We start from the raw sequence: 57,671 nt of genomic DNA on the forward strand, positions 1-57,671 counted from the left end.
CATCCTGATGATCGTCTCGGGCGGACAGCGCCCGGATGCGGCGTAGAACCAACTCACCCGGATACAAGAATGGGAAGGACTATTTCCTTCCCATTTAAATCTATATCGCATACGGGGGCTTGCCGCAAGGCCCCGGTAATGCCGCACAATCTCTTCCCTAAGGCCGCAACCTGCGGAAATCGGTGTCCGCAGTGGGCGGGGACGGCCAGGCGGGAAGGGTGAGGTGCTGGTGACTGATCAGGGTTACGAGAACGAACTGCGCTCCGAACAGGAGTACGTGGCCGGTCTGTACGCACGGCTCGATGCCGAGCGCGCGCGGGTGAAGGGCCGCTACAACGACACTTTGACGGTGCGCGGCAATGCGACGGCGCTGGTGGAGCGCGATGCCGAGGCGCGCACGCTGGCCAGGGAGATCAATCGGCTGGGTGTGGCCGACAACGGTCTGTGCTTCGGCCTGCTCGACAGTGTGACCGGGGAACGGACGTATATCGGCCGCATCGGGATCTTCGACGAGAAGAACGAATTCGAGCCGCTATTGATGGATTGGCGGGCGCCCGCGGCGCAGGCCTTCTACATCGCGACCGCGGCCAGCCCGGAGAACATGCGCCGCCGTCGCCAGTTCCACACGCGCGGGCGCACTGTGGTGGACTTCACCGACGAGGTCTTCGGCCGTCCCGGCGACGGCGAGCGCGGTGACGCGGCACTGCTCGCGGCGGTCAACGCGCCCCGCAGTGAGGGCATGCGCGACATCGTGGCAACCATTCAGGCCGAACAGGATCGGATCATCCGCCTCGATCACCCGGGCGTGCTGGTGATCGAGGGCGGCCCGGGCACCGGCAAGACGGTGGTGGCGCTGCACCGGGTGCGTATCTGCTGTACACGCAACGCGAGCAGATGGAACGCAATGGCGTGCTGGTGGTCGGGCCGAACAAGGCCTTCCTCAAGCACATCGGGCGTGTGCTGCCGTCGCTGGGCGAGACGAACGTGGTGTTCACCACGACCGGTGAGCTGTTGCCCGGCCTGCACGCCACCGCCGAGGACACGCCAGAGGTGGCGCGGCTGAAGGGTTCGCGCAAGATTCTCGACGTGCTGCAGGCCGCCGTCGCCGACCGGCAGCGGGTGCCGCAGGATCCGATCCAGCTCGAATTGACCGATGTCACAGTGCGAATCGGCGCCGACATCGTCGGCTGGGCGCGGGAAGAGGCGCGCGAGAGCGGACGTCCGCACAACGAGGCCCGCGCGGTATTCCTCGAGGTGCTGACCTGGGCGCTCACCGAACGCGCGATCGCCAGGATCGGCAAGGGCTGGCTGACCCGCGAGGACAAGGAGGCGTGGGAGAACATGCGCGCCGACCTGCGCACCGAGCTGGCCGAGCACGAGGGTTTCGCGGCGGCGATCGAGGAGCTGTGGCCGACGCTGACGCCGGAACAGCTACTGGGAGAACTTCTTTCGTCGACCGAGCGCCTGCGGGCGGCCGGTGCGTCGGAAGCCCTGTATCGCGCCGACGGTGAGGCGTGGACGATCTCGGACGTGCCGCTGCTCGACGAGCTGGTCGATCTGCTGGGCCGTGACACCTCCGCCGAGGAGGCGGCGGGCGAGCGGGAGCGCAAGCGGCAGATCGCCTATGCCGAGGGCGTGCTGGACCTGCTGGTGAGCCGCGCCGATCACATGGACGACGAGGATCACCTGTTCGCCACCGACCTGCTCGACGGGGAGGACCTGGCCGAGCGTTTCATCGAACGCGACACCCGCGAACTCGCCGAACGCGCTGCGGCGGACCGGGATTGGACCTACCGCCACATCGTGGTCGACGAGGCGCAGGAGCTGTCGGAGATGGACTGGCGGGTGCTGATGCGACGCTGCCCCAGCCATTCCTTCACGGTCGTGGGCGATCTCGCGCAGCGCAGCTCCCCCGCGGGCGCGACCTCCTGGGCCGACATGCTGGATCCGTACGTCCCCGGCCGCTGGCTCTACCGGTCGCTGACGGTGAACTACCGCACCCCGGCCGAGATCATGGCCGTGGCCGCCGCGGTCCTCGCCGACTTCGCCCCGGACGTCCAGCCGCCGGAGTCGGTGCGCGCCTGTGGCGTCCAGCCGTGGTCACGTCAGCTCCCCGTCGACGACATGCCTTCGGCCATCGAGGAATTCGTCCGTGAGGAGGCGCAGCGGGAAGGCACCAGCATCGTGATCGGCCCGCCCGGCATGCCGGGCACGGTGCCGGCATGGGAGACCAAGGGCCTCGAGTTCGACGCGGTGCTGGTGGTCGAACCCGACCACATCCTGGACGAGGGCCCGCGCGGCGCGGCCGAGCTGTACGTTGCGCTCACCCGCGCCACCCAGCGTCTGGGCGTGCTGCACGAGGGCCCGCTCCCTCAGGCCCTCGCCGGTCTGGCTCCGCGCGCCGATCTCTCGACGGCGAAGTAGGGCTCCCTACACGTCGAAGTAGAGCTCGAATTCGTAGGGGTGGGGGCGGACATTGATCTCGGCGATCTCGTTGTCGCGCTTGATGCGGATCCAGGTGTCGATGAGGTCTTCGGTGAAAACCCCTCCCTGCGTGAGGTATTCGTGGTCGGCCTCGAGGCGGTTGATGACCTCCTCGAGGCTGCCGGGGGTCTGGGTGACCTCGGCGCTCTCCTCCGGGGTGAGCTCGTAGAGGTCCTTGTCCACGGGCAGCGCGGGCTCGATCTTGTTGGTGATGCCGTCGAGCCCGGCCATCATCATGGCCGCGAAGGACAGGTACGGGTTGCCCGAGGAGTCGGGGCAGCGGAATTCCAGGCGCTTGGCACTCGCGCTGGTGCCGGTGACCGGAATGCGTACGGCGGCAGAGCGATTGCGCTGGCTGTACACCAGATTCACGGGCGCCTCGTAGCCGGGCACGAGGCGCTTGTAGGAGTTGACGGTCGGGTTGGTGAACGCCAGCAGGGACGGCGCGTGGTGCAGTAGCCCGCCGATGTAGTGCCGCGCCAGATCCGACAGCCCCGCGTACCCGGCCTCGTCGTAGAACAGCGGTGAGCCGTCCTTCCACAGCGATTGGTGCACGTGCATGCCGGACCCGTTGTCGCCGAAGAGCGGTTTGGGCATGAAGGTGACGGTCTTGCCACCCTCCCACGCGGTGTTCTTGATGATGTACTTGTAGAGCATCAGATCGTCGGCGGCGGCGAGCAGCGTATTGAACTTGTAGTTGATCTCGGCCTGTCCCGCGGTACCGACCTCGTGATGGCCCTTCTCCAATTCGAATCCGGCGATCTGCAGATTGGTGCACATCCGATCGCGCAGGTCGACATCGGCGTCATAGGGCGCGACCGGGAAATAGCCGCCCTTGGGCCGCACCTTGTAGCCGCGGTTGGGTGTCCCGTCGGGATTGAACTTCGCGCCGGTATTCCAGTCCGCCGACGCCGAATCCACCTCGTAGAAGGCGCGATTCATGGTGGTGTCGTAGGAGACGGAATCGAAAATATAGAACTCGGCCTCCGGACCGAAATACGCGGTGTCGGCAATACCGGTGGAGCGCAGATATTCCTCGGCCTTGCGGGCCACATTGCGGGGATCGCGGCTGTAGGCGGCGCGGGTGTGCGGGTCGTGGACGAAACAGTCGATATTGAGGGTCTTGGCGGTGCGGAAGGAATCCAGGCGCGCGGTACGCAGATCCGGCAGGAGGAGCATGTCGGATTCGTGGATGGCCTGGAAGCCGCGCACCGACGAGCCGTCGAAGGCGATGCCGTTGTCGACCAGATCCGGGCCGAACATGCCGGCCGGGATCGAGAAATGCTGTTGGATACCGGGGACGTCGCAGAATCGGATGTCGACGTATTCGACTTCCTCGGTGTTGATGTAGTCCTGTACTCCATTGGTGGTAGGGGTGATCACCGCTCGCTCCTCGTGGCCGCGCACGCCTACCCGATCGGACGGCCCGGTCGGGGTCCGGCGGTCCTGTTCGTGCTAACACGATACGTCGCGTGCATACAGGGCGGACGCGAATGAGCTTGTGTATCAAGATCATTCGTTAATTTCCGCTCACCGCGACGCACCGCCCGCGGCCGCGGTGACCGCCGCATTCCGCCCCTCTCCCCCGCCTTTGTCACTGTGCACAAATCCGCCGAGGCAGATCTTCGCCATTGCCAGTAGTCCGGCCCGTCCTTTGTGCGGTCTGCTGTATTCCGTGAGTTCTACACCGGCTGCGGGAACGACCCCGCGCACGATGGTCGAGGCCTTCCAGGCCAATGTGGCCCGCTATCCGGACGAGGTCGCGCTGCGCACGCTCGGCGGCGAGATCGCCATCACCTGGCGCGAGTACGGCGCGCGGGTGCGCGCGCTGGCGACCGGGCTGGCGGCGCTCGGCATCGGGCGCGGCGACACGGTCGCGCTGATGATGACCAACCGGCCCGAATTCCACCTGTGCGACACCGCGATTCTGCACACCGGGGCCACACCGTTCTCGGTGTACAACACCAACCCGGTGGATCTGCTGGTCTACCAGTTCGGCAATGCCGGCAATAAGGCGATCATCTGCGAGCGCCAGTTCGCGCCGCAGGTGCTGGCCGCCGTCGACAAGGCCGCGGCGCAAGGCGTCACGGTCGAGCATGTGATCTGCGTGGACGAGGCGCCAGAGGGGTGCGTCTCGCTCGCCGAGATCGAGGCGACCCAGCACGAGGGCTTCGATTTCGAATCCGCCTGGCGCGCGGTCGATCCCGAGGATCTGCTGACCATCGTCTACACCTCCGGCACCACCGGCCCGCCCAAGGGCGTCGAGCTCACGCACACCAACTTCCTCGAGAACGCCAAGGTGGTGGACGAATTCGGCGGCGGCTCCCCCGCCGACAAGGTGGTCTCCTACCTGCCCGACGCGCACGCGGCAAATCGCTGGTTCGCGCACTACCTGTCGATGCTGACCGGCGGCCAGATCACCACCTGCCCGGACCTCAAGCAGGTGGCCTCCGCGCTCACCGAGGTGCATCCCACGGTGTTCCTGGGCGTGCCCCGGGTATGGGTGAAAGTCAAAGCGGCGCTGGAGGAACGCTTCGCCGCCGAGGCCAGCCCGGTCAAGCGCAGGCTCATCGCCTGGGCGATCGAGACCGGCCGGGCCCGGGCGCGCGCGGCCTCGGACGGACGTAGCCAGAACATCCTCGAGACGCTGCGGTTCCGGCTAGCGGATCGCTTGGTGCTCAACACCATTCGCACCCAGCTGGGCATGGATCAGATCCGCATCGCGGTGACCGGTTCCGCGCCGATCCCCAAGGACACCCATGAGTTCTTCCTGGGCCTGGGCCTGCCGTTGTGCGAGGGCTACGGCATGACCGAATGCACCGCCGGTGCGACCGTCGACCGTCCCGAACGCATCAAGATCGGCACGGTCGGACGCCCGCTGCCCGGCGCGGAGGTCCGCATCGCCGACGACGGTGAGGTGCTGGTGCGCGGCAAGATGGTCATGCGCGGCTACCGCAACGCCCCCGACAAGACCGCCGAGACCATCGACAGCGACGGCTGGCTGCACACCGGCGATATCGGCGAACTCGATGCCGAGGGCTTCCTGAAGATCGTCGACCGCAAGAAGGAACTCATCATCAACGCGGCGGGCAAGAACATGTCGCCGACCAATATCGAGAACACGATCACCGAGAACACGCCGCTGGCGGGCACGGTGGTCGCGATCGGCGAGGGCCGCTCCTACAACACCGCGCTGATCTGCCTGGATCCCGATCTGGCCGCCGCCTTCGCCGAGCGCCACCAGCTAACCGACCGGAGCATCGCGGCCCTGGCTCAGGACCCGCTGGTGCTGAAGTCCCTGCAAGAGGGCGTCGATGCCGCGAACGCCAAGCTCTCCCGGGTCGAGCAGATCAAGAAGTTCGCGGTCCTCCCGGACGTGTGGACCCCGGGCAGCGATAACCTCACGGCGACCGGAAAACTCAGGCGCAAACCGATAGCTACCAACTACGCCGCTACTATCGAGTCGCTGTACGGGTAGTAGGAGAGTTGATGCACGCGCGATTGCGGGACCGAGCGCTCGAGGAGCTGTACCGGCGCGCGGTCGTGGCGCGCGAGGACATTCCGCAGGCCGTCGGGCCCTACCGCACGCTGCCCGAGCCGCTGGTCGCCAGCGGTTTCGAGCGCGGCACCAAGCTGAATGTGGATCTGTTCTTCGACTATCTGCGTACCGGGCGTGTGCCTTCGGTCGAGGACACCCACGAGCTGGTGCAGATCGCATTGAGCCGGGTGCGGGACGGGGAATCGCTCGAGGATGTGCTGGGCCGCTACAGCGTGGGGGCCGAATACATCTGGTCGCGGCTCAAGGAGACCGCCACCGAGCCGGAGCGGGAGTTGCTCAGCGACGCGGCGGTGCGGCTGCTGCAGTACATCACCCTGCTGACCACCCGCATCGCCACCGCGTGCGTGCAGCGGGCGCACGATCCGCGCTGGGAGTTGCTCGAACGCCGCCGGGCCATTGCCGATGCGCTGCTGACCGGGCGCGATCCCATCGAATGGGCCGAGGAGCCCGCGATCGCGGTCCCGGACGCGTTCCTGCTGGCCGTGTTCCGGCTCGGGGCCACGCGCGGCACCGACACCAGTGAGCTGCGGCATCGTGTCGAGGCGATCCCGGGTGTGTTCCTGCGCCTGGACAGTGGCGGCTGGACCGCGCTGCTGCCGTTGCAGCCCGGTGACGACGGGACCGCGACCCTGGCCGGGCTCTCGGCGCGGCTGCCCTCGCACGGTCAGCTCGCGTCGCGGCCCGCACTTGGGCAGGCTGCACAACCGGCCGAGGCGCCGGCGTCGAGATCGGGCCCGCCCGCGCCGTTCTGGGTCGGGGTGGCCACGGCGGGTTCGCGGGCCGAGGTTCCGGCGGTGTTCGCCGAGGCGCGGATGCTCGCCGAACTCGGGCGCTGCCTGGATCGTCCGCACGCGGTGTGCCGTCGCCCGGACCTCATGTTCGAGTACACCGTCGCCGCGGGCGGTCCCGCGCGCATCGGGTTGGCGGCCGTGCTCGCACCCCTGGACTCGCAGCCCTTGCTGGCCGAGACCTTGGAGGTGTTCGTGGACACCGGGTTCAATCAGCTGGCCACCGCGCGACTGCTGAACATCCACCGCAATACGGTCACCTACCGGTTGGCGCGGGTGCACGAGCTCACCGGCCTGGATCCGCATCGCCCGACCGATGCCATGACGCTGTCCGCGGCCCGCATTGCCCGGCGCCTCGAATCCGCGTCGTTCGCACCGTAATTCGGCGTATCCGACGCCCCGGCGTCCTTGGTCACTTGCACAATGACGCGTCGCGTAGTCTTCGCGATTGCCGGTAGCGACGCGCGGGCGCTGTGCGGTGTGCTCGATTCCGACGACGAGGTCGTGCGGTCCGCTGCATTCGCGGCGGCGCGCTGCGGCCTCCCTACATCCGCAGAGGTAGATCGTTGAGTAGCACCTTCCGGCCGCGCCGGTGCCGTCTGGCGCCGTGGGCCGTGGCCGGTTTCTCCGTCCTGGCCATGACCGTCACGTCCACCACGCCCGCGGGGGCCGCGCCCGTCATCGGCCCGGTGCCGAACGCGCCCGCCAATTTCGGGCTGCCGTCGGATTATCAGCCGACTCCGGCACCGTACGGCGTGGGTTATCAACTGGGACAGATCGTTCCGATGTCCGACGGCGCGCAGTTGCAGGCCGAGGTGCGGTATCCGACCGATCCGGCGACCGGGCAGCGGGCCGCGGGCGAGTTCCCGGTGATCGTCAACTTCACCACCTACGGCGCGGTCACCAGTGCCCTGACGGCTGCTATCACCAGCGTCATCGACGAACTGCACATCCCGCTGCCGGATCAGTTGAAGGACGCCCGCCGCGTCATCAATCAGGCGACGTCCATGCAGGACATGCTGGTGCGCCACGGCTACATCGAGGTGACCGCGGATGTGCGCGGCACCGGCGGGTCGACCGGCGCGTGGAGTCCGGCGTCCAAGCAGGACGGCAAGGACGGTGCCGAGCTGGTGGATTGGGCGGCCAAGCTGCCCGGTTCCAATGGCAAGGTCGGCATGTACGGCTATTCCTTCCCGGGACTGTCGGCCATGCGGACCGCCGAAACCGTGGGCCCGGATTCGCCATTGAAGGCGATCGTGCCGTTCGCGGTGCCCAACAACATCTTCGACGAGGTGCTCAACCACGACGGCATGATGAGTCCGCTGCTGCTGACCGTCATCTCGCTGATGGTCCCGTACCTGAGCCTGATCGGGCCGTTCCTGAGCGCGGTGGTTTCACCGCAGCAGTTCCTGAAATCGCTCGGCGATCACCTGATGGCGCTGGTCGGCCCCGACACCAGCACGGTGAAGCTGCTGTTCGACGCCTACACCGGCGGCGCGACCGCGTACGACAATTCCTGGTGGCAGGACCGGCGTTTCGAGACCGACCTGCACAATCTGGTGGACAACGGGATCGCCATGTACCAGGTCGACGGCTGGTGGGACCTGTATCAGGAAGGCGCGGTGCGCAATTACGCGCAGCTGCAGAACCTGGCGGCCGGACGGGATCAGTTCGCGCCGATGGCCGCGGATCAGAAGGCCGACGGGCGGTACCAATTGCTCATGGGCCCTTGGTATCACGTGGGATTGGGTCTGGGCCCCGGGTCGCGGATGGATACCGACCTGGTCACCCTGGCGTGGTTCGACCGGTGGCTCAAGGACATTCACAACGGCGTCGACGAGACCGGCAACCCCCTGCACGTCATCGACACCAACAACCATGCCGCCGACACCGCCCGCTACCCGTTCGAGCAGGCCGCGGTCCAGCAGCGCTACTTCGACGGTGACCGCCTGGTGGCGGCCGAGCCCGCCACCGCCGACGCCTCGGATCGCCTGGCGTACACCGGTATCGACAACATCTGCAATCGCGAGTCGCTGGGCCAGTACACCGCGGGCCTGCTCGATTTCGTGTTCCGCGTCTTCACGGTGTCCAACCCGTGCACCGAATGGGTGCAGAATCCGACCGCGGGTCCGCGCTACACCATGGATCCGGTGACCGAGCCGACCATGCTGGCCGGGCCGTCGAGTGTCACCCTGTATGCGTCCTCGACCGGTACCGATGCCGCGTTCCAGGTGTGGCTCGACGATGTCGCGCCGGACGGGACGGCCGTGAACATCACGGGCGGTTCGCAATTGGCGAGTCAGCGCACCCTCGATCCGGGCAAGACCTGGAGTTCTGCCGATGGCACGATCTACGCGCCCGAGCACACCGTGCTGAAGCAGAACGAGCAGCTGCTCGCGCCCGGTGACGTCGTGAAGATGGAGATCAAGATCCGGCCCGCGTTCCACCGGCTCGAGCCGGGGCATGCGCTGCGGCTGCGGATCACCTCGGGCACCTTCCCGTCGACCATCCCCAATCCGGCGGATCTGGGCCGCCTGCTGGGGACTTCGCAGCAGATCCAGCGCAATGCCGTCTACCCGTCGGCATTGGCGGTGCCGCTGGCACCGGCGGATTCGTTCACGCACTGAGGTTTCGGCCCGGCTCGCAGCGCCATTGACTCGCTCTCCCGAACGGTTCAAGCTGATTTCGATCGGATTGTCCCAGACAGAGGAGAGCCGCAATGGCGCTGCGAACCGAATCCACCGCCGAGGTCCGGCAACGCACTGTCCGCAATGGCGATATCGAACTCGCCGTCTACGAGCAGGGTGTTGCCGACGGCCCGGTCATCGTGCTGGTGCACGGCTGGCCGGATTCACACCGCCTGTGGGACAACGTAATTCCCCACCTCGCGGATCGCTTCCGGGTGATCAGCTATGACTCGCGCGGGCACGGGCGTTCCACCGATCCCGGCGACTTCCGGGGCTTCGCGATTCCCGAGCTGGCCACCGACTTCTTCGCGGTCATCGACGCGGTCAGCCCCGACGAGCCGGTGCACGTGCTCGCCCACGACTGGGGTTCGGTGACCGTATGGGACGCGGTGTGCGAACCCGATGCCGAGCTGCGCATCGCCTCCTTCACCTCCGTCTCCGGCCCCAATCTCGATCATGCAGGCGCCTGGGCACGCAAGCGATTCTCGCGGCCGACCCCGCGCAATCTGGTCGGCCCGCTCGCCCAATTGGCCTCGGTCGCCTACCAATTCGCCTTCATGGCCCCGATCACCCCCGCGCTGGTGCGGCGCGGTCTCACCCAACGCGCCTTCCGCCTGGGCCTGCGGCTGGGCCAGGGCACCCCGCCCGAGCAGGTCACGCTGGGTGACACCTTCACCGCCGACGCCGCCAACGGCTTGCAGATCTACCGCGCGAATCTCGTGCTCGCCAAGGTGTTCTCGTCCCGCGACCGCCGCACCAAGGTCCCGGTCCAACTCATCGTCCCCGCCTACGATCCGGCCGTGCGCCCCGCGGTCTTCGACGACGAAGCCGCCTGGACGCAACAGCTGTGGCGCCGCGATCTGAAAGCCGGTCACTGGGTGCCGTATTCGCATCCCCGGGTCCTCGCCCGCGCCGCCATCCAGCTCATCGACGCCGTCTCCGGCGAGGAACCCTCCCGGGAACTGCGCCGCGCGGAGGTGGGCCGCCCGCCCGGCCGCCCCTTCGACCATCACCTGGTGGTGATCACCGGCGCCGGTTCCGGCATCGGCCGCGAAACCGCCCTGGCCTTCGCTCGTGACGGCGCGGAAATCGTGGTCTCCGATATCAACCGCGACGCCGCCCGCGAAACCGCCACCCTGGTAGCCGAATGCGGCGGCACCGCCTACCCCTATACCCTCGACGTCTCCGACGAATCGGCCGTCCAGGCCCACGCCGACGAAGTGGCCGCCGTCCACGGTGTCCCCGACATAGTCGTCAACAACGCCGGCATCGGCCAGGCGGCACCCTTCCTCGACACGCCCTCCGAGAGTTTCAAACGAGTCCTCGACATCAACCTCAACGGCGTGATCCACGGCTCCCGAGCCTTCGGCCGCCTGATGTCCGATCGCGGCCTGGGCGGCCACATAGTCAATCTCTCCAGCATGGCCGCCTACACCCCGCAGCAGGGCTTCAGCGCCTACTCCACCAGCAAGGCAGCGGTTTTCACCTTCTCCGACTGCCTGCGCGCCGAACTGGCGAAGGACGGCATCGGCGTCACCACCGTCTGCCCCGGCATCGTCCACACCAATATCGTTCGCACCACCGAGTTCTCGGGCGTATCCCCCGAAAAGGAACAGGCCCGCCAGCAACTCTTCGACACCCTCTACCGCCTCCGCAGCTATCCGCCCTCGAAGGTCGCCGACGCGATACTCGCCGCCGTACAACACAATCGGGCCGTTGTCCCGGTCACCCCGGAAGCATGGGTCGCCTACTACGCCACCCGTCTGACCCCGCCCAGCGTGCTGCGTTTCGCCACCGCCCGCGCCGGCCTGACCCGCTAGCCCCTGATAGAAAGTCTCAATGGCACTGCGTCTTTCGCGACGCGGCTGCGATGATCTGGTCTTTGTTCCTCGACGCGGAAGGACAGTGCTATGGCCTCTATCACCCGAGAGGTTCTCATCGACGCGGCGCCCGGAGACGTGTGGGCGATCGTCGCCGACTTTGCGGAGGGGCCGCTCCGGATGGCTCCGGGGTTGGTCGCCGCGAGCGTCGATCTGGGTGACGGCGTTCGCGAGGTGACCTTCGCAAACGGCATCGTGGTTCGCGAACGCCTGATCACCCTCGACCACGACGCCCGCCGGTTCGTCTACTCGGTCTTCGACGGCACCACGACGCCGCTGCACGACAATGCGGTCTGGCAGGTATTCGCGCACGGCGACAATGGGACCCGCTTCGTCTGGTCCCGCGATATCCTCCCCGACACCATGGCCGGTCCGTACGCCGCCACCATGGATCAGGGGCTGATCGTCATGAAGAAGACGTTCGAATCCGCCTGATCCACAACCGAATCGGCCGGTGTGACAGTTACGGTTTGGCCGAGGACGCCAGGTCCGGGAGGTCGGCGTAGTCGGGCAGTTCGACGCCGTTGAGGGCGCGGTCGATCAACTCCATGTCCCATTCGACGGGTTCGTCGCCCGGCTCGGCGGGATGGGCGAGGCTGTGCGCGTGCAGGCGGCCGATCTCCTGGTTGGCCTCGACGAAGGAGCGCATGCGGGCTTCGAAGGCGGCGAAGCCGGTCTCCGGATCCCAGTCGGCGGCAGCCAGTTCGCCCGCCAGCAGGTAGGCGCCGACCAGGGCCAGGCCGGTGCCCTGACCGGACAGCGGTGAGGAGCTGAAGGCCGCGTCGCCGAGCAGGCCCACCCGTCCGGACGACCACTGGTCCATGACGACCTGGGCGACCTCGTCGAAGTAGAAGTCCGGGGTGTCGTCCAGATGCGCGAGGATGTCCTTGGTCAGCCAGCCCATGCCCGCCATCCGATCGCGCAGCAGTTGCTTCTGGGCTTCGACATCGCGGTAGTCGATGTCGACGTCGGGCGAGACGAAAGAGAAGATCGCCATCGCGCGGGTCGGGTCCGGGATGGGCCGCAGACCGGCGGTGCGTCCGGAATCGTGGTGGTCGATGAGAAAGCGCTCGATCCCGAATTCGTTGGGCACGGTGTAGAAAGCCAGGGTGTGCCCGAGGTGGCGGATGAACTTCTCGCGCGGCCCGAAGACCATCTCGCGCAAGGACGAATGCAGCCCGTCCGCGCCGATCACCAGATCGAATCGCCGCCGGTCGCCACTGGCCAAGACCACGTCGACGCCGTCGGCGTCCTGGGTCAGCTCGGCGATCCGGTTGCCGAAGAGGTACTCGACACCGTCGCGGGTGTCGTCGTAGAGCACCTGGGACAGGTCCCCGCGCAGGATCTCGATCTCGGCGATGTATCCGTCACCGCCGTCGTCGTCCGCACTGAAGGTCTCCAGCACCTTGCCGTCGGCGTCCACGGTGTGCGCACCCGCGGTCTCGGTGCGGGCTGCGCGCACCGCCTCTTCCAATCCCATTCGCCGGATGACCTCCTTGGTCACCCCGCGCGCATCCACCGCCTGCCCGCCGGGCCGCAGTCCGGGCGCCCGCTCCACCACGGTCACCTCGGCACCGCGCCGCCGTAGCCAATGGGCCAACGCGGGCCCCGCGATACTGGCTCCCGCCACCAAAACCTTGATACCGCTCATCGCGCCTCCCGCTCGCCCCGCCGGATCATTGTCCGGTTCGATTTCTTCTACTCTGGCCCACCGGTCGCGGTGCATCCAGACGTATCGACGACATGTCCATCCGGAATTCATCGGTGCGGTCGAGACCGTTTCTCAGCGGGCGAGGCGCTTGTCCTGAGCGACATATGTTCTGGCGGTTGCGGCCTACCCACGAAGATCGGCCCCGTGACACACTGAGACACCCGAAATTTCGGAGGTCATCCATGCTCGAACCGCGTCAGGGTGGATTGCGGCGTCTGCGCCGCCGCACGTCCGAGCCGGCCGATCGGTTGCCGACCCGCACCGCAGTCCGCAATGCGAAGATCACCGCCCTGCCGGTGGCGTATGCGGCCCGGAAGATGGGCGGACTGGGACGGCGGGCCCTGGGCACTCCGTCGCGGGAGATCGAACTCGATATCCAGGCGCGCACCGCGCAGCACATGTTCGAGGTGCTCGGCGAGCTGAAGGGATGCGCCGCCAAACTGGGGCAGCTGCTGGCGCTCTACGAACTGGCACTGCCGCCGGAACTGGGCGAACCGTATCGCGAGGCCCTGACCCGCCTGCAGGATTCGATCCCGGCCATGCTGCCCACCGCGGTCGATGCCGCCATGACCGCGTCACTCGGTGAGCAGTGGCGAGATCGATTCGCGCAGTTCGATTCTCGCGCCGCGGCGGCCGCCTCGGTCGGCCAGGTGCATCGCGCGGTGTGGGCGGACGGCCGGCGGGTGGCGGTCAAGCTCATGTATCCGGGCGCACGTGCCGCGGTCGCCTCCGATCTCGAGCAGGTGCGCCGGCTCGCGCCGCTGGCAACGGTTTTCGTCCCGGATGTCGACGTGCGGGCCTTGGCCGATGCCTTCGCCGACTGCATCAGCGAGGAACTGGACTATGTGAAAGAGGCGGCGACACAACGGATCTTCGCCGCCGCCTACGCCGACGATCCGGATTTCCACGTCCCGGACGTCGTGCATCAGGAGGGCGATGTCCTGATCACCGAATGGCTCGACGGCATTCCCCTGCACCGGGTCATCGCCACCGGCGATCCGGCCGAACGCGATCGGGTGGGCCTGCTGGTGGCTCGCTTCGTCATGTCGAGTTCCGCCCGCACGGGCCTGATCTACACCGATCCGCATCCCGGCAATTTCCGCATCCTGCGCGACGGCCGCCTCGGTGTCGTCGATTTCGGTGCGTGCAGCCCGTTCCCGGCCCACTTCTCGGCCCTGTGCGGTGAGATCGGCGATGCCGCGCTCAATGGCGGCGACGCCGATCTCGAGGCGGCGCTGCGCAGTCACGGATTCATCCGCGCCGACCGCGAATTCGATATCGCCGCCCTGGTCAGGATGATCTCGCCGATCCGCGATCTGTTCTATCAGCGTGAGGTCCACCTGACCATGCCCTGGCTGCGCAGGCAGGTGCGCCGCGCCACCGAGCCGAGCCTGTCGAACGTCGCCCGCCAGCTGACCACGCCGCCGGAGTACACCCCGATCGGCCGCACCATCCTGGGCATGGCCGGGGTGCTGTGCCAGCTCGAGGTGAAGGGACCGCTGCGCGACGAATTCACCGCGCCGCTACCGGAATTGGCGGCCGCCGTGGAGCGCTTCCACCTCGGCGAGGGCCTCGCGACCAATGCTCAGGTACGCACCGTCGTCCCGTTGCGCGCTACAGGTGCATCCAGTTCTGCCACACCTGCGCCCACGGCTTCTTCTGTCCCGAGCAGGTCCAGATGGTGACGTCCTGGGTGTTGCCCTTGAATCCGAGCCGCGTGTCGACCTTGCCGACGGGTGTGACGTGCTCGAACTGGCTGCGCAGCACCGCCTCGTAGCCGCCGACGGCGATCACCACCGAGGCGTCGTCGGGTGGGGTGCCGAAGTAGCCGAAGCCGCGGCTGGGACTGTAGATGGGCGGCAGCTTCGACCGGCCCATCTGGTCGAGAGCGCTGGCCTGCCAATAGGTGTCGGTGATGATGATGGCGTGCGCACGTTCGGCCGCCGGTAATCCGTCATAGACGCTGGTGACCTCGTCGGTGAGCTCGTGCCAGCCGAAAGAGCCGTAGACGCCGATATTGATGGCCGCCTCGGCGTCGTCCTTGGGCGGACGCACCTCGTCCGCGGGCCGCCAGGGCGTCGAGTACAGCGTGAAAGCCGTTGCGCCCAGGGCCAATACGGCGACGAAGGCGGTCAGTATGCGCCGCCACAGTGGTTTCACCCGTTCGGCCGTGCCGACCACACCCACCGCGCCCGCGGCGATCATGACCGCGTACATGCCCGCCGCGTAGTAGATCCGCCCGCCGGTGAGCAGGAACGCCGCGTACAGCAGCAACAGGGTCACCGCGAGAAATCGATAGGGCCGCAACGTATCCCAGCGCAGCAGCACCCACAGCCCCCACACCAGCAGCAGCGCCCCCAGGTATCCGGCCAGGCTCACCGACATCGGCACGAACAGCAGCCGCCCGCCCAGAATCCCCTGCTCGGCCCCGATCACCCCGCCCATCTTCAGCTGCGGCCAGTCATGGTGCGCCTGCCACAGCAGTTCGGGCACGGTCGCGACCACCACGATCGCGCCGCCGGCCCACAGTAGCGGCCGCCGCACCAGTTCGCGCGGCCCGCACAGCAGGCTGCTCGCCGCGAGCGCTATCCAGAAGAACGGGATCAGCCACTTCACCTGCATGTCCACCGCGGTCACCAGCGCCGCGGCGAACAGCAGCCGGTCGTCGCGGGTGCGCACCCAGCGCACCACCAGCCAGGTGATGATCACCCACAGCGCCGTGTCGACCGCATTGGTGGTGAGCATGGTGCCCTGCAGCAGCAGGAACGGCGAACTCGCGTATCCGATCGCGGCCAGCAGCTGCGCCCAGCGCCCGCCCTCGAATTCACGGGCCAGCATGGCGCACAGCACGATCGCGGTAACGGTCAGCAGCACCGAAGGCAGCCGCAGCACCAGGAACGATCCGGGTGCGATGAGATCCATCAACCGCGACAGCAGCGGCAGCACCGGCCCCTGGTCGGCGTACCCGAACGCGGGCCGCCGCCCGGCCGCCAGGAAGTACAGCTCATCGCCGAAATACCCGTACCGCGACGCGGACAGCACCAGCACCACCGCCGCCGGAACGGCCACCGCCGCCACCGTCCACCACGCCATGGGCGGACGATCCGAGGCCTTCGCATGCCGCCCGGAACCGCTGGGCCGGGCCGGGCGATCCACCACATCGGTCAACGCGCACTCCTCGACGGCGGGTGATGCTGCGAACAAGCCGAATCTACAGCTTCTTTCCAGCAAACCCGAGACCCGGCGCGGATCGCCGTGCCGTCCTGTCAGGCGCTCTATACTCGATGCCGGTGTGATTGCCGCGCAACGCGTTTCAGCGAAGGAGGCCCGGCATGACCGAGCAAACCCCAGACACCAACCCCTACGGCACCCCGACCACCAGCGGTCCGGAGCCGATCCGCTCCTATCAGAACGTGCTCAACGCCTTCATCCGGAGCCTGCTCAAGGTGCCGTTCCTGGCTCCCCAGGTCGGCAAACGACTGGTCGTCCTGCACGTGGTCGGCCGCAAGTCCGGCAAGGTCTACGACATCCCGGTCGCGTACACCCGCCATGACGGCGACATCCTGATCGGCACCAGCAAACGCGCGTGGGTGAGCAATATCCAGAAGGGCACCCCGCTCGCCGTGTCGTTCGGCGGCCCGAAGCGTACCGCCGACGCCGAGGTGCTCACCGACGCCGAATCGGTGGTGCGGCTGACCGAGATCATCGCCCGCGACAACAAGCAGTGGGCCAAGTTCAACGGTGTCGGCCTCGACGCCCAGGGCAATCCGAACAAGGCCGACGCCTACCAGAGCTGGCAGCAGGGCACGGTGATCATCCGGCTCACCGTGCACTGAGAGCCCGTTCAAGGCACGAGGCGGGCCTGCACGTAGTCCTCGGCGTTCAGGCCCACCAGCACCTGCCGCACCAGCGGCGGCGCCCAGGACGCGGACGCGTCGTGCCCGAGCACCGGATCGGTGAGCGTCACCGTGCGACCCCGATGCTCGAATTCGAACGTGCCCGCGGCCCGGATGTTCTTGAGCCAGTCCACGTCCCGCCCATAGGTCAGCGCGATGCGATAGCCGCCGTCGCGCGGGAAGACCATGACCGGCGATCGGTACACCCGCCCGGACTTGCGGCCGCGATGGATCACGATCCCGAGGAACGGCGCGACCCGGGCCGCCACGCCCAGTACCGGATTGCTGATCTTCCGATTGATCTTCGCGAGTGTCCTGGGCAGCGGCATGATCTCGTCCTCCCTGACGAAAGCGATTGCGCCCCTGAGGCTACGCCGCGCCGGTTCCGGCCGCCCGGTATCGCCGAGAGCGCGGGCCGCGCCTCGCCCCGTGGGCCACGGCTAAGGTTCACCGCAGGGCGCCGGGTTGCGCGGCGCGGCGGAATGGAGGGCCCGGCCCATGTCGGAGATGATCGCGGTGTACGACAAGGCCGGTCGCCAGATCGGCTCGGAGGAGCGCGCGGTGGTGTACGCCGAGGGCATCTGGCACGCCAGCGCGGGCGTGCTGGTGCGGTCTCGTGACGGCTCGAAGGTGTACGTGCACAAGCGAACCGACACCAAGGCGGTCTTCGCGGGCATGCACGACTGCCTCGCGGGCGGAGTCCTGGATCCCGGTGAGGATCCGACGGAGGCCGCGATCCGCGAACTCGGTGAGGAACTCGGCATCGAACTGGGTCCCGACGACGACAAGCCGCTGCCCTTGGCGACCGCATCCTGGGACGGCGAGTGGGCCGGGCGTCCCATGCGCTGCCATCTGTTCGCCTACGAACTGCGCTACGACGGCCCGATCCGCCACCAACCCGAGGAGATCGTGGACGGCTGGTGGTGGACCGATGACGAACTCCGCGCCCACCTGGCGGACCCGTCGTGGCCCTTCGTCCCCGACACCCGCACCCTCATCCCCGACCTGCTGCGCTGACCCGCCCTACTCCGGAAACGCCGACGGCCCATCGAATCCCGCGCGATTCGATGGGCCGTCGTGGCTCAGGTGCTTACTTGGCGGCAGAGCCGGGGGCGCCGCTGCCCGAGAACAGGCCCTGAATGGTCTTGATCAAGACCGCGGCAAAGAAATCTTCTGCGGATCCGGTCACGCGCTTACTCCTCATCTGTGCAATGTCGCGTCGAGCATGTGAATCATGCACGGTTCACATTCGTGAGGGAGCGATTTCCGCGGGAAATTTCTCCCGGGCCCGACTGGAGCTAAACCGTAGAACTGGTTCCAACAGGCTTTATATCGATTTGATAAAAGTGTGACTTAGGTCACAGCATTAACCGGACGAAGCGCTCGAACCGGCCCACGCGGCGAAGGCTCCGGGGTTGCGGGTCTGCAGTAGCACCCGGCCGGGACCGGTGAAATCGAATACCAATCCCTCGCCCGATTTGAGCGATTGCAGCGAGCGGCCGGAGACCGCGCGCCGAATGGTGAAGTTCATCGCCAGGTCGTAGGCGACCACGTGCCCGGTGTCGATGGTGACCGGTTCACCGGGACCCAGATCGATGACGTCGATCGCCCCGAACACGCCCAGCACCACCTCGCCCTGCCCGTGCGCGCGCAATCCGAACCCGCCCTCGCCGCCGAACAGATTGGCCAGCCCGCCCCATTTGGCCTCCACGGTCACCCCGTGCGAGTTGGCGATCCAGCCGCCGCGGCTGATGAAGAACGGCCGGTCGGGCGTGATCGGCAGGGCGAGCATGTCGCCGGGTAGCGCCGGGGCCACGTCCACCCAGCCGCCCTGGGGCGGCGCGGTGAACGTGGACACGAAGAACGACTCCCCCGCCAGCACCGAGCGCTTGAGCCCGGCCAGGATGCCGCCTTCGGCCTTGGAGGACAACAGGACTCCCGCCGAGTGGGCCACCATGGCCCCGCTCTCCACGCGCATGGGCTCACCCCCGGCCAGGAAGCACCGCGCAATGGTCGACGACGGATTGTGCCGCAGTTCCACCTTCATGCCGCGAGATTAACAGCGCGGACCGGCGCGGGGGTGAACCTCACGTATGCGCTATTTGCCGCCCTCGGTGAGGGTGACCGGCTGTGCGGCGTAAGAACTTCCGGTGACGTCGACGCCCTGGGTCTTGAGCAGATCCAGCGCCTTGGTGATGTATTCGACCGAGTAGGCCGCGGCGTCGGGATCCTTGGTGAGGACGGTCTTGCCCTCCTGGTTCTTGGTGGTCTTGGCGATGGCCACGGTGCGGTCCCAGGCGGTCTTGTCGATCGCCCCGATTCCGTTGGGGGACGGCCAGATCAGCTTGTTCACCTCGGTGATCTGCCACTGCTGATGGCTGGCGCCCAGCGTCGATCCGGCGGCCACGGTCAGGTCGCGGCACTTCTCGACATTGTCGCGGCAGAAGGCCCAGCCCTTGAGCGAGGCCGCGATGAACTTCACCGTCTGGTCGGCGTACTTCGAGTCCTTCAGCTTCTCGGTATTGGCCCAGATGGCGTCCTGCAGCATGGCCACGCCGGCGTCGTTCCAGTCGATGGTGGCGAAATCGTCTGCGGTGTAGAGCTTTCCGGTGGCGGGGTTCTTCACCTCGAGCAGCTGCGCGTACTCGTTGTAGGACATGGCCTGGGCGGCGTCGATGTCGTGGGCGAGGAAGGCGTTCATATCGAACTGCTGCTGGACCAGGGTGACGTCCTTGGCGGGGTCGAGGCCCGCCTTGGTCATGCCCGCGAAGAGCTCGAATTCATTGCCGTAGCCCCAGTTTCCGACCTTCTTGCCCTTCAGGTCGGCGGGGCCGGAGATGCCGGCGCTCTTGAACGACACCTGTTTGGTGCCGGAGCGCTGGAAGATCTGGGCGACATCGGTGATGCCCGCCCCGGCCTCGCGGGAGGCCAGCGCCTTGGGCACCCACGCGATGGCGTAGTCGGCCTGGCCCTGGGCCAGCACGGTCTGCGGAACGATATCGGTTCCGCCGTCGAGGATCTGGACGTCGAGGCCCTGCTCCTTGTAGTAGCCCTGCGAGACCGCGGCCAGGTAGCCCGCGAACTGGCCCTGCTTGAACCACTGCAGCTGCAGCTTGACCTTGGTGAGTCCGTCGGAGGTGGTGGAGTTGTCGGTGGTGCTGCATCCGGACAGTGCGGCCACCGCCAGGGTGGCGGCCGCCAGCACGGCCCGGAAACGCAATCTACGGGTGGTACTTCTCATTTCGATCTCCCAGGGATGGTGCGGGGTCTGCGGGTGAGCTGCTCGAGCAGCAGCACGGCGGCCAGGAACACCAGGCCGAGGATCATGGCGGCCGCGACATAGGCCCAGGCGCGCGGGTAGGCGGTATTGGCGGCGGCGGAGGTGATGCGGCTGCCCAGGCCGTGCTGCAGGCCGCCGAAGTATTCGGCGATGATGGCCGCGATCACGGCGCCGGGCGCGGCGATGCGCAGGCCGGTGAACAGGTGCGGCAGCGCGGCGGGCAGGCGGACGGTGCGGGTGATCTGCCAGCCGGTGGCGGCGTAGGCATGCATCAGGTCGGCGTGCACGCGCGGGACCTGACGCAATCCGCGTGCGGTGCTGACGAAGACGGGGAAGAACACCACGATGGTGGCCACCAGGCGGCGTGGCAGGTCGGTGGTGGTGGAGTACATGGAGTTCAGCAGCGGGGCCAGCGCCACGATCGGGATGGCGGCGGCACCGGCGGCGAGCGCGCCGAGTACGCCGTTCACGACCTGGAAGCGGGCGGCGATGATGGCGGCCGCGATGCCGAGGAACGCGCCCGCGATCAGCCCGACCAGCGCGTTCTTGCCGGTGGCGACGGCCGCCTCGAGAATCGCGTGATGGTTGTCGCCGAACGCCTTTCCGATGGCGCTGGGCGAGGGCAGCAGGAACGACGGCACCCCCGCCGCGACGGTCAGCACCTGCCACAGGGTGAGCAGGGCGACGCCGAAAAGCACTGGCGGCAACCAGGTTTTGAGCACACGGGTCATCGGATGTCCCGTCCTGCGGTGCTTTTCGGCGCGCCTGCGCCGCCATGCCCCTCATGCAGGGCGGCGCGGACAGCGGCCACCGCGGAGAAGAACTCCTCGCTGGACCGCACATCGTCGTCGCTGTCGCGGTTCCAACCACCGGTCGACAGCACTTCGGTGATCCGGCCGGGTCGCGGTGACATGACCACGACGCGGTCGGAGAGGAATACGGCCTCGGGGATCGAGTGCGTGACGAAAAGCACTGCGGCCCCGGTCTCTTCGGCGATGCGCAGCAGTTCGCCCTGCATGCGTTCGCGGGTCATCTCGTCGAGCGCGCCGAAGGGTTCGTCCATGAGCAGCAGCGGAGGTTTGCGGGCCAGCGCCCGGGCGATGGCGACGCGCTGCTGCATACCGCCGGACAGTTCGGCCGGGAAGCGGCGAGCGAATTCGGTCAGGCCGGTGATCTCGAGCAGTTCGGCGCTGCGGGAGCGTCTTTCCTTCTTCCCGACGCCGTGCAACTGCAGCGGCAGCTCGATGTTCTCCTGCACGGTCCGCCAGTCCAGCAGTCCGGCCTGCTGGAAGGCGATGCCGTAGTCCTGGTCGAGGCGGGCTTTTCGCGCGCTCTTGCCGTGCACCACAACGGTTCCCGAGCTGGGCTGCTCGAGGTCGGCGACGATGCGCAGCAGGGTCGATTTGCCGCAGCCGGACGGGCCGATGAGCGAGACGAATTCACCGGCGGCGAGGGTGAGGCTCACGTCCTGCAGCGCGGTCACCTGTCCGGCGCTGAAGATCTTTCCCACGCCGGTCAATTCGACGGCGGGCACGGTGTCGACGGCCGGGTCCGACGCGGCCACGGATGTCTCGATGGTCACGGGGTACCTCCGAACGAAAGGGGTGGAGCTGAATTCACCGACGCGCTCCCGAGGTGTGGCCGGGGCGGGCGTAGCGGCGCAGCAGGAATTCCAGCAGTGCGACCAGGCCGGTGAGCACGACACCCAGCAGGGCGGCCGCGATCACGGCGGCGTACAGCCGGGCGGCGTTGCCGGTGGACTGCTGGGAGAACACGATGATCTGGCGGCCGATACCGCCCGCGGTCCCGGTCGAGATCTCGGCGACCACACTGCCGATCACCGCGGCGGCGGCGCCCAGGCGCAGGGCGGGCAGGATGTGCGGCACGGCGGCGGGCAACCGCAGGTGCAGCACTGTGGCCCACCATCCGGCGGCGCAGCTGTGCAGCAGTTCGACCGAAGCCTTTGCCGGAGACTGCAATCCGCGCAGAGTGCCAATGGCGACCGGGAAGAACACCAGGTAGGACGCGATCACCACGATGCTCATCCACGGCTGCCAGGGCTGCCCGCCGATATTGATCTTCCCGCCCCAGCCCGCGACCAGGGGTGCGAGCGCGATCAGCGGAATGGTCTGGGAGACGATCACATACGGCAGCAGTCCGCGTTCGACGAGCGTGAACCGCTGCATGAGCAGCGCCAGCGCAATGCCCACCACGGTGCCCAATCCCAGTGCGAGCAGGGCGAGTTCGAGGGTGAAGCCCGCCGTGCGCAACAGTGTCGCGCCGACGGTGGTCTTGCCGTCGCGCTCCCCCAGCACGGTCAGCACCGCCCACGAGTGCGGCAGCGCCGCGTCGGTGGTGCGCGGCAGCACCCGTTGGCCGCCGATACTGGCCCCGTTGGCGGGCACCAGCGCCTTCACCAGTTCCCACGCGCCGATCACCAGGACGAACGCGGCGACCGGATACAGCACCCGCCACGCGCCCCGGCCCACGCCGCCGAGCCCGCGGGCGGGAGGGGCCACCTGTACCTCGACGGCATCGGCGGCCCGGGTGACGGTGGTGGTGGTCATGATTCGGTCACCGTCGCCTCGATCGGATGGGCCAGGCGCGGCAGTACTGATTCGCCGTAGGCCTCGAGGGTGGAGGTCTTGGCGTCGTGCTGCAGGTAGACGGCGAACTGGTCGACGCCCATCGCCTCCAGTTCACGCAGGCGGGTCAAGTGTTCGTCGGGGGTGCCGAGCAGGCAGAAGCGGTCCACGATCTCGTCGGGGACGAATTCGGCGTGGGTGTTTCCGGCGCGGCCGTGCTCGTTGTAGTCGTAGCCCTGCCGCCCGGCGATGTAGTCGGTCAGCGCCTTGGGCACCTCGGAGTCCGAGCCGTAGCGCGAGACGATGTCGGCGACGTGGTTGCCGACCATGCCGCCGAACCAACGGCATTGCTCGCGTGCGTGTTTCAGTGCCGCGGCGCTGCCGTCGGTGATGTAGGCGGGCGCGGCCACGCAGATGGTCACGTCCTTCGGGTCGCGGCCCGCGCGCTCGGCCGCGGCCCGCACCCGGGCGATGGTCCAGGCGGTGATGTCCGGGTCGGCGAGCTGGAGGATGAACCCGTCGGCGACCTCACCGGTGAGATCCAGTGCGCGCGGACCGTATCCGGCCACCCACACCGGCAACCGCGACTTCTCCGCCCATGGGAAGCGAATGGTGGTGTCGCCCACCTTCGCGCTGCGGCCATTGCCCAATTCCTGGATGACACCGATGGATTCGCGCAGGGTCGCGAGGTTGGCGGGCCGCCCGCCCAACGTGCGGACGGCCGAATCCCCGCGTCCGATACCGCAGATGGTGCGGTTGCCGAACATGTCATTGAGGGTCGCGAAGGTGGAGGCGGTGACCGTCCAGTCGCGGGTGGACGGATTGGTCACCATCGGCCCCACCACGACCTTGCGGGTCGCGGCGAGGATCTGGCTGTAGATGACGTACGGCTCCTGCCACAGCAGGTGCGAATCGAATGTCCACACATGCGAGAACCCGTGCGTCTCCGCGATTCTCGCCAGCTCCACCACCCGTGACGCGGGTGGCGTGCACTGCAGCACCACACCGATATCCATGCGGCACTCTCCCCTCGTAGCTCGGGTGATCAGATGAGGTTCTGGGACAGCCCGCGTTTGACGAACCGGCCGTGGCCGGCGCTGCCCAGGTATTCGCCGCCATCGACGAGGACCCGTCCGCGCGAGATGACGGTGTCCACGTGACCGTCGATCTCGAAGCCCTCGTAGGCCGAGTGGTCCATGTTCATGTGATGGGTCTTGCCCAGGCCGATGCTGGTGTGCCCGTTCGGGTCGTAGATCACCACGTCGGCGTCCGCGCCCGGGCTGATGACGCCCTTGCGCGGGTACAGCCCGAACATGCGAGCCGGGGCCGTGCAGCACACCTCCACCCACTTCTCGAGCGAGATGCGGCCGTCCTTGACGCCCTGGAACATCAGGTCCATCCGGTGTTCGACGCCGCCGATCCCATTGGGGATCTTGGAGAAATCGCCGAGGCCGAGTTCCTTCTGGTCCTTCATGCAGAACGGGCAGTGGTCGGTGGCCACGGTGGTGACGTCGCCGGTGCGGATGTAGCGCCACAGTTCGTCCTGATGGCCTTCGGCGCGGGATCGCAGCGGTGTCGAGCACACCCATTTCGCGCCCTCGAAACCCGGTGCGCCCAGGTTCTCCTCGAGCGAGAGGTACAGGTATTGCGGGCAGGTCTCGCCGAAGACGTTCTGTCCCTTGCCGCGTGCCTCCGCGATCTGTTCGAGGGCTTGTTTGGCCGAGACGTGCACGACGTACAGTGGCGCACCGGTGTACTGCGCCAACATGATCGCGCGGTGCGTGGCCTCTTCTTCCATCTGCCACGGGCGGCTCACCCCGTGGTAGTAGGGCGAGGTCTCGCCACGCGACAGCGCCTGCTCGACGAGCACATCGATGGCAATCCCGTTCTCGGCGTGCATCATCAGCAGCGCGCCCAGGTCGCCCGCGGTTTGCATGGCGCGCAGGATCTGCCCGTCATCGGAGTAGAACACGCCCGGATAGGCCATGAACAGTTTGAAGCTGGTGACGCCCTCGGACACCAATTCGCTCATGCCCTTGAGGGATTCGGCATCCACCGACCCGATGATCTGATGGAACCCGTAGTCGACCGCGCACTTCCCGGCGGCCTTCTCGTGCCACAGCGCGAGGGTGTCCTGCACCCGCTCCCCCGGCTTCTGCACGGCGAAGTCGATGATGGTGGTCGTGCCGCCCCACGCGGCCGCGCGTGTCCCGGTCTCGAAGGTGTCGGAGGCCTCGGTGCCGCCGAACGGCAACTGCATATGGGTGTGGCCGTCGACGCCGCCCGGAATCACGTACTTCCCGGTGGCGTCGATGACGGTGTCCGCGGTGGCGGCCAGATCACTGCCCAACGCGGTGGATCCCGGCTGTAACACCGCGGCAATGGTCTCGCCATCGATCAGCACATCGAGTGCCTGGGATCCGGTGGCGGACACCACGATTCCGCCGTGGATGAAGGTCGTGCTCACGGCTCCACCAGCTTCCCGTAGGCATCCGGCCGCCGGTCCCGATAGAAGGCCCACCGGTCCCGCACCACCTTGATCAGATCCATATCGAGATCCCGGACCACGAGCTCGGGCGCGGTATCGGAGGCCACCTCCCCCACGAACTTCCCCTCGGGATCGACGAAGTAGCTGGTCCCGTAGAAGTCGTCGTCCCCGTACTCCTCGATCCCGACCCGGTTGATGGCCCCGATGTAGTACTCATTGGCCACCGCCGACGCGGGCTGCTCGAGCTTCCACAGATAACTCGACAATCCACGCGAGGTCGCCGACGGATTGAAAACGATCTCCGCCCCAGCCAAGCCCAGTGCCCGCCACCCTTCCGGGAAATGCCGGTCGTAACAGATATAGACGCCGACCTTGCCGACCGCGGTATCGAAAACCGGCCAGCCGAGATTTCCGGGCCGGAAGTAAAACTTCTCCCAGAACCCGTTGACGTGCGGAATGTGGTGCTTCCGGTATTTACCGAGGTAGGTCCCATCGGCGTCGATCACGGCCGCCGTGTTGTACAACAGCCCCGGCTGCTCCTGCTCGTAGACAGGCAGCACCATCACCATGCCCAGCTCGCGCGCCAGCGCCGCGAACCGCTCGGTCGTGGGCCCGGGCACCGACTCGGCATAGTCGTAGAACTTCGTGTCCTGCAACTGGCAGAAATACGGTCCGTAAAACAGCTCCTGAAAGCAGATCACCTTGGCCCCGGCCGCAGCCGCCTGCCGCGCATAGTCCTCATGCGCCTTGATCATGGACTCTTTATCGCCGGTCCAGTTCGTCTGCACCAGCGCCGCTCGAACGATTCCCATGCCTTGTGATACTGCACCTGAAACGAACACGCTTGTGTTACAAGTTGATAGAAACAGTTTCGTGACCGTAAATCCTTCGCCCCGGCTCTCGGAGCCGCCCGGCCCGGCACGCAGAATCGCACTGTGACAACCGAACTCGGACCACCACACGCGGCCGGGAACGACGACACCGCCGCAGCTGACGCCGACGCCACGCCCGCGTCAGCCAAACCCGCCATGGAATCCGCAGGCGAAACCGCAGCCGACCTGGCGTCCGCCGCCCATGACCGCACTGCGGCGGGCATAGCCGCGGGGATCAGCCACCGCATCCGCTCGGGGGCGCTGCCACCCGGCACCCGCCTGCCCACGGTGCGTGACGTCGCGCGGGAGCTCCGGGTCTCTCCGGTCACCGTCAACCAGGCCTGGCGTGCACTGGCGGCGGCGGGAGCCATTGTCGCGCGCGGCCGCGCGGGCACCTTCGTCGGAGACAACCCGCACCCACCCCATCCTCCCGTCGGTCGCTATCAGCGCCTACATCCTCAGTCCGACAACACTTTCCGCGTCGACCTGTCCCGCGGCACCCCTGATCCGCTCCTACTGCCCGAGCTCACTGCGGCCTTACGCGACCTGGGAGCCACCGCCCTCGACGGCCTGTCTGCCACCTACCTGGGCGAGGCGGTCCTCCCGGAGCTGGAGGCCGCCGTCCGCGCCGACTGGCCCGCCCGCGCCGAACGCCTCACCATCCTCGACGGCGCGCTCGACGCCGTGGACCGGCTGCTGGCCGCCCATGTCCGGCTCGGCGATCCGGTGGCGGTCGAGAATCCTTGCTTCCCACCGTTTCTCGACATGCTGTCCAGGCTCGGCGCCCGTCCCATCCCGATCGACCTGGACGAGCAGGGACTCCTGCCGGACCGGCTCGCCGCCGCACTGGCAGCCCACGCGCCAGTGGCCCTGCTGCTCCAGCCGCGCGCGCAGAATCCCACGGGCGCATCCTTTTCCGCCCAGCGCGTCCGCCAACTGGCCGACGTCCTGGCCGACGCGGCCGTCACCGCCGGCACCGCCCCGCTCCTCATCGAGGACGACCACAGCGCCGGCATCACCCATGCTCCCCTGCGCTCACTGGCCACCCGTCTGCCAGCCCGCACCGTCCACATCCGCTCGTACTCCAAATCCCACGGCGCGGACCTGCGCCTGGCAGCCGTCGGCGGCCCCGCCTGCTACCTCGACCCCGTCCTCGAACGCCGCATGCTCGGCCCCGGCTGGTCCTCGCGCCTGCTCCAGCGCGTCCTGCTCCACATGCTCACCGACGACACCGCCCGCACCACCGTCGCCGACGCCCGCACCCGCTACCGCGCCCGCTCCGATGCCCTCCGAAAATCCCTCTCCCGCCACGGCATCCACCTCCCCCGCGGCGACGGCATCAACCTCTGGTTCCCCGTCGCCGACGAGAACGCCGCCATGATCTCCCTGGCCGCCGCCGGCATCAAGGCGGCCCCCGGCGGCCCCTTCGAGGTGACCGACCACCCCCACACCGACCACCTCCGCCTCACCGTGGCTGCCCTGACCGACGCCGAGATTCCCGAGGTGGCACGCCATCTCGCCATCGCCGCGGCCGCCGCCCCGACCTACCGTCGTGTCCGACGTCCGTGATGCATCCCGCCCAGTGGGCAGCTACGTGATCATCCTCGCGCGGGCACGCTAGGAACGAGGGTGACCCGTTCACGAGGAGGAACCGCCATGGACCAGTTGGAAACCCGGCTCGCGTTGCGGGGGCTCACCGACCGCTACGCCTCGCATGCGGACCGCCGCCGCTATGCCGCCATCGCCGAACTCTTCACCCAGGACGGCAGATTGGTGATCGAGTGGGGTGGCGGGCAGCCGACCACTACGGTGCGCGGCCGTGCGGAGATCGAGGCGGCTATGAAGCCGCTCGATCGGTATCGCGTCACGCAGCACGTGATCGGCAATCAGCTGCTCGACTTTTCGGGGGACGTGGTGCGTGGTGAAACGTATTGCACCGCTTCCCATGTCTACGACGACGGGGGCGGCTCCCGGGTGTTCGTCATGCACATCCGGTATTTCGATACCTTTGCGCGGGACGGGCAGGGGTGGCTGTTCCGGGAGCGGCGGCTCGCCGTCGATTGGACCGAGGATCGGGCTCTCACCAGTCCCAGCCCCAGGTGACGACGGTCCAGGTCTGCATGGAGAAGGGGACGTCGCACCAGGCTTGCGAATGGGTTGGGCCCCAGGCGACATTGCCCCAGCGGTCGTAGTGGGACCACCAGTTCCACCAGGACCAGCAGGTGATGTGGACTTGATGCCAGACGCCGAGGCCGCATTGGGAGTAGGCGCCGGTGCCCCATTCGGGGGTCACCGAGCAGTATCCGGGCGGCTGGGCTTGGGTGGCCGGTGCGGCCATCAGGGCGCCGGAGGCGAGCAGTGTCGCCGTGGCGAATCCGACCATCGTGCGCTTCATCGCGTTCATGACAAACCTCCACTGGGCGTGGGGCTCGTATTCGCCCCGACCCGTGCAGGTCCCACGCATGGTTCCGAGTCCGGTGACCGCCAGGCATACGGCCACCATCTATGTGATGACCATCACTGCCATAGCAGGGTCCGTTACAGCCGCCGCACGGCCGCCGATGCCCTCAGAGATGATCGATATCGATAGACGTTCCAAGGAGGGGTACATGCGCACCATCACCCGAAGCGTCACCCGCGCGGCCGTCGCCGCCGCCATCGCCACCGGCGCCCTGGCCGCCACCACCGGCACCGCCAGCGCCGACGACTGGCCAGTCCAGCAGCCCAACAGCCCGATCTACGTCTTCGAGGCCAACAACTTCCTGACCCCGTCGGACCTCGACTACTGGAACCCCTTCGTGGACAAGGCGCGGTTGACCTCCCCGTACGGGAACAGCACCCGCATCGTCTGCACCGGCTTCCACGGCGTCACCACCAGCTGCTTCCAGGCCGACGCCGACGGCAACCCGCATCAGCTCAAGGCGCTGCCGATGAACTTCCCGAATTTCACCGGCTACCTCGCCCCCGGCGGCGGCGTCAAGCACTGGGTCTACCCCGGCTTCGTCCCCGGAAGCTGAGCAGCGACACGGCAGTTCGAGCAAGCGAAAGGGCCCGCTTCCGAGAAGGAAGCGGGCCCTTTGCTTTCCGGCTCAGAGGTACTGGCCGGTGTTCGACTCGGTGTCGATGGCGCGGCTCGCGCTGGCGTTCTTACCCGTCACCAAGGTGCGGATGTAGACGATGCGCTCGCCCTTCTTACCCGAGATCCGAGCCCAGTCATCGGGATTCGTGGTGTTGGGCAGGTCCTCGTTCTCGGAGAACTCGTCCACGATCGAATCGTAGAGATGCTGGATGCTCAGGCCCGGATTGCCGGTTTCCAGGACCGACTTGATCGCGTACTTCTTGGCCCGGTCCACGATGTTCTGGATCATGGCGCCGGAGTTGAAGTCCTTGAAGTACAGGACTTCCTTGTCACCGTTGGCGTAGGTGACCTCCAGGAAGCGGTTGTCCTCGCTCTCGGCGTACATGCGATCCACCACGCGTTCGATGGTGGCCTGCACGCACTTGCTGCGGTCACCGTCGAACTCGTCGAGATCGTCGGAGCGCAGCGGCAGTGTGTCGGTCAGGTACTTGGAGAAGATGTCCATCGCCGCTTCGGCATCCGGACGCTCGATCTTGATCTTCACGTCCAGGCGGCCGGGCCGCAGGATCGCGGGGTCGATCATGTCCTCACGGTTGGAGGCACCGATCACGATCACGTTCTCGAGACCCTCGACACCGTCGATCTCCGAGAGCAGCTGCGGCACAACGGTGGTCTCCACATCGGAGGAGACACCCGAACCGCGGGTGCGGAAGATCGAGTCCATCTCGTCGAAGAACACGATCACCGGGGTGCCCTCGGACGCCTTCTCACGAGCCCGCTGGAAGATGATCCGAATGTGGCGCTCGGTCTCACCCACGAACTTGTTGAGCAGCTCGGGACCCTTGATGTTCAGGAAGAACGACTTGGCTTCCTTGGCATCCTCACCACGCGCCTCGGCGATCTTCTTCGCGAGGGAGTTGGCAACGGCCTTGGCGATCAACGTCTTACCGCATCCGGGCGGACCGTAGAGCAGCACACCCTTGGGCGGGCGCAGCGCGTACTCGCGGAACAGATCCTTGTGCAGGAACGGCAATTCGACGGCGTCGCGGATCTGCTCGATCTGGCGCGAGAGACCGCCGATGTCGTGGTAGTCGACGTCGGGCACCTCTTCGAGCACCAGATCCTCGACCTCGGCCTTGGGAATCCGCTCGAAGGCGAATCCGGCCTTGGTGTCGACCAGCAGCGAATCACCCGGGCGCAGTTTGCGAATCGGGCGATCCGGATCGTCGAGATCATCCACGTCGACCAGCGCGGACAGCGGCCCGGACAACCAGACCACCCGCTCCTCGTCGGCGTGCCCGACGACCAGGGCGCGACGCCCGTCGTCGAGAATCTCACGCAGCGTGCCGATCTCGCCGATGGCATCGAAACCGCCCGCCTCGACCACGGTCAGCGCCTCGTTGAGACGTACGGTCTGCCCGTATTTGAGGATGGTGGTGTCGATATTCGGCGAACACGTCAGCCGCATCTTGCGCCCGGAAGTGAACACGTCGACCGTCTGATCGTCGTACACGCCGATGAGGATGCCGTAGCCCGAAGGTGGCTGGCCGAGGCGATCCACTTCCTCGCGGAGAGCGACCAGCTGCTGGCGCGCTTCCTTCAAGGTGTCCATCAGTTTGGTATTGCGAATCGTGAGCGAATCGACGCGCGCTTCCAATTCCCGTGTGCGATCCGGCGTGTCGGCGAGTTGCCTCCGGAGTGCAGCGGCCTCGGCGCGTACTGCCTCGAGTTCCCTCCAGGCCGCCGAGTCCGAATGTTCGATGGGGCTCATGATGCTGCTCCTCCCAGTCCCGGTCTATCAACGCTACCGGGCTCTAACCGTTCCCGCTTTCCGACATGGTTTCGTCGTGATCACATCTAGGCTGCGGCCGACGTGCCGAGCAGGCATGTTAGCCTGCCCTAACCTGTTTCCGGCGAGTTAATCGCCGGCCGAGCCGAAAGGTGCCGTTGATGCTCCTTCCCACCAGTCGTACTCCTGGTATGCGCAACGTCACGCGGACGCTTCGTGTTTCCTCGAGCACTCTCCGTGTTTCTGTGGCTACCGTCGCGGCCTTCGCGGCCGTTACGGCAACTCTGACCGGCTGCGGCTCCGACGACAAGGGATCTTCGTCCCCGTCCTCATCCGCCGCGACCGGTTCGTCGGCCGCCGCAGCCGCGCCCGCGCCGACCGCGGCAGCCCTGCAGAGCGTCCTCACGGCCTTCGCCGACCCGGCAAAACCGGCTGCCGACAAGGCCAAACTAGTCGTCGACGGCGACAAGCGTCTCGGAAATATCGACACCATGAATCAGGGGCTTGCGCATTACCAGGTCGGATTCACCGTCGGTGAGATCAAGCAGGACGGGACCAAGGCGGAGGCGAAAGTGTCGGTGACCTCGCCGCACGGCACCATGCCCGATGTCCCGATGACGTTCCAGTACAGCGACGGCACGTGGAAGCTCTCCGACGCCGGGGCGTGCACCGTCCTCGGCATGGCCCGCGCCGCCTGCCAGTAATACCCATCCGATATCACGAAAGGCCCGTTCGTTCATGCTCGCTCGTTCCATTCGTCTGTCTCTGTCCGTCGCCGCGGTCGCGGTCGCTCTCACCTCGGGCGCGGGCCTGGCCTCCGCCGACACCGCCGCGCCCTCGGCCGAGGAGCTGCAGTCGACGCTGACCCGCTTCACCGACCCGTCGGTTCCGGCCGCGGACAAGACGAACCTCATGATCAACGGCGGTGCGCGGACCGCCAATCTCGAGAAGATGAACCAGGGCCTGGCCAACTACGGCACCATCGGCTGGACCGTTTCGGGCGTACAGGCCAACGGCGACAACGCGAATGCCTCGGTCGCCATCTCCTCCCCGCACGGCACCATGCCGGGCGTGCCGATGACCTGGCAGCACACCGACGCGGGCTGGCAGCTGTCGGAGAGCACCGCGTGCACCATCCTCGCGATGGGCAAGGCGCCCTGCTGAGTCCGGTGCCGGATAGCCTGCGTCGATTGCCATACAGACGAGATCGGCTCGCGAGAGCCTGAATTCGACAACGCGCCCCCGCCATCGATCGGCGGGGGCGCGTTCGTTCCGGTCCGAATTCGGCCGGGAAATATATTCTTCGGCGTCTCAGCCCTTGGACGGACGCCGCTGCGGCTTGGGCGCGGTGACGCCGTCGGCGAGGCGGCGAGCCTTCACCAGGAAGGCGGTGTGGCCCTGCATGCGATGCTCCGGACGCACGGCCAGACCCACGACATGCCAAGGGCGAACCATGGATTCCCAAGCGGTCGGTTCGGTCCAGCAGCCCTGCCGGCGCAGCGCTTCGACCACCTCGGAGAGCTGGGTGGTGGTGGCCACGTAGGCCAGGAAGACACCGCCGGGGATGATCGCCTTGGCGACCGCGTCGAGGGCGTCCCAGGGCTTGAGCATGTCCAGGACCACGCGGTCGACCTGCTCGCCGGAGTACTCGCCGACATCGCCGAGGGTGAGTTCCCAGTTGGCGGGGCGTTCGCCGAAGAATCGCTCGACATTCTTGACGGCGTGCTCGGCGTGGTCTTCGCGGATCTCCCAGGAGATGACCTTGCCCTCGGGGCCGACCGCGCGCAGCAGCGAACAGGTCAGCGCACCCGAACCCGCACCGGCCTCGAGGACCTTCGCGCCGGGGAACATATCGCCCTCGTGCACGATCTGGGCGGAGTCCTTGGGGTAGATGACCGCCGCGCCGCGCGGCATGGACAGCACGTAGTCGGTGAGCAGGGGGCGAAGCGCCAGGTAGGGGGTGCCCTTGGCGGAGTTCACCACGCAGCCCTCGTCGGCGCCGATGAGGTCGTCGTGGTTGATGTGGCCGGCGTGGGTGTGGAACTCCTTGCCCGCCTCCAGGATCACCGTGAACTTGCGCCCCTTGGCGTCGGTCAGCTGTACCCGGTCACCGATCTGGAAAGGGCCGGTCCGTCTGGCCGTCATGAATCTCCGTCCTACGTGTCGTGGTTCTTCTACAAGAAACGTGCGTCGCTGCGATATTGCGGCGTCGAATGTGCCCGCACCTTGTCGGTGCCTGCGTTTAGCCTGCCAGGTATGTCGGTTGACGTGATCAGTACCCCGGAGACAGAGCGGTTCGGTCCGCGTGGTCCCGCCTTGTCCCCTTCGCGCGCAATCGATTTCAAGCAGTGCCCGTTGAAGTACCGGCTGCGGGTCATCGATCAGATACCCGAGCCGCCCTCGAAGGCCGCCGTGCGCGGCACCGTGGTGCACGCCGTGCTGGAGGCCCTGTTCGGGCTGCCCGCCACCGAGCGCGATGTCGAGGCCGCCACCGCGCTCATCGGCCCCGCCTGGGCCGGCGTGCGCGAGTCCCGGCCCGAGGTCGAGGGGCTGATCCCGGATGCGGAACTCGACGATTTCCTGGCCGAGGTCCGCAAGCTGGTCGGCGTCTACTTCCGGCTCGAGGACCCGACCGGGTTCGAGCCGGAGTCGTGCGAGACCTTCATCGAGGCCGAGCTGCCCGACGGCACGCCCCTGCGCGGGATCGTGGACCGCCTGGACCGCTCGGCCGAGGGTGACCTGCACGTCATCGACTACAAGACCGGTCGCGCCCCGGGCCTGGCCTACGAGACCAAGGCGCTGTTCCAGCTCAAGTTCTACGCCCTGGTCCTGCTGCGCACCCAGGGCCGGGCGCCCGCCGAACTGAAGCTGATGTACCTGGCCGACGGCGTCACCCTCACCTACAAACCCGACCCGGACGAGCTGCTGCGGTTCGAGCGGATCCTCTCGGCGCTGTGGGCGGCGATCGTGACCGCCGCCGAGACCGGAGAGTTCCCGCCCAGCCCGGGCTGGATGTGCCAGTACTGCGATTTCAAGCGACTATGCCCCGAATTCGGTGGCACCACACCGCCTTTCCCGTCCGGTGAGGACGAGCCGGCCTACGACCCGTCCTGACCGGACAGGGATCAGAAGGCGCGGCAGGAGCGGATGTCGGTGGCCAGGATGGCCTTGGCGCCCAGATCGGCGAGCTGATCCATCAGCTCGTTGCCGTTCTTGCGCGGCACCAGCGCGCGCACCGCGACCCAGTCGGGATCGGTGAGCGGGGCGATGGTCGGCGACTCCAGACCCGGGGTGATGGCGACCGCCTGGTCGAGCAGCGCCTTGGGGCAGTCGTAATCCAGCATCAGGTACTGCTGGGCGAAGACCACGCCCTGGATGCGGGCGACGAGCTGGTTGCGGGCCTTGTCGTTCTGGTCCGCGCCCTTGGCCTCGATCAGCACGCCCTCCGAGTCGCACAGCGACTCCCCGAAGGCGACCAGGTTGTGCTGACGCAGGGTGCGGCCGGAACCGACCACATCGGCGATGGCGTCGGCGACACCGAGCTGGATGGAGATCTCGACCGCGCCGTCGAGGCGAATGACCTCGGCCTCGATGCCGCGCGCCTTCAGATCCCCGCGCACCAGGTTCGGGTAGGAGGCGGCGATGCGCTTGCCGTGCAGGTCCTCGACCTTCCAGTCCTGCCCGGCCGGGGCGGCGTAGCGGAAGGTGGAGCGGCCGAAGCCGAGCGCGAGCCGTTCCTGCACGGGCGCACCGGAATCCAGCGCCAGGTCGCGGCCGGTGATGCCGAGGTCGAGCTCGCCGGAACCGACGTAGATGGCGATGTCCTTGGGCCGCAGGAAGTAGAACTCGACCTGGTTGGCCGGGTCGAGCACGCTCAGCTCACGCGAATCGGTGCGCTTGCGGTAACCGGCCTCGGACAGGATGGCGACGGCGGATTCGGAGAGGGCGCCCTTGTTGGGAACTGCGACGCGAAGCATGGGAGGTCCTTTCGGAACGGAGGGAAGACGCGGTGACGACGAATGGATGGGCGGAAACACTCACCGCGCCGTGCGGGGGCACAGCGCGGTGAGCGGCACATCACAGATGTCGGTACACGTCCTCGAGCCGCAGGCCGCGGCCCACCATCAGCACCTGCACCCAGTAGAGCAGCTGCGAGATCTCCTCGGAGAGTTCCTCATCGCTCTGGTACTCGGCGGCGATCCAGACCTCGCCGGCCTCCTCGAGTACCTTCTTGCCCTGCGCATGCACGCCGGCGTCCAGGGCGGCGACGGTGCCCGACCCCTCGGGGCGGTTGGCGGCACGATCCTGCAGCTCGGCGAACAGGGCTTCGAAAGATTTCACGGGGAGTGATTCTCTCAGACGAGCGCACACTCCCCGCAATCGGTTATACGGTGAGCAGTTCGGTGAGCTCGGCCACCGCCGTGCGCAGGTGCCCGGCGAAGTCGTGCATCGCCGGGGCGACGTGCTTGGGTGTGGCCAGGTAGAGGTTCCAGCGGTCGGGCAGCAGCACGTAGGCGATGCCGATGCATTTGGGGCTGGTGGAGCCGAAACCGAAGAACTGGATGTTCACCGACGGCGCGGAGCTGGTGGACAGGTAGTCGTCGCGGGTGATGATCCAGCCGGGGCTGTCGTAGAAGGCCATCGGCGCGGTCGCGCCCAGCTGCTCGCCGCGGCGGCGCTGAATCCACTGCAGCTCCCACAGGTGCTGTTCGGGAGCCTCACCGCGCTGGCATTCCTGGGCCCGGCGCACGTGCGCCTCGGCGGCGGTGCGCAGCGCCACCAGCTTGCGGTCCCGGTCGACGTCCGGATTCTCCATGGCCGCAACGAAATCCAGCATCTCCTGGGTGACCACCCGCATGGCCTCGGTGCGGCCGTTGCGGAACTGGCGGGTGGCGATGGATTCGTAGGTCGCGCCGTTGAGGCCCTTGCTGCGCCTGTGCGCGAGCTGATAACTCAACTGGGCCAGGGCATCCGGGGAGATGCCGAGGCTCTTGGCGCGCTTGGTGCCGAAGTCGAAGGACACCGTGGTGGTGGCGTTCTCGGCCGCGTATTGCGCGAAAGAGGCGGCGGCGGAGGCGATCTCGGTCTTGGCTTCCGGGCCGAGGGTGAATTCGATGGGCTCGGCGGCGGGCAGGCCCTGCGGCTGCGCGCCGGACTGCTCGGCGTGCGCGGTCACCGGGGCCTCGAGCAGGGTGTCGACGAAGGACAGGATGGTGGTGCCGTCGAGCCCGCAGTGCTCGACATTGATGCCCGCGCTCCCGTTGGCGAAGACGATGAACGACACCGCCTTGTCGAACCAGCGGTTGCCGCTGTCGCCGTGCAGCAACTGGTCGCAGGCGTGCAGGGTGTCGCGGGGCGCGAAGTCCTCGAGGCAGACGCAGAACAGCGCGGTCTCGATGGTGTCGAAGGCGGCGGCGTTGGCGGGCCGCAGGTTGGCGTAGATCGGCGCCCAGTCGGCGCGGGCCAGGCTGGTGAGATGCCCGGGCGCGGCATTGGTGGCGGCACGGCGCGCACCGGCCTTCATGACCGATTGCAGACCCGCGGCCAGATCCTCCGGGGTATAGGGCACACCGCTGGGACCGATCACATCCATCCGGAACATGTTGCCGCGGTAGAAGACCACGATGTGGCGGGCCTCCGAATGCCCCGGCCATTCCTCGCTGTAGGGCACCCGCACGGTGTCCTGCGGCGCGCCCGGGATGCGGGTCTCGGAGAACAGGAACTTGTTCTGCGCCATATTGAGTCGCGTGCCGCGCTGGGTGGCGGGCGGGATCTCCTCGGCGTCCAGGCGCAGCTTGTAGTTGACGGCCGCACTGACAATCGCGGCGGCCCGCTCGCTCTGGTCGGCACTGGTGGACGCAGCGAGCACGGTGTCATCGCGGAACAGGAAGAAGAAGTTGGCGTTCAACGCGATTCGGTCGCGGCGCCCCAGATAGCGCGACGGCCAGAATTCGTCGAGCCAGCTGCCCACGCCCGGGGTCTTGTCGAAGCGTTCCAGGTCGGCGTGCAGGGTGCGGGCGGGGCTGTCGGGGCGCAGCAGGTCCTCGACGCTGGCCGCGGTGGCGGCGTACTGGTCGGAGGTCAGCAGCGGCGCGCACCAGTGCAGGAATCGGGTGCAGCTCTCCTCCAACGTGGGCAGCGGGACGCGGGGCAGCTGCTCGTCGAAGGCGAAGGTGCTGTCGCTCAAGGGGTGTCCTCGGTGTCGATGGGTCAGGGGTGGCCTGGCTTTGCACACGCGTAACCGTCCCCCGTGCGGTCACTGCCCCCATTCTTGCCATCGAACCGGTCGGCGCGCCAGGATTTCCGGCGAATCCGGATCGGCGTGAAGGGAAGCTGTATTACTGCGCAACAACAGTTTTCATGCGAGCCAGGTACCGGCCGAGCCGGGCTCGCACAAGCGCTTCAGCCGCAGCTCCACCTCATCGCTGGTCAGGTAGCAGCCGGTCTGCTCGAATCCGCCGATGGTGTGGGTGGCGTAGTCGCCGTAGCCGATGCGCAGGAAATCGTCGCCGCTGAGCCCGTGCACCGCCCAGTCGAAGGCGACCCGCGCCCGTGCCACCACCGTCCGCAGCGCGCCGAGATGGTAGCCGCGGGTCACGAATTGCGCTGGCACACCGCGCAATCCGATCTTGAGCGGGCGGGCCAGCGCGTCCCGGCCGCCGAGGTCGACGACCAGGCCCAGATCGGGATGCCGGTACGGGGTGACCTGCCCGCCGCGCAAGGTGGCGAGCAGATTCTTGGCCATGTGCTTGCCCTGGCGCATGGCGTGCTGCGCGGTGGGCGGGCACTGCTTGTCCGGGCCCGCGGCCAGATCGGGGACGGCGGCCGCGTCGCCGAGCGCCCAGACGCCTTGCAGGCCCGGCACACTGAAGTCGGGATGGACCACGATGCGCCCGCGGTCGGTATCCGCGCCCAGATGCCCGGCGAGCGGGCTGGGCGCGACCCCGGCCGTCCACAGCACCGTGCGCGAGGGGATGAACCGGCCATTGGTGAGGGTGACGCCGCGCGCGGTGACCTCCTGCGCGGACGCGCCCGAAATGAGTTCGATGCCGCGTTCGGCCAGAATCTTTTTCGCGTCCGCGCCCAGGCGCTCGCCGAGCTCGGGCATGATCCGGTCGCCGTGGGTGACCAGATGCCAGCGCACCATGGTCGATTCCGTCTCCGGGAAGTAGCGGCGGGCGGCGGCCTGGCAGACCTTGTTGAGCACCGCGGTGGTCTCGGTGCCGGCGTAGCCCGCGCCGATGGTGACGAAGTTCAGGCGTTCGCGGTCGACGTCCACTTCCCCGCGCACCGCGGCCACGTCGAGCTGGCGCAGCACATGGTCGCGCAGGTACATGGCCTCCGAGAGCGTCTTCATCCCGAATCCGTGCTCGTGCAGGCCGGGCACGTCCTGGATGCGGGTGATGCTGCCCGGGGCCAGCACCAGCTGATCGAACTCGTAGGCGCATTCCTCACCGGAGTGCCGCCGCACGATGACCTGCCGGGTCTTCGGATCCACGCCGACCGCCATGCCGGGCACCACCTCGGTGCGGCGCAGCACCCGCCGCAGCGGCACCGAGACCGAGCGCGGATTGAGCGTGCCGGAGGCGACCTGCGGCAGCAGCGGCAGATACAGCAGCCCGGCATCGGGCGTGACGAGCTGGACGTCCGCCTCATCGGGCTTCAGGCGGCGCTCCAGATACCGGGCGCACTCCACGCCCGCGAAACCACCGCCGATAATTACGATCTTCGCTGGTGCCACCGATTCACCGTAACAATCATGCGCGAGTTTGAGGTGAATCCGGGATTTCGAGTTTTCTCAAGAATCCGTGCCGCCGCCCGAATTGGGACGGGAGATATACAGCTGGGCGTAGAGCCAGCCGTCGGATTCGCAGTCGGTGGTGTCGATTCCCTTGTCCGCCAGGGTGTTCAGCACCCGGGTCCGCTCGTCCGCGGAGGCGAAACGCCGCTGCCGGAACACGCCGGGCGCGCGTTCGGTGCGATAGCCCAGTGCGGTGAGGTGCGCGGCGATGGTGTCGAAACTGAACATGCGCAGCACGAAATGCGCCATCCACGGCAGTTTTCCGCCGTGTGCGTGTGCCACCCGCAGCAGTGTCTTCTCGCTGATGTAGCCGACGCAGCCGGTGGAGATGACCAGGTCGGCGCCGGCCAGGATGGCGCGCTGCGCCTCGCCGGGATCGCCCGCCTCCAGATCGGCATGCACGATGTCCTGCAGGAATCCGGCCGCCTTGGCGTAGTCGAGGGCGGGACGCGAGGCATCCATTCCGACGAATCGGACACCGGGTAATCGGTCGTCACTCTCGAGGAGTTCCCGGTCGCGGTCGATGAGCTTCTCGGTGTCGCCGGTGCTGCGATAGTGCTCGGCCAGCTCGGCCATGCCGGTGTCCAGGCGCAGCAGGGCCGCGTTCACGCCGTAGGAGCAGCCGATATCGAGGACCGTCGGCGCGGCGATCCCGGTGGCGGCCTTGTATTCCGCCAGCAACCGCTGAAAATGCGGTTTCGCCAATTCCGGTATCTGATAATCCAATTCGGCCATCCGCGCGAAATACTCGCGTGGATCGGGCCGGTCGTAGATGTCGTCGAACGAAGCTTTCCCGGTGGAACTGTGCAACGAAACCGGCACGCGCTGGCCCCTTCTCAGTCGAGCAGTGTATCGCCGCGGACCTCGCCGACGGCCAGATGATCCGCCGATACCCGCCCGAACAGCTGCCGGGTCCGCTCGGCCGTGCCGATCAGTCCCGGTGTATCGCTGTAGGCGAAGATCGCCGAATGCCGTTGCACCGTCCCGCCTACCGGCGCGACCCGATGCAACGAAAACCTCCCCTGGAACAGCTGCAAATCCCCCGGCCGCAGCTCCAGCCGCTTGATGAAGCCCTCGCCGTGCCCGGTGAGCACCGCGTTCACGTCCGCGAAGTGCTCCGCCTCCCGCGACCGGATGTTCGGGCAATACTCGAACACCCCACCGCATTCCGGCTCCTGGGTGAGCATGCTGACCGTGAACTCGTTGGTGTCGAAGTGCCAGGGATGCGACATCCCCGGCGCGACCACATTGAGGCACAGCCCCGCGAACGGATCGGTGTACTCGTGCAGTTCCGCCAGCCCGAAGCAATCCGCCACGAACCGCTGGAACCGCTCGTCCACATACAGCCGATGGATCACCGCATCCACGGGAATGAGATCCCTTGCCACGAAGGCATTTCCACGCCGCAGCACGATGCGCGCGGGATGATCCTCCGGCAGGTCGGCATCCAGCGGAATGTTGTAGGCGTTGACGTTCTCCACGGTGTAATACGCATGCGGAGCCAGCAGCACCCCCTCACTCCGCAAGGTGCCCAGCAACTCCCGCCGAATGAACCCGGGCAATACGCAGCACCCATCCGCCGCGAGCTCTTCCCGAGCCGCCCGAACGGCCGCGTTCCACCCGTCGCTCCCCGGCGAATCCAGCGGATACTTCTCGAAATCCACCCCGGGCACATGCCCGCCGGCGTCCTGCGCGTCGACCCAACCCCCAACCGCAACCATGCCGCCCATTCTTGCCGCCCGCCCCCGCGACACGCCCGAGATAACCCCCGATTGTGAATACTCACTTTTCCTGTGCCCCACGAGTTTTGATGTGAGACCATCCGCCCGGTTTCATGCCGAAAAGCCGTACGCACAGGTGTGCGCACATCTGCTCGACCGTTCTCTCACCTGCGTAACAACACGATTCAGGGGCTTTGACAGCCCGGCCCGGGCGGGTACACCGGTAGTGAGAGGACCGGCGTATGGGTAGTAGCGGATCGTGGGAGACCATCAACCGGGCGCTGTATCGGGTGTCGGGGCCGGGGAGGCGCGGGACCGAGTGGACTACGTATTTGTGCCCGGTGCATGAGGCGGACGGGCGGCGACATCGGCCCTCACTCGGGGTGGTTTACAACCTGCAACGGCAGAAGACGGTGATCCGGTGTTTTGCGGGATGTTCCGATGAGGAGGTGTTGGAGCGGCTCGGGTTGGGGGTGCGGGATTTGTTCGATGGGCCGCCACCACCCCGGGGATCGGTGACGCGGGAGACTGCTGAGCCGGGGTTGGCGGATCGGGCGATTTTGGCTGCGGGGCTGCCACTTTCGGCGCCGAAGCCGGATTTCGGGCCGCCGATCAGGCGACCTCGGCGGGTGGCCGCCTATATCTATCGATGGCCCGACGGGAGTCCGGCCGGGTGTGTGTTCCGGGTTCGGACCCTGCATCGGCAAGGGTATGTGAAGACCTTCTATCAGCAGCGGCGTACCGAAACCGGCTGGGAGTACGGTGGATTCGCGCATCTTCCGTTCCACCTGCCGGAAGTGATCAAAGCGGTGCGGGAGGGCCGGGACATCTTCGTCTGCGAGGGTGAGGCCGACGTACTCACGGCCACGCATGCCGGGCTGACCGCCACCTGCAATGCGGGCGGCGCGAACGGCTGGCACTCCGACCACGCCGAATGGCTGCGCCGGGCGCATCGGGTGTGGATCATCGCCGATCGGGACGCTCCCGGATACCGGCATGCGGCGAAAGTGGCTGAATCGCTGAATGATTCGGTGAACGAGTTGCGGGTGGTGCAGGCTCGGGACGGGAAGGATCTGACCGATCACTGCAATGCGGGGCATCAGATTTCGGAGTTGGATCCGGTGCCGGTACTCGACGAGCACTATCGGCGGATGTGAGTCAGGACGAGACCGCGCGCTGGTAGCGGGCGATCAGGGTGCGCAGGGCCGCGACCAGTTCCGGGGAGTCGACGATCTCGAAGTCGGCGTTGAGCAGGCCCAGGTAGAGGACCAGCATTTCGGGGTGGTCGGAGCCCGGTTCGAAGGCGCAGCGCTCGGGGCCGAGTTCTTCGATGTTCATGGTGATCGGGAGGCGGGCGCGGACGTGGGAGGCGGGCGCGTGGACTATGACGCGGGCGCGGAAGCGCCAGGTGGCCTGGGCTACTCCGCGTTCCACGTAGGAGGCGATCTCACGGTCGGGTGGCAGCGCGCGGGGTGTGAAGCGCGGGCCGGCGGGGGTGCGCGGGTCCATGCGGTCGACGCGGAAGGTGCGCCAGTCGGTGCGGTCGAGGTCCCAGGCCAGCAGGTACCAGCGCTGATTGTGGTTGACCAGGCGGTAGGGCTCGACGGAGCGGCGGGCGGACGCGCCGGAGTGGGTGGCGTAGTCGAAGCGGAGGCGTTCGTGATCGCGGCAGGCGGCGGCGATGGCGGTGAGGGTGTCGGGGCTGACGCGGGGGCCACGCATGGGGACGGGCAGCGCGTGCTGGAAGGCGCTGACGCGGTGGCGCAGCCGCGACGGCAGGATCTGCTGGAGTTTGGTCAGGGCGCGCAGCGAGGTCTCCTCGATGCCGAGGATGGAACCGCTTGCGGCGGTGCGTAATCCGACCGCCACCGCGACGGCCTCGTCGTCGTCGAGCAGCAGCGGCGGCAACGCCCCTGTGGTGCCGAGCCGGTAGCCGCCGTCCACACCGGGGCGGGCTTCGACCGGATACCCGAGTTCCCGCAGTCGTTCCATGTCCTTGCGGACGGTGCGCGGGGTGACGTCCAGGCGGGCGGCCAGCTCGCCCCCGGTCCAGTCGCGACGGGATTGCAGCAGCGACAGCAGGCGCAGCAGCCGAGCGGAGGTTTCCAACATTCCCAGATGCTATCCGCCAATTGCGGAACAAAACGTTCCTCAATGGCTCCTACCTTGGGTTTCAAGCGCAAGATGAAGAGCCTCGGAAGAGATCTTCCCAGTGAACGGAACACCTTGATGAGCACCGAGATTCGCCCCTTCACCCTCGATATCCCCCAGTCCGACCTGGATTACCTGCACGACCGCCTGGCCCATGCGCGCTGGGCCGCCCAGATCCCCGGCACCGGATGGGAGCGCGGCATCCCCGAATCGAATCTGCGCGAGCTGGCCGACTACTGGCGCACCGAATTCGATTGGCGTGCACAGGAAGCCAAGCTGAATGCCTTCGGCCAGTTCACCACCGAGATCGACGGCCAGCAGATCCACTTCCTGCACGTCCGCTCCGAGCATCCCGATGCGCAGCCGCTGCTCATCACCCACGGTTTCCCCAGCTCGATCGCCGAGTTCATGGGCCTGATCACCCTCCTGACCGATCCCACCGAGGGCCAGGCCTTCCATGTGGTGGCCCCGTCACTGCCCGGCTACACCCTCTCCACCCCGCTCAGCGCGACCGGTTGGACCATGGCCCGCACCGCCCGCGCCTGGATCGAACTCATGGCCCGCCTCGGCTACGACCGCTACGGCGTGCACGGCGGCGATGTCGGCGGCGGCGTCTCCGGCCTGGTCGCGGCGCTCGACGGCGAGCATGTGACGGGAGTCCACGTGGTCACCGACCCCATGACCGCGGCCAATGTCGCCACCTTCCTGCCCGGACTGGCCGACCGCCTCGACCCCAACGATCCGATCGACAAGGTCATCCTCGACCGGATGGACGCCTTCCGGCGCGAGGGCTCCGGCTACCTGGCGATCCAGAACTCCCGCCCCCAGACCATCGGCTACGGCCTGGTGGACTCCCCCTTGCTCCAATTGGCCTGGATCGCCGAGAAATTCGAGAACTGGACCGATCTCCCCATCGACCGCGACCAGCTGCTGACCACCGTCAGCCTCTACTGGTTCACCGCCTCCGGCGTCTCGGCCGCCCACACCCTCTACGAGCAGGCCCACTCCACCGAATGGGGCGCTCCCCCGTCGGTCCCCCAGGGCTTCGCCGTCTTCGGCGCCGACGAGACCGTCCGCCGCGTCGTCCCCGCCCCGGCCGATGCCCACTGGACCGAATTCGAACGCGGCCTGCACTTCCCGGCCATGGAGGATCCGGCCAACCTGGCCGGTGACCTGCGAGCCTTCTTCGGCCCGCTGCGCTGACCTTCCAAACCCGTTACCGGCCCGGCGTTTTCGCCGGGCCGGTCTCGCGTCATTCCGAGGCGACGCGCCGATCGAGTTCGCCCACAAGCCGTTTCGTGGCCACCGTGCGGTAGGCGTCCTCGACGATCTCCCCGATCTCGCCCCAGTCCACCGCCACATCCAGATACACCCCGAGCCAGCCCCGATGCCCCACATACGGTGGGCGGAAGAAGCGGTCCGGCTCTGCGGCCACCAGTTCCTCCTGCACCCCGGCCGGTGCGGCACACCAGAATCCGAGCCGGTCGTCGTGGTGATGGTCGGCGAACATGACGAACATCTTCTTGCCGCCCGCGAACCAGCACGGCTCACCGTGGCTGAGCTTCTCGGTCACCTCCGGCAGCCCGGCACAGACCTCGCGCAGCCGCTCCTGAACGTCCATATCCGCAGGCTAGACCATCGCGGTCGCCGAGGCCTTGGACGGATGGGAACGCGGTTCAGGAGGCGGCGTGCGCGCGCAGCAGGTCTTCCAGGTCCGGGACGGTGAGCCCGACGAGGCTCTCCCGGAAGGTGCGGCCGGGCGCGTCCGGCACCGGAACCTCGCACGGCACCACCAGCAGGGCGCAGCCCGCCGCCTGTGCCGCGATCGATCCGGTCGGCGAATCCTCGATGGCCACAGCGTGATTCGGGTCGACGCCGAGCAGCTCAGCCGCGCGCAGGTACAGATCCGGGGCGGGCTTGCCGTGCGACACCTCGTCGGCGCAGACGGTGGCTCCGAAGAACTCGCGGCCGATGGTGTCCAGGCCGAACTCCGTCAGGGAACGCTTGGTATTGGTCACCAGGGCCATCGGAATTCCGGCCGCGCGCACCATTTCCAGTGCCTCGCGCGCACCCGGCCGCCACGGCACCGGCCCGTGGAACAACTCGGTCACCCGGGCCTCCATCCACTCCGAGCCGTGCGCGACCGTCTCCGCCGTGTGCTCGATGCCCAACCCCTCGAACAGAATCCGGAACGCGTTGGGCCCGGACGCCCCGATCAGCGCGTGCCGGACCTCCTCGGTCAGCTCGCGCCCGTACTCTCCCGCCAGCTCACGCAATGCCATGTCCCAGAGCTTCTCCGAGTCCAGCAGCGTGCCGTCCATATCCCACAACACCGCGTTCAATCGCGCCACCGACTCGCACTCCCTCCACATAACCCGGAACCGGCCCCACCCATTGAGGTGGAGCCGGTTCAGACTATCGGGGCCGGGGGTCGCGGGCTGATCAGAGGCCCGAGGCGGCGATCACCTGACGACCGCCCGAGGAATCCACCTGGATCCACCGGTTCTCGCTGCTGACCTGTCCGTTCTTCAGCACATAGGTGAGGGATACGACCGCCCGGTTGTCACCGCTGGGAGTGATCGCGCCCACGCTGACCGACGAGATGCTGCCCCAGAACGAGGCGTAGCTGTTGTACCCGCCCGTGGAGGACTGGTAGCCGGGCGAGAGCATCGCCCACGCGCCGCTCACATTGCCGGGCAGCATGCCGTAGTAGCTCTGGATGAACGAGGTCACCGAGGTGGGCGGCGGGGCCGGCGGCGTGGTCGTGGGTGCGGGCGTGGTGCTCGGACGCGCCGACGGACTCGGTGTCGCCGAGGACGACGGGGCCGGTGTCGTGGTCGGCGCGTGTGTCGCCCCGCCCGCCTGGCCTTCGCGCGTGGGCTGGTTGCCGCCCGCGGCGGGGCCGAGGTTCTCGGGCACCGAGGTCTCCGGCACGGTCGCGGGAGTCGTGATCGAGCTGCCGCCTCCGGCCTGCGGCGTATTGCCGCCACCGCCATTGCGGCTCACCGCGATCCCGATCACCGTGGCCACGATCAGCGCCGCCACCACACCCACGGCGGCGAGCGCCACCTGTCGCGGATTCCGTTCCCCGCCACCGGTTTTCGCACCACCGGCAGCACCGGGAGGCGGCACCCGGGGCACCGTACCGCGCGGACCCTCGTTCATGTCGACATGCACGGTCGGGTCGGCCGCATTGCTGGGCGCACCGGTGCGCGAGGTGGAGAGCACCGTGGTCTTGGCCGAACTGTCCACGGCCGCGGCCACCGGCGGCAGCACCTTGGTCTGCTGGATCGGCGCGGCCGGGGCCCGCCCCTCCGCAACCGCGTGCAGCCGTTCCGCCGCCTGCGTCATGGTCGGCCGGTCGTCGGCCTCGGCGGCCAGCAGATCCATCAGCACCGGCGCCAGTGCCGCCGCGTGCGCGGGCCGCGGCACCTGGGCGCGCGCCACCGAGTGCAGCACGGCCAGCGGGTTGTCGCCCTCACCGAACGGCGGCTTCCCCTCGACCGCCGCGTAAAGCGTTGAGCCCAAGGCGAATACGTCCGAAGCCGGTTCCGGGTTCTCCCCGCGCGCCACCTCGGGCGACAGGTAGGCGGGCGTGCCCGCCAGGAACCCGGTCGAGGTGACCGTGACATCCCCGGTCGCCCGCGAGATGCCGAAGTCGGTGATCTTCACCGTCCCGTCGTCGGCCACCAGAATGTTGGCGGGCTTGACGTCGCGGTGCACGATCCCGGCCTTGTGGGCCGCGGCCAGCGCCTCGGCCACCTTGGCCCCGATCCGGGCCACCTCGACCGGGGCGAGCTTGCCCTTCTCCCGCATCAGCGCCGCCAGGCTCACGGCGTCCACGTATTCCATGACCAGCCAGGGCTGGCCGTCCTCCTCCGCCACGTCGAACACCGTGACGGCATTGGGGTGGTGCAGGCGCGCCGCGATGCGCCCCTCACGCATCGCCCGCATCCTGGCCTCGACGGCCTGCGACCTGGTCAGCCCCGGTGTCAACAGCAACTGCTTGACCGCGACGGTGCGTCGCAGCCGCACATCGGTCGCGCGCCACACGACCCCCATCGCACCGGTGCCGATCGGATCCGTTAGTCGGTACCGCCCCGCAATCAGCCGGTCTGCGCTCATGTGGTTGTGCCCCTCCTGCAAGCTTTCGCGCCGAGCACCCTGCAACGCTGCGCGAAAGCCCGGAAACCTCTGGAAATATTAAGCGTTGAAGTACTTGGCTTCCGGATGCAAGAGCACGAACGCATCCGTCGACTGCTCCGGATGCAGCTGCAGCTCCTCCGACAGAATCACGCCGATTCGACCGGCGTCCAACAGTTCAACGAGTTTGGCCCGATCCTCCAAGTTCGGGCAGGCCCCATAGCCGAACGAGTACCGTGCGCCACGGTATCCGAGTTTGAAGTAATCCAGCACATCGGCGGGATCCTCGTCAGCGACCGAATGTCCTTCCAGTGTGAGCTCTTCCCGGATGCGACGGTGCCAAAACTCGGCGAGCGCCTCGGTGAGTTGCACGCCGATGCCGTGCACCTCGAGGTAATCGCGGTAGTTGTTCTCCGCGAACAGCACATTCGCGAAGTCGGCAATGGGCTGACCCATGGTGACCAGCTGGAACGGCATCACATCCACCTGACCGGTTTCGATCGCGTCCTTGCGGGAGCGAATGAAATCGGCGATGCAGAGGAACCGGTCGCGTTGCTGCCGCGGGAATGTGAACCGGAAGCGTTCCGGCGCATCGGGTTTGGGCTCGGTGAGAACAATCACATCGTCGCCCTCGGAAACCGCGGGGAAATACCCGTAGACGACCGCGGCGTGCTGCAGCACACCCTCGGCGATCAGCCGGTCCAGCCAATACCGCAGGCGCGGACGGCCTTCGGTCTCCACCAGCTCCTCGTACGACGGCCCGTCACCGCCGCGCTGCCCGCGCAGACCCCACTGGCCCAGGAACAGCGCCCGCTCGTCGAGCAGCCCGGAGTACTCGTTCACCGCCAGGCCCTTGATGATTCGGGTGCCCCAGAACGGCGGCGTCGGCACCGGCAGGTCCGCGGCCACGTCGGAGCGCGCGGGCACCTCGACGGGCACCTCCTTGGCCTTGCGCTCCTCGGCGATCCGCTTGGACCGCTCGTGGCGGGCCTTGCGCTCGGCGACCTTCGCGGCCTCGGCCAGCGCCTCGGGCGAGTTCGGGTCGAGACCGCCGCCGCGCTTGCGGGTCATGATCTCGTCCATCAGATTCAGGCCCTCGAAGGCGTCGCGCGCGTAGTGCACGTCGCCCTCGTAGACCTCGGTGAGATCGTTCTCGACATAGCCGCGGGTGAGCGCCGCGCCGCCGAGGAGCACCGGGAACTGCGCGGCGACGCCGCGGGTGTTCATCTCCTCGAGGTTCTCCTTCATCACCACCGTGGACTTCACCAGCAGCCCGGACATGCCGATGACATCGGCCTTCTTGTCGACCGCGGCATCCAGGATCGCCGAGATCGGCTGCTTGATACCGAGATTCACGACCTCGTAGCCATTGTTGGACAGGATGATGTCCACCAGGTTCTTGCCGATGTCGTGCACGTCGCCCTTGACCGTGGCCAGCACGATGCGACCTTTACCGGAGTCGTCGGTGGCCTCCATGTGCGGTTCCAGGTGCGCCACAGCGGTTTTCATCACCTCGGCCGACTGCAGCACGAACGGCAGCTGCATCTGACCCGAACCGAACAGCTCACCAACGGTTTTCATGCCCGAGAGCAAGGTCTCGTTGATGATCTGCAGCGGCGGAACCTCTTTCATGGCCTCGTCGAGGTCGGCCTCCAGGCCGTTGCGCTCGCCGTCGACAATGCGCCGCGCCAGCCGTTCGAACAGCGGCAGCGCCGCCAGCTCCTCGGCGCGCGAGGCCTTGGACGAGGCCGTGGAGACGCCCTCGAACAGCGCCATCAGCTTCTGCAGCGGGTCGTAGTCCTCGGTGCGCCGGTCGTAGACCAGATCCAGCGCGGTCTCGCGCTGCTCCTCCGGAATCCGCGCCATGGGCAGGATCTTGGAGGCGTGCACGATCGCCGAATCCAGTCCGGCCTGGACGCATTCGTGCATGAACACCGAGTTGAGCACCTGCCGGGCGGCCGGGTTCAGGCCGAAGGAGATGTTCGAAAGACCCAGCGTGGTCTGCACATTGGGGTGCCGCTTCTTGAGTTCGCGGATGGCCTCGATGGTTTCGATGCCGTCGCGACGCGACTCCTCCTGGCCGGTGCCCAGGGTGAAGGTCAGGGTGTCGATGATGATGTCGGACTCTTCCAGACCCCAGTTGGTCGTGATGTCCTCGATCAGCCGCTCGGCAATGGCGACCTTGTGCTCGGCGGTGCGCGCCTGACCCTCTTCGTCGATGGTCAAAGCGACCACGGCCGCACCGTGTTCGGCGACCAGCGCCATGGTCTGCTGGAACCGCGACTCGGGCCCGTCGCCGTCCTCGTAGTTCACCGAGTTGATGGCGCAGCGCCCGCCCAGATGCTCCAAACCGGCCTTGAGCACCGGGGTTTCGGTGGAGTCCAGCATGATCGGCAGCGTGGACGCCGTCGCCAGCCGCGAGGCCAGCTCGGCCATATCGGCGGTGCCGTCGCGACCCACGTAGTCCACGCACACGTCCAGCATGTGCGCGCCGTCGCGGGTCTGATCCTTGGCGATGTCGAGGCACTTCTGCCAGTCGCCAGCCAGCATGGCCTCGCGGAAGGCCTTGGAGCCGTTGGCATTCGTGCGCTCGCCGATCATCAGGATCGAGGCGTCCTGCTCGAACGGCACGGAGCTGTAGATGGAGGAGACGCTCGGCTCGTGTACCGGGGTCCGCTTGCCCTGCTCGACCTCGCGCACCGCCTCGGCCACCTGCCGGATGTGCTCGGGCGTGGTGCCACAGCAGCCACCCACCAGCGACAACCCGAACTCGGATACGAACTGGGACATCGCGATCGCGAGTTCCTCGGCGGTGAGCGGGTATTCGGCGCCCTTGGCGCCGAGAATCGGCAGACCGGCGTTCGGCATGACCGACACCGGCAGCTGCGCGTGCTTGGACAGATGCCGCAGGTGCTCGCTCATCTCGTCCGGGCCGGTGGCGCAGTTGAGCCCGATCATGTCGATGCCCAGCTTCTCCAGCGCGGTCAGCGCCGCACCGATCTCGGAGCCGACCAGCATGGTGCCGGTGGTCTCCATGGTCACGTGCGTGATGATCGGAATCCGGCGACCGGCCTGGGCCATGGCCCGGTGGCTACCGGTGACCGCGGCCTTGACCTGCAGCAAGTCCTGGCAGGTCTCGACGAGGATCGCGTCCGCGCCGCCGTCGAGCATGCCGAGCGCGGCCTCGGTGTAGGCATCGCGCAGGGCCTCATAGGGCGCGTGACCCAGAGTGGGCAGCTTGGTGCCCGGACCCATGGACCCCAGCACATACCGGGGAGTCCCGTCCGCGGACTTGCCCATCTCGTCGGCGACCTCACGGGCGAGGCGGGTGCCGCGCTCGGACAGATCCCGGATCCGATCCGCGATGTCGTAATCGGCCAGGTTGGGCAGGTTGCATCCGAAGGTATTGGTCTCGACGGCGTCGGCACCGGCCTCGAAGTAGGCCCGGTGAATGTGGCGCAGCACGTCGGGCCGCGTCTCGTTGAGGATCTCGTTGCAACCTTCCAGGCCCCGGAAATCGTCGAGCGTGAGATCCGCGGCCTGCAGCATCGTGCCCATCGCACCGTCCCCGATCACGACACGCCGCCTGAGCGTGTCCAAAAGAGTGGTGTCGAATTCGGCGCGGCTGCGTACTGACATGAACTCAAGAGTAGTGGGAAGGACGGACAATCCCCGCGTCGGTGTGGCGTGCTACTCCCGAGTCGGACATTGCGCGTCGCATGCACACCAGTTCGAGCTACACCGTAGGCTGACCGGGTGAACGCCAGTGAATCCCCGGTGCCACCCGAATCGGACCTGCCTACGCTGCGGGATCCGGTGCTCGTGGCCGCCTTCGAAGGCTGGAACGATGCCGCCGACGCCGCCAGTGGCGCGGTCGAGCATCTGGAACTGATCTGGGACGCGCAGCCGCTGGCCGAGCTCGATTCCGAGGACTACTACGACTATCAGGTCAACCGGCCCACGGTGCGCCAGGTCGACGGGGTGACCCGCGAGATCCAGTGGCCCTCGGCCATGCTGTCGGTGTGCTCGCCCCCGGGTAGTGAGCGTGACGTGGTGCTGCTGCGCGGGGTCGAGCCCAATATGCGGTGGCGCAGCTTCTGCAACGACATCCTCGAATTCGTCGAGCAACTCGGGGTGACCACGGTGGTGATCCTCGGCGCTTTACTGGCCGACACCCCGCACACCCGGCCGGTTCCGGTCACCGGCACCGCCTACAGCAAGGAAGCCGCGGAGCGCTTCAACCTGGAGCAGACCCGCTACGAGGGACCGACCGGTATTACCGGAGTGCTGCAGGACGCGTGCGTGCGCGCGGGTGTCCCGGCCATCTCCTTCTGGGCCGCGGTGCCGCACTACGTCTCCCAGCCGCCCAACCCGAAGGCGATCATCGCGCTGCTGCACCGGGTCGAGGATGTCCTCGATGTCGAGGTGCCCCTCGGCGGGCTGCCCGAGCAGGCCGAGGAGTGGGAGGGCGCGGTCAACGAGATGACCGCCGGCGATGAGGAGATCGCCGAGTACGTGCGCTCGCTCGAGGAGCGCGGCGACGCCGAGGTGGACATCAACGACGCCATGGCCAAGATCGACGGCGATGCCATCGCCGCCGAGTTCGAGAAGTACCTGCGCCGTCGCGGGCGCGGGGGCTTCGGCCTCTGATCTGCCGGACCGGCACCTGACCTGTTAGACCGTTTCGGGGTGAATGTCCCCGATTGTCCGAAAACCATTGCCGCACCTGCGTTCTCGACGCGGGTGCGGCGGTGTTTCGGAGGTCGGAAGGGCTAGTGCTCGACGGTCCAGACCTGGGCGGACGCCTCGTGCGCCAGCTTGGCGATCAGAATGTCACGCGGAATCGTCTGGCCCGCAAGATGATCGAGCGACGGTACCACCACGTGGTGGGCATCGGCGCGCTTGAGCTCGGCCGTCAACTCCGCGAACGCGGTGCCGTCGCCGGGGGTCGATTCATGGAACGTGGCGGCGAAGCAGAGACCGGCCGACTGGGCGAGACCGCACATGGCGTCCTCCAGCTCATCGCTGCGGCCCTCGGTCAAGTCGTCACGCACGTACCCATAGATCAACGCTTCCACCCGAACCTCCGTTGGATTGGGATCGCTGTCATGAAGTGTGCCCTGTGGAACAGCTTGGCGTAATCACGAATGCAATTGCAGATGTCAACCCACTGACATCCAGATGCCCTATCCGGGTCCATCCGGCGTTAACTGGTGAGATACTACAGAGCGTGTCCGCCGGTGACGATCGACCTGTCTGGGCTGTCCGAATGCGTGCCGAACGCGATGCTCGGGGGTGGTCACAAGCCGATGCCGTAAGGGCCATGCGCGCCAAGTCGAGTCACAATCTGCCAACCGACAGCACACTTCTGCGCAACTGGCGGCGCTGGGAGTCCGGAGAATCCCGACCGGACGATTTCTACGCCCCGATCATCGCGGCGGCCTTCGACACGGTGACCGCGGCGTTCTTCCCCAAGGCCCGGCCCAATCGCGATGACGAGATGCTCTCGGCCACCGGCATGGACACGCTGGAATTCATTGGGCGACTGCGGATGTCCGATGTGTCGGCTTCCACGCTGGACGCCATCCGGATCACCGCGGATCGGCTGTGCTCGGAGTATCCGTGCGCGGATCCGCACGAGCTGCACACCGAGGGCACGGCCTGGCTGCGCCGCATCACCTCCCTGCTGGACGGCCGACTGACTCTGGCGCAGCATCGGGAAGTGCTGGTGCTGGCCGGATGGGTTGCCCTACTGGTCGGTTGCGTTGATTACGACCTGGGCTGGCGGACCGCCGCCGAGGCCACTCGCCGCGCGGCCCTGTCCCTGGGCCAGGAGGCCGAGCATGCCGAAATCATCGGCTGGGGAGCCGAAATGGCCGCTTGGTTCTCATTGACGCAGGCCAACTACAAGGGCGCGATCGAGGCCGCCGAGGCCGCACACGCCACCACGAGCCGCTTGGGCGTCGGGGTCCAGCTGGCCGCGCAGCGTGCCAAGGCGTGGGCCCGGCTGGGTGATAAGCGCGAGGTGGAAACGGCCTTGGCGCAGGGTCGTTCGATCCTGGACACCATCGAGCATCCGTCCAATCTGGACAATCATTTCGTGGTCGATCCGCAGAAGTTCGACTTCTACGCCATGGACTGCTGCCGGGTAGCCGGGGACGACCGGCGGGCGGAAGAGTTTGCCCGCCAAGTGATCCTGACCTCGACCCGGCCCGACGGCAGCATCCGCAAACCCATGCGCGTGTCCGAGGCGCACCTGACCCTGGCGGTGGTGGCGGTGCGCGATCGCAATCTGGAGCTCGCCCTGGACGAAGGTCTGCTGGCGTTCGCCGGCAAGCGGCGGTCGCTGCCGTCGCTCATGTGGATCGCGGGTGAGACCGCACGGGAAATGATCGAACGCTTCCCGGGCGATCCGCGCACCCGTACCTATCTCGACCAGCTGCGCGCGCTCGCGGCGGGCTGACTCTCCGCCGCCCTCAACCGAACCGGTTCCGTCGCCGCCGCCCGGTACGCTCCAGCGCATGGACTTCAGTCTGTGGACCTGCGCTGCCCGAGGGCACGAGACCTATGCCCCCACCGAGCCCGAGCTCGCGGCACGCCTCCACGTCGCCACTCCGGCGGGTGAAGCCTGGCGCTGCCTGCGCTGCGGTGATTTCGTGCCGGGCGAGCCGCGACTCAGCGGTCCCGCGGACGACGCACCGGAGGTGCCGCGCGGGCGGCTGCTGCGCGACCGCATCATCATGCGGCTGCTCGCGGCCGAGCGGGTCGGCCGGGCGCTGGTGCTGATCCTGCTGGGCGCGGGCGTGCTCACCCTGCGGCACCGGCGTGTGCATTGGAAGGAGAACTGGGACAAGGATCTTCCGCTGATCCGCCAACTCGCCGACCAGATCGGTTTCAACCCGGATCATTCCAAGATCATCCGGGGCATCGACAAGGCGTTCACCCTCTCGCCGACCATTCTGGTCTGGATCGCGGTCGCCCTGTTCGCCTACGCCACAATCCAGATCATCGAGGCGGTCGGCCTGTGGCTGGTCAAACGCTGGGGCGAGTACTTCGGCCGTGGTGGCCACCAGCATCTTCCTGCCGCTCGAGATCTACGAGCTCACCGAGAAGATCACCTTCCTGCGCATCGCCGCCCTGCTCGTCAATCTGGCCGCGGTGATCTGGCTGCTGTGGAGCAAGTCGCTCTTCGGCCTCAACGGCGGCGCCGCAAAGTATTACGCCGAACACCACTCCGAGAGCCTCATGACCGTCGAGCGCGCCGCGGTCGCCGCCCAGGCCGAGCAGCCCACCCAGCGCATCACCCGGAATCCGCACTGATCCTGCGCGCCAGGATCATTCGGATCCTGTAACCCGGGCACCTATCGATAGATGTCGCGGCGTGACGTCAGCCTCGGTAACTCCCGCCACGCCGCGACCACTCACCTCGCTACGGCGTGACGATGTTGAAGTTGGGGTCCGGCTTGTCCATGACGTCCTTGAGCTGCTTGAGCTTGGTCGGATCGCCGGTGACCTTGATCGCTCCGGACTGGATCTCCTTCACGATGTCCTTGGCGCCGGTCATGGTGGCGATCAGCTCGAGCCGCGACAGGGTGAAGGTGGCGTCAGGTGCGGGGCCCTTGAAATCGGCCGGGACCACGTAGTGGATGAGCACGCCGTTGCGTAGCTCGGTGCGGTAGGTCTGGTTCTGGTCGGTGATGACCCAGTCGTTGACCAGGTGCAGGTCCCACGCCTTGGGGCCGTTGACCAGGAATGCCGCGGAGTCGAAGACCTGATCGACGCTCAGGGCGCTGATCATGCTGGCGGAGTTGGCCTTCGTCGGGGTGCCGAAGTTGCCGTTGCGCAGTTCGTACGCGCCGGAGAGGAAGAAGTTGCGCCAGGTGGCGTTCTCCGAACCGTAGGCGAGCTGCTCGAAGGCGCTGGCCTGCAACATCTTCGCCTTCTCATTGTTCGGATCGGCGAAGATCAGGTGGTTGAGAACCTGGACGCACCAACGGTAGTCGCCGTCGGAGTAGGCCTTGCGAGCCACCTTCAGCACCCCGCTCGCACCGCCCATGGCGTCCACGTACCGCTTGCCGGCGTCGACCGGCGGGTGCTCCCACAGGTGCGACGGGTTGCCGTCGAACCAGCCCATGTAACGCTGGTACACGGCCTTCACGTCGTGGCTGACCGAACCGTAGTAGCCGTGGTTGTACCACTTCTGCTCGATGGCCGGCGGCATCTGGATCATCTCGGCGATCTCGGTGCCGGTGTAGCCCTGGTTGAGCATGCGCAGGGTCTGGTCGTGCAGGTAGGCGTAGGTATCGCGTTGCAGCGACAGCCATTCGACGAGTTTGTCGCCGCCCCAGGTGGGCCAATGGTGCGAGGCGAACGCGACATCGGAGATGCCGCCGAACATATTGATGGTCTCGGTCAGGTACTGCGACCACACGTGCGCGTCACGCACCAGCGCGCCGCGCAGGGTCAGCAGGTTGTGCAGGGTGTGAGTGGCGTTCTCCGCCATGCACATCGCGCGGAAGTCGGGGAAGTAGAAGTTCATCTCCGAGGGGGCCTCGGTGCCCGGGGTGATCTGGAAGACCACCTTCACCCCGTCGATGGTCTCCTCCTGGCCGGTGCGGGTGACGTCCTTGTTCGGCGGGACCAGGCTCACGGTGCCGGTCGAGGTGGTCATGCCCAGGCCCGCGCCGACCTGCCCCTTCTCCCCGCGCGGCAGCGCCGCGCCGTACATGTAGGCCGCGCGCCGCGCCATGGCGGTGCCGGCGAAGATGTTCTCCGCGACGGCGTGTTCCATGAAGCCCTGCGGCGCGATCACCGGAATCCGGCCCGAGGCAGCGTCTTCCAGGGTGATGACGCCCAGCGCGCCGCCGAAGTGGTCGACGTGGGAGTGGGTGTAGATCATGCCGGTGACCGGCTTCTGCCCGCGCTTGGAGAAGTACAGGTCCATGCCGGCCTTGGCCGTCTCGGTGGAGATCAGCGGGTCGATGACGATGACACCGGTCTTCCCCTCGATGATCGTCATGTTCGACAGATCCAGGCCGCGGATCTGGTAGATGCCCGGAACCACCTCGTAGAGGCCCTGTTTCACCACCAGCTGCGACTGCCGCCACAGCGACGGGTTCACCGAGTTGGGGCAGGTGCCCTGGATGAACTTGTAGGACTCGTTGTCCCAGATGGTGTTTCCCTTGGCGTCCTTCACCAGATCGGGCTCGAGCTTGGCGATGAAGCCCTTGTCGGTGTCGGCGAAGTCCTGGGTGTCGGAGAAGGGCAGCGCGGATTGCACCTGCTTCTGCTGATCGACGATGTGGCTGCTCGGATCGACCGCGTCCTTGCTGGTCTTCTCGGCGGCGGAACCGTTGTCGCTGTTGCTGTCGCAGCCCGCGACGGCCGCGCCCACTCCCACGGCCGCCAGCGCGGCCGCGCCCACCCCGAACACCCCGCGTCGGGACACCTGGAAGCCGCCGGACTTCCGGTCGCCACCGTTGTTCGTGAGGTCCTCGTCGGTCATCAGAGCTCTCCTGTCTCCATGTGTGGGACGAGCACTCGATAGCTGATCATTCGCTCGTCATTCTGACGTGTCTGCCACGGTACACACTATTGCAGTCTTGCTGCAATATACTGGACGGGTGACACCACCCATAACCCCCGCCACCGCCCGCCGGACCTGCGTGCGCGCGCTCGGGCCGGATGTGATCGGATTCCTGTCATGAGCGAGGGCAAGGTCGTCCGCGAAGGCAAAATCGTGCGCGAGAGCAAGGGCGAGAGCCCGAAGCGCCGGCGCAATCCGGAACAGACCCGCAAGGCGATCATCCAGGGGCTACTGTCCGCGGTCCACGACGGTGAATTCGATCCGACCACCCGCAGCATCGCCGAACGCGCGGGCGTGTCCGAACGCAGTATCTTCGTGCACTTCCCGACCCGGACCGCACTGATCACCGCCTCGGTGGACCTGCAGTCCGACCAGGTCGAGGCGCTGATCGCCGAGGCCGATCCGGAGCTGCCGCTGAAGCAGCGCATCGACGCGGTGGTGCGGCAGAGCGAGGCGATCTTCGCGTTGCAACGCGAGCCGCGCGTGCTGGGTCTCATCGAATCGCTGCGCGCACCGGAGGTCGACGCGCGGATGCGGTTGACCGACACGCGCATTCGTGACGCGCTGGGCCGGATGTTCGCGCCGGAACTGGCCCGCCACGAGGGCGACCAACTGCTGGATCTGATCGACGCCACCGCCGGCTGGCCGTACCGCCACCACCTCGTCGACCGCCGCGGCCTGTCCAAGCGCGCGGCCTCCGATGCCGTGCGCCGGGCGCTCACCGCCATGCTCGTCCGGGAGGACTGACATCCGCGAGCGGCGACGAGGTCCGCAATCGACCAGATGGGCAAAATAGCCGTGGAATTGCTGCACAAGTAGAGAGAAGGCCGGTGCGGCGTGATGAGGGGTGCCGCCGCACCGGCCCGCCTACTCGGGCCCTTCGGCCAGGAGAGGGCTCCGAGCAGGAAATCCGTGGCCCCCCTCGGTCATCCGAGGAGGAGTAGCAATTACTAAGCTACCTCAACCCTTTTTACTCCTGCTCACCCGAAACTGGTGAACCCACGCTCAGAGAAACGAGATAACGCTATCCGATAGCTAAGATTCGACGGCGACGTGCCCGCACAGTTCGACACCGCCAGGAGAATTCATGCAGCATGCGACCGGACAGATACTCAGTCACGCCGTCGGTGTGGCCATCTCCCCGCTGGCCCTGATCGCCATCATCCTGATC

Annotated in this window: 49 protein-coding genes and 2 pseudogenes (2 of these 51 running past the window's edge); 23 read left to right on the top strand and 28 right to left on the bottom strand. The window is 67.3% G+C overall.

The window, feature by feature from the left end; all coding sequences use genetic code 11:
* Both ON43_RS18290 and helR read left to right on the top strand, forming a co-directional pair.
* On the top strand, positions 1-46 hold the final stretch of the coding sequence (locus tag ON43_RS18290) for a nuclear transport factor 2 family protein (protein WP_040809032.1). The gene continues 428 nt to the left of window position 1, outside the view; only the last 46 of its 474 coding nucleotides appear in the window; its start codon lies beyond the left edge, outside the window; the stop codon is at positions 44-46.
* Between the two features lie 183 nt (positions 47-229).
* Positions 230-2,424 (top strand): annotated as a pseudogene (helR, locus tag ON43_RS18295) (RNA polymerase recycling motor ATPase HelR).
* A gap of 6 nt (positions 2,425-2,430) precedes the next feature.
* On the opposite strand, the gene glnA reads toward helR, so the two are convergent.
* The gene (glnA, locus tag ON43_RS18300; RefSeq protein WP_040809155.1) at positions 2,431-3,867 is read right to left on the bottom strand and encodes a type I glutamate--ammonia ligase; all 1,437 of its coding nucleotides are present in this window, start codon (positions 3,865-3,867) and stop codon (positions 2,431-2,433) included.
* A 331-nt stretch (positions 3,868-4,198) separates the two neighbouring features.
* On the opposite strand from glnA, the gene ON43_RS18305 reads away from it, so the two are divergent.
* The 5 genes from ON43_RS18305 to ON43_RS18325 all read left to right on the top strand — a co-directional run bounded on the left by ON43_RS18305 (position 4,199) and on the right by ON43_RS18325 (position 11,833).
* Positions 4,199-5,962: an AMP-dependent synthetase/ligase gene (locus ON43_RS18305; protein WP_040809034.1), complete on the top strand. Its 1,764-nt coding sequence runs from the start codon at positions 4,199-4,201 to the stop codon at positions 5,960-5,962.
* A gap of 11 nt (positions 5,963-5,973) precedes the next feature.
* Positions 5,974-7,212 (top strand): PucR family transcriptional regulator, encoded by a 1,239-nt coding sequence (locus ON43_RS42595; protein ID WP_051178631.1) that lies wholly within the window; start codon positions 5,974-5,976, stop codon positions 7,210-7,212.
* 185 nt (positions 7,213-7,397) lie between these two features.
* Positions 7,398-9,458 carry a CocE/NonD family hydrolase gene (locus ON43_RS18315; RefSeq protein ID WP_157514100.1) on the top strand — a complete coding sequence of 687 codons (2,061 nt, stop codon included), beginning with the start codon at positions 7,398-7,400 and terminating at the stop codon, positions 9,456-9,458.
* A 92-nt stretch (positions 9,459-9,550) separates the two neighbouring features.
* Positions 9,551-11,338, top strand: coding sequence for an SDR family oxidoreductase (locus tag ON43_RS18320; protein ID WP_040809038.1), 1,788 nt, complete (start codon positions 9,551-9,553; stop codon positions 11,336-11,338).
* Positions 11,339-11,428: 90 nt separating this feature from the next.
* The gene (locus ON43_RS18325) at positions 11,429-11,833 is read left to right on the top strand and encodes an SRPBCC family protein (protein WP_040809040.1); all 405 of its coding nucleotides are present in this window, start codon (positions 11,429-11,431) and stop codon (positions 11,831-11,833) included.
* A 28-nt stretch (positions 11,834-11,861) separates the two neighbouring features.
* On the opposite strand, the gene ON43_RS18330 is transcribed toward ON43_RS18325, so the two are convergent.
* Positions 11,862-13,049, bottom strand: coding sequence for an FAD-dependent monooxygenase (locus tag ON43_RS18330; protein ID WP_040809042.1), 1,188 nt, complete (start codon positions 13,047-13,049; stop codon positions 11,862-11,864).
* A 242-nt stretch (positions 13,050-13,291) separates the two neighbouring features.
* Here ON43_RS18330 and ON43_RS18335 point away from each other — a divergent pair, with 242 nt between their 5' ends.
* Positions 13,292-14,794, top strand: coding sequence for an ABC1 kinase family protein (locus ON43_RS18335; RefSeq protein WP_051178632.1), 1,503 nt, complete (start codon positions 13,292-13,294; stop codon positions 14,792-14,794).
* Here ON43_RS18335 and ON43_RS46820 read toward each other — a convergent pair.
* Positions 14,724-16,268 (bottom strand): ArnT family glycosyltransferase, encoded by a 1,545-nt coding sequence (locus ON43_RS46820; RefSeq protein ID WP_281033323.1) that lies wholly within the window; start codon positions 16,266-16,268, stop codon positions 14,724-14,726. The two genes, ON43_RS18335 and ON43_RS46820, sit on opposite strands and share 71 nt — an antisense overlap.
* A 173-nt stretch (positions 16,269-16,441) precedes the next feature.
* Here ON43_RS46820 and ON43_RS18345 point away from each other — a divergent pair, with 173 nt between their 5' ends.
* Entirely contained in the window at positions 16,442-16,945 is a 504-nt protein-coding gene (locus tag ON43_RS18345) for a nitroreductase/quinone reductase family protein (protein WP_051178634.1), read from the top strand.
* Positions 16,946-16,953: 8 nt separating this feature from the next.
* Here the strand turns inward: ON43_RS18345 and ON43_RS18350 are convergent, their stop codons facing one another.
* Positions 16,954-17,334, bottom strand: coding sequence for a nitroreductase family deazaflavin-dependent oxidoreductase (locus ON43_RS18350; RefSeq protein WP_040809044.1), 381 nt, complete (start codon positions 17,332-17,334; stop codon positions 16,954-16,956).
* Between the two features lie 169 nt (positions 17,335-17,503).
* On the opposite strand from ON43_RS18350, the gene ON43_RS18355 reads away from it, so the two are divergent.
* Positions 17,504-18,022, top strand: a complete 519-nt coding sequence (locus tag ON43_RS18355) for an NUDIX hydrolase (protein WP_040809046.1) — start codon at positions 17,504-17,506, stop codon at positions 18,020-18,022.
* 349 nt (positions 18,023-18,371) lie between these two features.
* Here the strand turns inward: ON43_RS18355 and ON43_RS18360 are convergent, their stop codons facing one another.
* Genes ON43_RS18360 through ON43_RS18395 form a run of 8 tightly spaced genes read right to left on the bottom strand, consistent with a single transcriptional unit; the run spans position 18,372 to position 26,170 of the window.
* The gene (locus ON43_RS18360) at positions 18,372-19,052 is read right to left on the bottom strand and encodes a TIGR00266 family protein (RefSeq protein ID WP_040809048.1); all 681 of its coding nucleotides are present in this window, start codon (positions 19,050-19,052) and stop codon (positions 18,372-18,374) included.
* A 51-nt stretch (positions 19,053-19,103) separates the two neighbouring features.
* Positions 19,104-20,246 carry an ABC transporter substrate-binding protein gene (locus ON43_RS18365; RefSeq protein WP_040809049.1) on the bottom strand — a complete coding sequence of 381 codons (1,143 nt, stop codon included), beginning with the start codon at positions 20,244-20,246 and terminating at the stop codon, positions 19,104-19,106.
* A complete protein-coding gene (locus ON43_RS18370) occupies positions 20,243-21,016 on the bottom strand; it encodes an ABC transporter permease (protein WP_040809051.1) in 774 nt (257 codons plus the stop codon). The genes ON43_RS18365 and ON43_RS18370 overlap by 4 nt, the downstream gene beginning before the upstream one ends.
* Positions 21,013-21,867: an ABC transporter ATP-binding protein gene (locus tag ON43_RS18375; protein ID WP_051178636.1), complete on the bottom strand. Its 855-nt coding sequence runs from the start codon at positions 21,865-21,867 to the stop codon at positions 21,013-21,015. Before ON43_RS18375 ends, ON43_RS18370 begins: the two co-directional genes overlap by 4 nt.
* A 34-nt stretch (positions 21,868-21,901) precedes the next feature.
* Positions 21,902-22,852 carry an ABC transporter permease gene (locus ON43_RS18380; protein WP_083913513.1) on the bottom strand — a complete coding sequence of 317 codons (951 nt, stop codon included), beginning with the start codon at positions 22,850-22,852 and terminating at the stop codon, positions 21,902-21,904.
* Positions 22,849-23,886 (bottom strand): TIGR03842 family LLM class F420-dependent oxidoreductase, encoded by a 1,038-nt coding sequence (locus ON43_RS18385; protein WP_040809052.1) that lies wholly within the window; start codon positions 23,884-23,886, stop codon positions 22,849-22,851. The genes ON43_RS18380 and ON43_RS18385 overlap by 4 nt, the downstream gene beginning before the upstream one ends.
* A 29-nt stretch (positions 23,887-23,915) precedes the next feature.
* Positions 23,916-25,337, bottom strand: coding sequence for a dihydropyrimidinase (gene hydA / locus ON43_RS18390; protein ID WP_040809054.1), 1,422 nt, complete (start codon positions 25,335-25,337; stop codon positions 23,916-23,918).
* Positions 25,334-26,170, bottom strand: coding sequence for a nitrilase-related carbon-nitrogen hydrolase (locus ON43_RS18395; RefSeq protein ID WP_040809055.1), 837 nt, complete (start codon positions 26,168-26,170; stop codon positions 25,334-25,336). Before ON43_RS18395 ends, hydA begins: the two co-directional genes overlap by 4 nt.
* 123 nt (positions 26,171-26,293) lie before the next feature.
* On the opposite strand from ON43_RS18395, the gene ON43_RS18400 reads away from it, so the two are divergent.
* Together ON43_RS18400 and ON43_RS18405 are read left to right on the top strand one after the other, a co-directional pair.
* On the top strand, positions 26,294-27,799 hold the full coding sequence (locus ON43_RS18400; RefSeq protein WP_245568655.1) for an aminotransferase class I/II-fold pyridoxal phosphate-dependent enzyme: 1,506 nt from the start codon (positions 26,294-26,296) through the stop codon (positions 27,797-27,799).
* Positions 27,800-27,886: 87 nt separating this feature from the next.
* Positions 27,887-28,333, top strand: a complete 447-nt coding sequence (locus tag ON43_RS18405) for a nuclear transport factor 2 family protein (RefSeq protein WP_040809057.1) — start codon at positions 27,887-27,889, stop codon at positions 28,331-28,333.
* Here ON43_RS18405 and ON43_RS18410 read toward each other — a convergent pair.
* On the bottom strand, positions 28,311-28,634 hold the full coding sequence (locus ON43_RS18410; protein ID WP_040809059.1) for a hypothetical protein: 324 nt from the start codon (positions 28,632-28,634) through the stop codon (positions 28,311-28,313). The two genes, ON43_RS18405 and ON43_RS18410, sit on opposite strands and share 23 nt — an antisense overlap.
* Positions 28,635-28,839: 205 nt before the next feature.
* On the opposite strand from ON43_RS18410, the gene ON43_RS18415 reads away from it, so the two are divergent.
* On the top strand, positions 28,840-29,247 hold the full coding sequence (locus tag ON43_RS18415) for a hypothetical protein (RefSeq protein ID WP_040809061.1): 408 nt from the start codon (positions 28,840-28,842) through the stop codon (positions 29,245-29,247).
* 72 nt (positions 29,248-29,319) lie between these two features.
* Here ON43_RS18415 and arc read toward each other — a convergent pair whose 3' ends face one another.
* On the bottom strand, positions 29,320-31,080 hold the full coding sequence (arc, locus tag ON43_RS18420; RefSeq protein ID WP_040809063.1) for a proteasome ATPase: 1,761 nt from the start codon (positions 31,078-31,080) through the stop codon (positions 29,320-29,322).
* A 263-nt stretch (positions 31,081-31,343) separates the two neighbouring features.
* Here arc and ON43_RS18425 point away from each other — a divergent pair, with 263 nt between their 5' ends.
* Together ON43_RS18425 and ON43_RS18430 are read left to right on the top strand one after the other, a co-directional pair.
* A complete protein-coding gene (locus ON43_RS18425; protein WP_040809065.1) occupies positions 31,344-31,802 on the top strand; it encodes a WKL family lipoprotein in 459 nt (152 codons plus the stop codon).
* A 34-nt stretch (positions 31,803-31,836) separates the two neighbouring features.
* The gene (locus ON43_RS18430; RefSeq protein ID WP_040809067.1) at positions 31,837-32,262 is read left to right on the top strand and encodes an MTB12 C-terminal domain-containing protein; all 426 of its coding nucleotides are present in this window, start codon (positions 31,837-31,839) and stop codon (positions 32,260-32,262) included.
* Between the two features lie 147 nt (positions 32,263-32,409).
* On the opposite strand, the gene ON43_RS18435 is transcribed toward ON43_RS18430, so the two are convergent.
* Complete coding sequence (locus ON43_RS18435) at positions 32,410-33,243, bottom strand: tRNA (adenine-N1)-methyltransferase (RefSeq protein ID WP_040809069.1); 834 nt, start codon at positions 33,241-33,243, stop codon at positions 32,410-32,412.
* A 111-nt stretch (positions 33,244-33,354) separates the two neighbouring features.
* On the opposite strand from ON43_RS18435, the gene ON43_RS18440 reads away from it, so the two are divergent.
* Positions 33,355-34,212 (top strand): RecB family exonuclease, encoded by an 858-nt coding sequence (locus tag ON43_RS18440; RefSeq protein WP_083913514.1) that lies wholly within the window; start codon positions 33,355-33,357, stop codon positions 34,210-34,212.
* Positions 34,213-34,223: 11 nt separating this feature from the next.
* On the opposite strand, the gene hisG is transcribed toward ON43_RS18440, so the two are convergent.
* The 6 genes from hisG to ON43_RS18470 form a co-directional block, all read right to left on the bottom strand.
* Positions 34,224-35,075 carry an ATP phosphoribosyltransferase gene (gene hisG, locus ON43_RS18445; protein ID WP_040809071.1) on the bottom strand — a complete coding sequence of 284 codons (852 nt, stop codon included), beginning with the start codon at positions 35,073-35,075 and terminating at the stop codon, positions 34,224-34,226.
* Between the two features lie 100 nt (positions 35,076-35,175).
* Positions 35,176-35,439, bottom strand: coding sequence for a phosphoribosyl-ATP diphosphatase (locus ON43_RS18450; RefSeq protein ID WP_033085388.1), 264 nt, complete (start codon positions 35,437-35,439; stop codon positions 35,176-35,178).
* 43 nt (positions 35,440-35,482) lie between these two features.
* Positions 35,483-37,285, bottom strand: coding sequence for a choline/carnitine O-acyltransferase (locus ON43_RS18455; protein ID WP_040809074.1), 1,803 nt, complete (start codon positions 37,283-37,285; stop codon positions 35,483-35,485).
* A 171-nt stretch (positions 37,286-37,456) separates the two neighbouring features.
* The gene (locus ON43_RS18460) at positions 37,457-38,839 is read right to left on the bottom strand and encodes an NAD(P)/FAD-dependent oxidoreductase (protein ID WP_083913515.1); all 1,383 of its coding nucleotides are present in this window, start codon (positions 38,837-38,839) and stop codon (positions 37,457-37,459) included.
* 57 nt (positions 38,840-38,896) lie between these two features.
* The gene (locus ON43_RS18465) at positions 38,897-39,721 is read right to left on the bottom strand and encodes a class I SAM-dependent methyltransferase (protein WP_040809076.1); all 825 of its coding nucleotides are present in this window, start codon (positions 39,719-39,721) and stop codon (positions 38,897-38,899) included.
* 14 nt (positions 39,722-39,735) lie between these two features.
* The gene (locus ON43_RS18470) at positions 39,736-40,620 is read right to left on the bottom strand and encodes a HalD/BesD family halogenase (RefSeq protein WP_051178659.1); all 885 of its coding nucleotides are present in this window, start codon (positions 40,618-40,620) and stop codon (positions 39,736-39,738) included.
* Between the two features lie 713 nt (positions 40,621-41,333).
* On the opposite strand from ON43_RS18470, the gene ON43_RS44890 reads away from it, so the two are divergent.
* Positions 41,334-41,777, top strand: coding sequence for a toprim domain-containing protein (locus ON43_RS44890; RefSeq protein WP_051178639.1), 444 nt, complete (start codon positions 41,334-41,336; stop codon positions 41,775-41,777).
* A 1-nt stretch (position 41,778) separates the two neighbouring features.
* Here ON43_RS44890 and ON43_RS18480 read toward each other — a convergent pair whose 3' ends face one another.
* Positions 41,779-42,732: a helix-turn-helix transcriptional regulator gene (locus ON43_RS18480; protein WP_040809078.1), complete on the bottom strand. Its 954-nt coding sequence runs from the start codon at positions 42,730-42,732 to the stop codon at positions 41,779-41,781.
* 117 nt (positions 42,733-42,849) lie between these two features.
* Between ON43_RS18480 and ON43_RS18485 the strand changes: the two genes are divergently transcribed.
* Complete coding sequence (locus tag ON43_RS18485) at positions 42,850-43,974, top strand: epoxide hydrolase family protein (protein WP_040809080.1); 1,125 nt, start codon at positions 42,850-42,852, stop codon at positions 43,972-43,974.
* 49 nt (positions 43,975-44,023) lie between these two features.
* On the opposite strand, the gene ON43_RS18490 is transcribed toward ON43_RS18485, so the two are convergent.
* The 4 genes from ON43_RS18490 to metH form a co-directional block, all read right to left on the bottom strand.
* The gene (locus ON43_RS18490) at positions 44,024-44,392 is read right to left on the bottom strand and encodes an MmcQ/YjbR family DNA-binding protein (protein ID WP_040809081.1); all 369 of its coding nucleotides are present in this window, start codon (positions 44,390-44,392) and stop codon (positions 44,024-44,026) included.
* A 55-nt stretch (positions 44,393-44,447) separates the two neighbouring features.
* Entirely contained in the window at positions 44,448-45,143 is a 696-nt protein-coding gene (locus ON43_RS18495; RefSeq protein ID WP_051178640.1) for an HAD family hydrolase, read from the bottom strand.
* A gap of 70 nt (positions 45,144-45,213) precedes the next feature.
* The gene (locus ON43_RS18500) at positions 45,214-46,896 is read right to left on the bottom strand and encodes a serine/threonine-protein kinase (RefSeq protein ID WP_040809085.1); all 1,683 of its coding nucleotides are present in this window, start codon (positions 46,894-46,896) and stop codon (positions 45,214-45,216) included.
* Between the two features lie 78 nt (positions 46,897-46,974).
* Entirely contained in the window at positions 46,975-50,553 is a 3,579-nt protein-coding gene (metH, locus tag ON43_RS18505) for a methionine synthase (protein ID WP_040809086.1), read from the bottom strand.
* Between the two features lie 117 nt (positions 50,554-50,670).
* On the opposite strand from metH, the gene ON43_RS18510 reads away from it, so the two are divergent.
* Complete coding sequence (locus tag ON43_RS18510; RefSeq protein ID WP_040809088.1) at positions 50,671-51,564, top strand: PAC2 family protein; 894 nt, start codon at positions 50,671-50,673, stop codon at positions 51,562-51,564.
* Positions 51,565-51,686: 122 nt separating this feature from the next.
* Here ON43_RS18510 and ON43_RS18515 read toward each other — a convergent pair whose 3' ends face one another.
* On the bottom strand, positions 51,687-51,992 hold the full coding sequence (locus ON43_RS18515) for a hypothetical protein (protein ID WP_040809090.1): 306 nt from the start codon (positions 51,990-51,992) through the stop codon (positions 51,687-51,689).
* A 245-nt stretch (positions 51,993-52,237) separates the two neighbouring features.
* Here ON43_RS18515 and ON43_RS18520 point away from each other — a divergent pair, with 245 nt between their 5' ends.
* Together ON43_RS18520 and ON43_RS18525 are read left to right on the top strand one after the other, a co-directional pair.
* Entirely contained in the window at positions 52,238-53,377 is a 1,140-nt protein-coding gene (locus ON43_RS18520; RefSeq protein WP_040809092.1) for a hypothetical protein, read from the top strand.
* 58 nt (positions 53,378-53,435) lie between these two features.
* A pseudogene (locus ON43_RS18525) lies at positions 53,436-54,234 on the top strand (DUF2127 domain-containing protein).
* 109 nt (positions 54,235-54,343) lie between these two features.
* Here ON43_RS18525 and ON43_RS18530 read toward each other — a convergent pair.
* Entirely contained in the window at positions 54,344-56,419 is a 2,076-nt protein-coding gene (locus ON43_RS18530) for an alkyl/aryl-sulfatase (protein WP_083913517.1), read from the bottom strand.
* 198 nt (positions 56,420-56,617) lie between these two features.
* On the opposite strand from ON43_RS18530, the gene ON43_RS18535 reads away from it, so the two are divergent.
* Both ON43_RS18535 and ON43_RS18540 read left to right on the top strand, forming a co-directional pair.
* Complete coding sequence (locus tag ON43_RS18535) at positions 56,618-57,247, top strand: TetR/AcrR family transcriptional regulator (protein ID WP_245568656.1); 630 nt, start codon at positions 56,618-56,620, stop codon at positions 57,245-57,247.
* 340 nt (positions 57,248-57,587) lie between these two features.
* Positions 57,588-57,671, top strand: the 5' end (the start) of a protein-coding gene (locus ON43_RS18540; protein WP_040809094.1) for a GAP family protein. It continues 594 nt past the right edge of the window; the window shows 84 of its 678 coding nt (coding positions 1-84); the start codon lies at positions 57,588-57,590; its stop codon lies off the right edge, out of view.

Origin of the sequence: Nocardia concava NBRC 100430 (genome assembly GCF_000308815.1) — a bacterium.
Classification (GTDB): Bacteria; Actinomycetota; Actinomycetes; order Mycobacteriales; family Mycobacteriaceae; genus Nocardia; species Nocardia concava.

Coding starts and splice junctions, on each gene's coding strand:
- ON43_RS18365 (WP_040809049.1), bottom strand. CDS start 20,246: ATGAGAAGTACCACCCGTAGATTGCGTTTCCGGGCCGTGCTGGCGGCC.
- ON43_RS18405 (WP_040809057.1), top strand. CDS start 27,887: ATGGACCAGTTGGAAACCCGGCTCGCGTTGCGGGGGCTCACCGACCGC.
- ON43_RS18430 (WP_040809067.1), top strand. CDS start 31,837: ATGCTCGCTCGTTCCATTCGTCTGTCTCTGTCCGTCGCCGCGGTCGCG.
- ON43_RS18485 (WP_040809080.1), top strand. CDS start 42,850: ATGAGCACCGAGATTCGCCCCTTCACCCTCGATATCCCCCAGTCCGAC.
- ON43_RS18335 (WP_051178632.1), top strand. CDS start 13,292: ATGCTCGAACCGCGTCAGGGTGGATTGCGGCGTCTGCGCCGCCGCACG.
- ON43_RS42595 (WP_051178631.1), top strand. CDS start 5,974: ATGCACGCGCGATTGCGGGACCGAGCGCTCGAGGAGCTGTACCGGCGC.
- ON43_RS18415 (WP_040809061.1), top strand. CDS start 28,840: ATGCGCACCATCACCCGAAGCGTCACCCGCGCGGCCGTCGCCGCCGCC.
- ON43_RS18330 (WP_040809042.1), bottom strand. CDS start 13,049: ATGAGCGGTATCAAGGTTTTGGTGGCGGGAGCCAGTATCGCGGGGCCC.
- ON43_RS18345 (WP_051178634.1), top strand. CDS start 16,442: ATGACCGAGCAAACCCCAGACACCAACCCCTACGGCACCCCGACCACC.
- ON43_RS18380 (WP_083913513.1), bottom strand. CDS start 22,852: ATGACCACCACCACCGTCACCCGGGCCGCCGATGCCGTCGAGGTACAG.
- ON43_RS18435 (WP_040809069.1), bottom strand. CDS start 33,243: ATGACGGCCAGACGGACCGGCCCTTTCCAGATCGGTGACCGGGTACAG.
- ON43_RS18410 (WP_040809059.1), bottom strand. CDS start 28,634: ATGAACGCGATGAAGCGCACGATGGTCGGATTCGCCACGGCGACACTG.
- metH (WP_040809086.1), bottom strand. CDS start 50,553: ATGTCAGTACGCAGCCGCGCCGAATTCGACACCACTCTTTTGGACACG.
- hisG (WP_040809071.1), bottom strand. CDS start 35,075: ATGCTTCGCGTCGCAGTTCCCAACAAGGGCGCCCTCTCCGAATCCGCC.
- ON43_RS18530 (WP_083913517.1), bottom strand. CDS start 56,419: ATGACCGACGAGGACCTCACGAACAACGGTGGCGACCGGAAGTCCGGC.
- ON43_RS18535 (WP_245568656.1), top strand. CDS start 56,618: ATGAGCGAGGGCAAGGTCGTCCGCGAAGGCAAAATCGTGCGCGAGAGC.
- ON43_RS18355 (WP_040809046.1), top strand. CDS start 17,504: ATGTCGGAGATGATCGCGGTGTACGACAAGGCCGGTCGCCAGATCGGC.
- ON43_RS18350 (WP_040809044.1), bottom strand. CDS start 17,334: ATGCCGCTGCCCAGGACACTCGCGAAGATCAATCGGAAGATCAGCAAT.
- ON43_RS18395 (WP_040809055.1), bottom strand. CDS start 26,170: ATGGGAATCGTTCGAGCGGCGCTGGTGCAGACGAACTGGACCGGCGAT.
- ON43_RS18320 (WP_040809038.1), top strand. CDS start 9,551: ATGGCGCTGCGAACCGAATCCACCGCCGAGGTCCGGCAACGCACTGTC.
- ON43_RS18385 (WP_040809052.1), bottom strand. CDS start 23,886: ATGGATATCGGTGTGGTGCTGCAGTGCACGCCACCCGCGTCACGGGTG.
- ON43_RS18305 (WP_040809034.1), top strand. CDS start 4,199: ATGGTCGAGGCCTTCCAGGCCAATGTGGCCCGCTATCCGGACGAGGTC.
- ON43_RS18480 (WP_040809078.1), bottom strand. CDS start 42,732: ATGTTGGAAACCTCCGCTCGGCTGCTGCGCCTGCTGTCGCTGCTGCAA.
- ON43_RS18490 (WP_040809081.1), bottom strand. CDS start 44,392: ATGGACGTTCAGGAGCGGCTGCGCGAGGTCTGTGCCGGGCTGCCGGAG.
- ON43_RS18325 (WP_040809040.1), top strand. CDS start 11,429: ATGGCCTCTATCACCCGAGAGGTTCTCATCGACGCGGCGCCCGGAGAC.
- ON43_RS18520 (WP_040809092.1), top strand. CDS start 52,238: ATGCGCGCCAAGTCGAGTCACAATCTGCCAACCGACAGCACACTTCTG.
- ON43_RS18495 (WP_051178640.1), bottom strand. CDS start 45,143: ATGTGGAGGGAGTGCGAGTCGGTGGCGCGATTGAACGCGGTGTTGTGG.
- ON43_RS18440 (WP_083913514.1), top strand. CDS start 33,355: ATGTCGGTTGACGTGATCAGTACCCCGGAGACAGAGCGGTTCGGTCCG.
- ON43_RS18360 (WP_040809048.1), bottom strand. CDS start 19,052: ATGAAGGTGGAACTGCGGCACAATCCGTCGTCGACCATTGCGCGGTGC.
- ON43_RS18470 (WP_051178659.1), bottom strand. CDS start 40,620: ATGGTTGCGGTTGGGGGTTGGGTCGACGCGCAGGACGCCGGCGGGCAT.
- arc (WP_040809063.1), bottom strand. CDS start 31,080: ATGAGCCCCATCGAACATTCGGACTCGGCGGCCTGGAGGGAACTCGAG.
- ON43_RS18500 (WP_040809085.1), bottom strand. CDS start 46,896: ATGAGCGCAGACCGGCTGATTGCGGGGCGGTACCGACTAACGGATCCG.
- ON43_RS18370 (WP_040809051.1), bottom strand. CDS start 21,016: ATGACCCGTGTGCTCAAAACCTGGTTGCCGCCAGTGCTTTTCGGCGTC.